Annotated in this window: 48 protein-coding genes (2 of these 48 running past the window's edge); 18 read left to right on the forward strand and 30 right to left on the reverse strand. The window is 73.0% G+C overall.

Annotated elements, in window-relative coordinates; all coding sequences use genetic code 11:
* Positions 1-781: the 3' portion of an ABC1 kinase family protein gene (locus HA039_RS11060; protein WP_167027440.1), read on the forward strand. It extends 587 nt beyond the left edge of the window; 781 of the gene's 1,368 nt are visible here — the last part of the coding sequence; the start codon falls outside the window, past its left edge; the stop codon is at positions 779-781.
* Positions 782-857: 76 nt separating this feature from the next.
* Here HA039_RS11060 and HA039_RS11065 read toward each other — a convergent pair whose 3' ends face one another.
* The 4 genes from HA039_RS11065 to HA039_RS11080 form a co-directional block, all read right to left on the reverse strand.
* On the reverse strand, positions 858-1,181 hold the full coding sequence (locus HA039_RS11065) for a hypothetical protein (RefSeq protein WP_167027442.1): 324 nt from the start codon (positions 1,179-1,181) through the stop codon (positions 858-860).
* Positions 1,178-1,549 (reverse strand): WhiB family transcriptional regulator, encoded by a 372-nt coding sequence (locus HA039_RS11070; protein WP_167027445.1) that lies wholly within the window; start codon positions 1,547-1,549, stop codon positions 1,178-1,180. The genes HA039_RS11065 and HA039_RS11070 overlap by 4 nt, the downstream gene beginning before the upstream one ends.
* A 169-nt stretch (positions 1,550-1,718) precedes the next feature.
* Positions 1,719-2,096 carry a hypothetical protein gene (locus HA039_RS11075; protein ID WP_388332550.1) on the reverse strand — a complete coding sequence of 126 codons (378 nt, stop codon included), beginning with the start codon at positions 2,094-2,096 and terminating at the stop codon, positions 1,719-1,721.
* A 162-nt stretch (positions 2,097-2,258) separates the two neighbouring features.
* A complete protein-coding gene (locus HA039_RS11080; RefSeq protein ID WP_167027448.1) occupies positions 2,259-4,526 on the reverse strand; it encodes an ATP-dependent DNA helicase UvrD2 in 2,268 nt (755 codons plus the stop codon).
* A 238-nt stretch (positions 4,527-4,764) separates the two neighbouring features.
* Here HA039_RS11080 and HA039_RS11085 point away from each other — a divergent pair, with 238 nt between their 5' ends.
* Positions 4,765-5,019, forward strand: coding sequence for a mycoredoxin (locus HA039_RS11085; RefSeq protein WP_167027451.1), 255 nt, complete (start codon positions 4,765-4,767; stop codon positions 5,017-5,019).
* A 158-nt stretch (positions 5,020-5,177) separates the two neighbouring features.
* Here the strand turns inward: HA039_RS11085 and nudC are convergent, their stop codons facing one another.
* From nudC to HA039_RS11110, 5 genes are all read right to left on the reverse strand, one after another.
* Positions 5,178-6,116 carry an NAD(+) diphosphatase gene (nudC, locus tag HA039_RS11090; RefSeq protein ID WP_388332940.1) on the reverse strand — a complete coding sequence of 313 codons (939 nt, stop codon included), beginning with the start codon at positions 6,114-6,116 and terminating at the stop codon, positions 5,178-5,180.
* Between the two features lie 46 nt (positions 6,117-6,162).
* Entirely contained in the window at positions 6,163-7,557 is a 1,395-nt protein-coding gene (locus HA039_RS11095) for a dipeptidase (RefSeq protein ID WP_167027457.1), read from the reverse strand.
* 10 nt (positions 7,558-7,567) lie between these two features.
* The gene (locus tag HA039_RS11100) at positions 7,568-11,242 is read right to left on the reverse strand and encodes a UvrD-helicase domain-containing protein (RefSeq protein ID WP_167027460.1); all 3,675 of its coding nucleotides are present in this window, start codon (positions 11,240-11,242) and stop codon (positions 7,568-7,570) included.
* 275 nt (positions 11,243-11,517) lie between these two features.
* On the reverse strand, positions 11,518-15,579 hold the full coding sequence (locus HA039_RS11105) for a UvrD-helicase domain-containing protein (RefSeq protein ID WP_167027463.1): 4,062 nt from the start codon (positions 15,577-15,579) through the stop codon (positions 11,518-11,520).
* 209 nt (positions 15,580-15,788) lie between these two features.
* On the reverse strand, positions 15,789-16,205 hold the full coding sequence (locus tag HA039_RS11110; RefSeq protein ID WP_243869348.1) for an MGMT family protein: 417 nt from the start codon (positions 16,203-16,205) through the stop codon (positions 15,789-15,791).
* 239 nt (positions 16,206-16,444) lie between these two features.
* On the opposite strand from HA039_RS11110, the gene HA039_RS11115 reads away from it, so the two are divergent.
* Positions 16,445-19,555 (forward strand): lysylphosphatidylglycerol synthase domain-containing protein, encoded by a 3,111-nt coding sequence (locus tag HA039_RS11115; protein ID WP_243869350.1) that lies wholly within the window; start codon positions 16,445-16,447, stop codon positions 19,553-19,555.
* 143 nt (positions 19,556-19,698) lie between these two features.
* A complete protein-coding gene (locus HA039_RS11120) occupies positions 19,699-21,303 on the forward strand; it encodes an alpha/beta hydrolase (RefSeq protein WP_167027469.1) in 1,605 nt (534 codons plus the stop codon).
* 22 nt (positions 21,304-21,325) lie between these two features.
* Here the strand turns inward: HA039_RS11120 and HA039_RS11125 are convergent, their stop codons facing one another.
* Positions 21,326-21,793: an HIT family protein gene (locus HA039_RS11125; RefSeq protein ID WP_167027472.1), complete on the reverse strand. Its 468-nt coding sequence runs from the start codon at positions 21,791-21,793 to the stop codon at positions 21,326-21,328.
* A 215-nt stretch (positions 21,794-22,008) separates the two neighbouring features.
* Between HA039_RS11125 and HA039_RS11130 the strand changes: the two genes are divergently transcribed.
* Complete coding sequence (locus tag HA039_RS11130) at positions 22,009-23,274, forward strand: RCC1 domain-containing protein (RefSeq protein WP_243869352.1); 1,266 nt, start codon at positions 22,009-22,011, stop codon at positions 23,272-23,274.
* Positions 23,275-23,314: 40 nt separating this feature from the next.
* Positions 23,315-24,376 (forward strand): amidohydrolase family protein, encoded by a 1,062-nt coding sequence (locus HA039_RS11135; RefSeq protein ID WP_167027478.1) that lies wholly within the window; start codon positions 23,315-23,317, stop codon positions 24,374-24,376.
* Between the two features lie 118 nt (positions 24,377-24,494).
* Here the strand turns inward: HA039_RS11135 and moeZ are convergent, their stop codons facing one another.
* The 12 genes from moeZ to HA039_RS11190 form a co-directional block, all read right to left on the reverse strand.
* On the reverse strand, positions 24,495-25,673 hold the full coding sequence (gene moeZ, locus HA039_RS11140) for an adenylyltransferase/sulfurtransferase MoeZ (protein WP_167036592.1): 1,179 nt from the start codon (positions 25,671-25,673) through the stop codon (positions 24,495-24,497).
* 70 nt (positions 25,674-25,743) lie between these two features.
* Positions 25,744-26,520, reverse strand: coding sequence for a spherulation-specific family 4 protein (locus HA039_RS11145; protein WP_167027481.1), 777 nt, complete (start codon positions 26,518-26,520; stop codon positions 25,744-25,746).
* Positions 26,508-27,482 (reverse strand): NAD-dependent epimerase/dehydratase family protein, encoded by a 975-nt coding sequence (locus tag HA039_RS11150; RefSeq protein ID WP_167027484.1) that lies wholly within the window; start codon positions 27,480-27,482, stop codon positions 26,508-26,510. Before HA039_RS11150 ends, HA039_RS11145 begins: the two co-directional genes overlap by 13 nt.
* A 198-nt stretch (positions 27,483-27,680) precedes the next feature.
* Positions 27,681-28,850: a hypothetical protein gene (locus HA039_RS11155; protein ID WP_167027487.1), complete on the reverse strand. Its 1,170-nt coding sequence runs from the start codon at positions 28,848-28,850 to the stop codon at positions 27,681-27,683.
* Between the two features lie 304 nt (positions 28,851-29,154).
* Positions 29,155-30,996, reverse strand: coding sequence for a glycosyltransferase (locus HA039_RS11160; protein ID WP_167027490.1), 1,842 nt, complete (start codon positions 30,994-30,996; stop codon positions 29,155-29,157).
* Between the two features lie 189 nt (positions 30,997-31,185).
* The gene (locus HA039_RS11165) at positions 31,186-32,934 is read right to left on the reverse strand and encodes a dipeptide ABC transporter ATP-binding protein (RefSeq protein ID WP_425086329.1); all 1,749 of its coding nucleotides are present in this window, start codon (positions 32,932-32,934) and stop codon (positions 31,186-31,188) included.
* Positions 32,931-33,920, reverse strand: a complete 990-nt coding sequence (locus tag HA039_RS11170) for an ABC transporter permease (RefSeq protein WP_167027493.1) — start codon at positions 33,918-33,920, stop codon at positions 32,931-32,933. Before HA039_RS11170 ends, HA039_RS11165 begins: the two co-directional genes overlap by 4 nt.
* Entirely contained in the window at positions 33,917-34,939 is a 1,023-nt protein-coding gene (locus HA039_RS11175) for an ABC transporter permease (protein ID WP_167027496.1), read from the reverse strand. The genes HA039_RS11170 and HA039_RS11175 overlap by 4 nt, the downstream gene beginning before the upstream one ends.
* Positions 34,936-36,669, reverse strand: a complete 1,734-nt coding sequence (locus HA039_RS11180) for an ABC transporter substrate-binding protein (RefSeq protein WP_167027499.1) — start codon at positions 36,667-36,669, stop codon at positions 34,936-34,938. The genes HA039_RS11175 and HA039_RS11180 overlap by 4 nt, the downstream gene beginning before the upstream one ends.
* Before the next feature lie 204 nt (positions 36,670-36,873).
* Positions 36,874-36,972: an Ms4533A family Cys-rich leader peptide gene (locus tag HA039_RS34515; RefSeq protein ID WP_341830014.1), complete on the reverse strand. Its 99-nt coding sequence runs from the start codon at positions 36,970-36,972 to the stop codon at positions 36,874-36,876.
* A 57-nt stretch (positions 36,973-37,029) separates the two neighbouring features.
* Positions 37,030-38,409, reverse strand: a complete 1,380-nt coding sequence (locus tag HA039_RS11185; RefSeq protein WP_167027501.1) for a DUF3152 domain-containing protein — start codon at positions 38,407-38,409, stop codon at positions 37,030-37,032.
* A 7-nt stretch (positions 38,410-38,416) separates the two neighbouring features.
* Entirely contained in the window at positions 38,417-39,376 is a 960-nt protein-coding gene (locus HA039_RS11190) for an alpha/beta fold hydrolase (RefSeq protein WP_167027504.1), read from the reverse strand.
* 144 nt (positions 39,377-39,520) lie between these two features.
* Between HA039_RS11190 and HA039_RS11195 the strand changes: the two genes are divergently transcribed.
* The 4 genes from HA039_RS11195 to HA039_RS11210 all read left to right on the forward strand — a co-directional run bounded on the left by HA039_RS11195 (position 39,521) and on the right by HA039_RS11210 (position 41,334).
* The gene (locus tag HA039_RS11195; RefSeq protein ID WP_167027507.1) at positions 39,521-39,733 is read left to right on the forward strand and encodes a hypothetical protein; all 213 of its coding nucleotides are present in this window, start codon (positions 39,521-39,523) and stop codon (positions 39,731-39,733) included.
* Positions 39,734-39,876: 143 nt separating this feature from the next.
* Positions 39,877-40,518 (forward strand): TetR/AcrR family transcriptional regulator, encoded by a 642-nt coding sequence (locus HA039_RS11200; protein WP_167027510.1) that lies wholly within the window; start codon positions 39,877-39,879, stop codon positions 40,516-40,518.
* A gap of 166 nt (positions 40,519-40,684) precedes the next feature.
* Complete coding sequence (locus HA039_RS11205) at positions 40,685-40,912, forward strand: DUF3107 domain-containing protein (protein WP_161307078.1); 228 nt, start codon at positions 40,685-40,687, stop codon at positions 40,910-40,912.
* Between the two features lie 149 nt (positions 40,913-41,061).
* Positions 41,062-41,334 carry a hypothetical protein gene (locus HA039_RS11210; protein ID WP_167027511.1) on the forward strand — a complete coding sequence of 91 codons (273 nt, stop codon included), beginning with the start codon at positions 41,062-41,064 and terminating at the stop codon, positions 41,332-41,334.
* Positions 41,335-41,356: 22 nt separating this feature from the next.
* On the opposite strand, the gene HA039_RS11215 is transcribed toward HA039_RS11210, so the two are convergent.
* Entirely contained in the window at positions 41,357-42,103 is a 747-nt protein-coding gene (locus HA039_RS11215) for a ferritin-like fold-containing protein (protein ID WP_167027514.1), read from the reverse strand.
* A gap of 483 nt (positions 42,104-42,586) precedes the next feature.
* On the opposite strand from HA039_RS11215, the gene HA039_RS11220 reads away from it, so the two are divergent.
* Complete coding sequence (locus tag HA039_RS11220) at positions 42,587-44,572, forward strand: DEAD/DEAH box helicase (protein WP_243869355.1); 1,986 nt, start codon at positions 42,587-42,589, stop codon at positions 44,570-44,572.
* 542 nt (positions 44,573-45,114) lie between these two features.
* On the forward strand, positions 45,115-45,978 hold the full coding sequence (locus tag HA039_RS11225; protein WP_167027517.1) for an alpha/beta fold hydrolase: 864 nt from the start codon (positions 45,115-45,117) through the stop codon (positions 45,976-45,978).
* A gap of 28 nt (positions 45,979-46,006) precedes the next feature.
* Here HA039_RS11225 and HA039_RS11230 read toward each other — a convergent pair whose 3' ends face one another.
* Positions 46,007-46,918, reverse strand: a complete 912-nt coding sequence (locus HA039_RS11230; protein WP_208298587.1) for an NYN domain-containing protein — start codon at positions 46,916-46,918, stop codon at positions 46,007-46,009.
* 177 nt (positions 46,919-47,095) lie between these two features.
* On the opposite strand from HA039_RS11230, the gene HA039_RS11235 reads away from it, so the two are divergent.
* The gene (locus HA039_RS11235) at positions 47,096-47,248 is read left to right on the forward strand and encodes a hypothetical protein (protein ID WP_165840668.1); all 153 of its coding nucleotides are present in this window, start codon (positions 47,096-47,098) and stop codon (positions 47,246-47,248) included.
* A 120-nt stretch (positions 47,249-47,368) separates the two neighbouring features.
* Here the strand turns inward: HA039_RS11235 and HA039_RS11240 are convergent, their stop codons facing one another.
* The 4 genes from HA039_RS11240 to HA039_RS11255 form a co-directional block, all read right to left on the reverse strand.
* Entirely contained in the window at positions 47,369-47,974 is a 606-nt protein-coding gene (locus HA039_RS11240; protein WP_167027520.1) for a MarC family protein, read from the reverse strand.
* 219 nt (positions 47,975-48,193) lie between these two features.
* Positions 48,194-49,063: a PHP domain-containing protein gene (locus HA039_RS11245; RefSeq protein WP_167027523.1), complete on the reverse strand. Its 870-nt coding sequence runs from the start codon at positions 49,061-49,063 to the stop codon at positions 48,194-48,196.
* Positions 49,064-49,212: 149 nt separating this feature from the next.
* Positions 49,213-49,851 (reverse strand): DUF6758 family protein, encoded by a 639-nt coding sequence (locus HA039_RS11250; protein ID WP_167027526.1) that lies wholly within the window; start codon positions 49,849-49,851, stop codon positions 49,213-49,215.
* Between the two features lie 142 nt (positions 49,852-49,993).
* Positions 49,994-50,620 carry a suppressor of fused domain protein gene (locus HA039_RS11255; RefSeq protein WP_167027529.1) on the reverse strand — a complete coding sequence of 209 codons (627 nt, stop codon included), beginning with the start codon at positions 50,618-50,620 and terminating at the stop codon, positions 49,994-49,996.
* Between the two features lie 424 nt (positions 50,621-51,044).
* Between HA039_RS11255 and HA039_RS11260 the strand changes: the two genes are divergently transcribed.
* Positions 51,045-52,172 carry a magnesium and cobalt transport protein CorA gene (locus HA039_RS11260; protein WP_167027532.1) on the forward strand — a complete coding sequence of 376 codons (1,128 nt, stop codon included), beginning with the start codon at positions 51,045-51,047 and terminating at the stop codon, positions 52,170-52,172.
* A gap of 84 nt (positions 52,173-52,256) precedes the next feature.
* Positions 52,257-52,772: a hypothetical protein gene (locus HA039_RS11265; protein WP_167027535.1), complete on the forward strand. Its 516-nt coding sequence runs from the start codon at positions 52,257-52,259 to the stop codon at positions 52,770-52,772.
* Positions 52,773-52,820: 48 nt separating this feature from the next.
* Here HA039_RS11265 and HA039_RS11270 read toward each other — a convergent pair whose 3' ends face one another.
* The gene (locus tag HA039_RS11270) at positions 52,821-53,615 is read right to left on the reverse strand and encodes a hypothetical protein (RefSeq protein WP_243869357.1); all 795 of its coding nucleotides are present in this window, start codon (positions 53,613-53,615) and stop codon (positions 52,821-52,823) included.
* 216 nt (positions 53,616-53,831) lie between these two features.
* Here HA039_RS11270 and HA039_RS11275 point away from each other — a divergent pair, with 216 nt between their 5' ends.
* From HA039_RS11275 to HA039_RS11285, 3 genes are all read left to right on the forward strand, one after another.
* The gene (locus HA039_RS11275) at positions 53,832-55,106 is read left to right on the forward strand and encodes a magnesium transporter MgtE N-terminal domain-containing protein (protein WP_167027538.1); all 1,275 of its coding nucleotides are present in this window, start codon (positions 53,832-53,834) and stop codon (positions 55,104-55,106) included.
* Positions 55,096-55,686: a DUF1003 domain-containing protein gene (locus HA039_RS11280; protein WP_167027541.1), complete on the forward strand. Its 591-nt coding sequence runs from the start codon at positions 55,096-55,098 to the stop codon at positions 55,684-55,686. Before HA039_RS11275 ends, HA039_RS11280 begins: the two co-directional genes overlap by 11 nt.
* 63 nt (positions 55,687-55,749) lie before the next feature.
* The gene (locus HA039_RS11285; RefSeq protein WP_167027544.1) at positions 55,750-56,910 is read left to right on the forward strand and encodes an Mrp/NBP35 family ATP-binding protein; all 1,161 of its coding nucleotides are present in this window, start codon (positions 55,750-55,752) and stop codon (positions 56,908-56,910) included.
* 119 nt (positions 56,911-57,029) lie between these two features.
* On the opposite strand, the gene HA039_RS11290 is transcribed toward HA039_RS11285, so the two are convergent.
* Positions 57,030-57,671 carry the 3' portion of a hypothetical protein gene (locus HA039_RS11290; RefSeq protein ID WP_167027547.1) on the reverse strand. 24 nt of this gene lie beyond the right edge of the window, so only the last 642 of its 666 coding nucleotides appear in the window; the start codon falls outside the window, past its right edge; it ends in the stop codon at positions 57,030-57,032.

The raw sequence follows: 57,671 nt of genomic DNA on the forward strand, positions 1-57,671 counted from the left end.
CTCCGAGGAGCTGGACTACGCACTGGAGGCGGAGTCCCAGCGGGAACACGCGGCGGAGTTCGCGGACGATCCCGACGTGGTGGTGCCGGACGTGGTGCACCAGAGCGAGCAGGTGCTGATCACGGAGTGGATCGACGGGAAGCCGCTGGCCGACGTGATCTCGGGTGGGTCGGCGGAGGAGCGGGACCGCGCGGGGCAGTTGCTGGCCCGCTTCCTGTTCTCGGGTCCCGCGCGGACGGGTCTGCTGCACGCGGACCCGCATCCGGGGAACTTCCGGCTGCTGCCCCCGGACGAGGGCGTGGAGGACGGGGAGTACCGGTTGGGGGTGCTCGACTTCGGCACGGTCGACCGGCTGCCCGGCGGGTTGCCCGACACCATCGGGTACGCGCTGCGGATGACGCTGGAGGGGGACGCGGAGGGGGTGTACGACCTGCTGCGCGAGGACGGGTTCGTCAAGGAGTCCATCGACCTCGACCCGGACGCGGTGCTGGACTATCTGCTGCCCATCATCGAGCCGGCGGCGGCGGACGAGTTCACGTTCACCCGGAGCTGGATGCGCAACCAGGCGGCACGGATCGCCGATCCCCGGTCGCCCGCACACCAGTTGGGCCGGCAGTTGAACCTGCCGCCCGCCTATCTGCTGATCCACCGCGTCACGCTGAGCACCATCGGGGTGCTCTGCCAGCTGAACGCGACGGTGCGGCTGCGGGACGAGTTGGAGGACTGGCTGCCCGGTTTCCTGCCGGACGAGGAAGAGGAAGAAGAAGAGGGAACGACGTGACGTGAACGGGGGCCGGTCCTCAGGACCGGCCCCCGTTCACGTTCGGTTTCTCCTCCGCCGTGTGACTACGGCGTGACTACTGCATGACCGCCATGGCCAGCGCGCGGCGGGCGCGCAGGGAGACGCGCTCGGCTCGGCGCTGCATCCGACGCGCGGCGATCAGGCGCACGGCCCGGCGTTCCGCGTCGGCTTCGCGCAGGCGGTCCGCCATATGGGCACGAGCCATGGCTTCTGGGATGAGTTGCATTTCGCGGGTCCTGTTCTGACGCGAGTCGCTCGCGTCGGTGGTGCTGACGACTGGGATGGCGGAGCCGCTGGGCTCTCGCAGGGAAGAGGTCATCGGAGCCTGCTTCTTGGGATCGTGCGTGTAGGGACGGTCGATGGTTCCGCTGATGTTCATGCCGCTGCGACCGGGTTCTTGCGCGGACGGCCGCGGGGCCGCTTGCGGGCCACGACCACGCCCTGGACGAAGAGCTCGCCACCCCAGACGCCCCAGGGCTCGCGGCGCTCCTTGGCCCCGGCGAGGCAGGCCTCGACCAGCGGGCAGGTGCGGCAGAGCGCCTTGGCGTACTCGACGTCGGCGGGGGACTCCGCGAAGAAGACCTCCGGGTCGTAGGCGCGGCAGGGAACGGGTACGCCGAGGTTCTCGATGGCGTCGTCGAGCGCGGTGAGCGCGGTGAGGGGGATCAAGGTGGAGTCCTCCGTGAGGCCGTGCGGGGGGATCGTTTCGGAAGGCGGTACGGACGGGGCGTGCGCTTCGAGTTGCACGGGGTGTGATTCCTCGTCTGGTCGTTCCGGCCGGTCGGCCGGGTTGCGGCTGGTACCTGTTGTTCAGTCCGAGGCCCCTTCGCTCCGCCCGTCCCGTTCGGGACAAACAGAAGGGCCGCGGATCCCGGGTGGGGTTCCGCGGCCCTGAAGGCGCCGGCCTGATGGTGAATCAGGCTGGATCACTCCAGGGTTCAGGCCCACGGAAGGCCCACATCTTGTGGTGCTCGGTCGTCTTGCTGGTCTGCCGTCCGGTCTCGGCACTGGCCGCCGCGTAGGCGTAGGCCTGGGCCTCCACCGCTGCCGCTCCTGCTTCCAGTGCCTGGATCGGTCGCTCATCGTGTGCCGCCAGCAGGACGGGAAGACCCGCAAAGCCGGCGGAGGGCACGAAGGAGGCGCCAGGCAGACCGGTGCCGTTGAGTTCGATACGCGCGACGTCGAGCGAGCACACGGAGGCGACCAGGCGATCGGTCATTTTGACGGTGCTGACGACGGAGCCGTCGGTCTTGACAACGGTTGTGCCGGTCTTCATCTCAAAATTCGTGGACACTGGAATCGCCTCCTCTCGGCGTCTCTGGGACCGGCCGGAGCCGGTCATGCGTATGGACAAGTAGAGCACGGGGACCGAGCTTCGTGAAGCTCTTGTTCCCGTGGTTAAGAACCTATGGGGATTCGCGGGGCGCGCGCAAACTATTTTCCCGCCGATTTTTCCTCACACGTCCTGCGCGCCGCTCGCAACCTCTTCACCTGCGCAGATGGCCAGTACGTCGGCGCCGAACCGGTCCAGCTTCCGGCGGATGACGCCGGCGATGCCCGTCAACTCCGCCTCGTTGCCCGGGACCGCCTCGGCGATCGCCATGAGTGTCTTGTCGGTGAAGACGCAGTAGTCCGGCTGGCCAAGCCGTTTGGCCTGCACGGCACGCCAGTCGCGCAGCCGCTCGTACAGCCCTTCGTCCATGTCGGACGGGCAGTCCTCGCAGCGCGACAGCTTCATCTCGCCCGCCTCGGTGAGGGTCTTCCCGCACACCCGGCAGAGCACGGGACCTCGCCGCTTGCGCCGCGCGCCGACGCCCGCGGCCCCGCCCCCGATCCCGCCCGCGTCGGAGCGCTCGAAGGACCCGCCGCGGGCCGCGACGGCGCGTCTGCTGCCCGGGACCGCGGACCCCGGCCGCAGCCCGTTGAGGAAGCGCGAGGGGCGCCGGGAGGCCCGGCCGCCCGGCGAGCGGGAGAGCGCCCAGGACAGGGACAGGTGCAAGCGCGCGCGGGTCACGCCGACGTAGAGGAGACGGCGCTCCTCCTCGACCTGTTCGTCGGTCTTCGCGTAGGTGATCGGCATCATTCCCTCGGTGAGCCCGACCAGGAACACGGCGTCCCACTCCAGGCCCTTGGCCGAGTGCAGCGACGCGAGCGTGACGCCCTGCACGGTGGGCGCGTGCTGGGCGGCCGCGCGCTCGTCCAGCTCGGCCACCAGGTCGGACAGGGTCGCGGACGGCTTGGCCCTTACGAAGTCCTCGGCCAGCCGCACCAGGGCGGCGAGCGACTCCCAGCGGTCCCTGACCGCGCCGGAGCCGGTCGGGGGCTCGCTGGTCCACCCCGACGTGGAGAGCACCGCCCGCACCTGCGAGGGCAGCTCGACCACGTCGTCGAGCACCGCGTCGTTGCCCCCGAAGCGGGCCGCGCTGCGCAGGGCGGCGCCCGCTTCCCGTACCTCTTTGCGTTCGAAGAAGCGCTCGGCGCCGCGCAGTTGGTACGCCACCCCCACGTCCGCCAAGGCCTGCTCGTACACCTCCGACTGGGCGTTGATCCGGTACAGCACCGCGATCTCGCCCGCCGGGACGCCCGCCGCGATCAGGTCGCGGATCCGGCGGGCGGTGGTCTCGGCCTCGGCGGGCTCGTCCGCGTACTCCGTGTAGACCGGTTCGGGGCCCGCCTCGCGCTGCGAGATCAGCTCCAGGCGATGTTCGGCGGCCCGGCCGCTCGCCTGGTGCAGCAGCCTGTTCGCCAAGTGGACGACCTGGGGCGTGGAGCGGTAGTCCCTGACCAGCTTGACGACGGTGGCGCCCGGGTGCCGCGTCCGGAAGTTCAGCAGGTGGTCCGGGGTCGCGCCGGTGAACGAGTAGATCGTCTGGCTGGCGTCACCGACGACGCACAGGCTCTCCCTGTCCCCCAGCCACAGCTCCAGGAGGCGCTGCTGGAGCGGGCTCACGTCCTGGTACTCGTCCACCACGAAGTGCTGGTACTGGCGGCGGATCTGGTCGGCGATGTCGTGGCGGTCCTGGAGGATGCCGACCGTCAGCAGCAGGACGTCCTCGAAGTCGATCACCGAGCGGTCGCGCTTGAGCTGTTCGTACATCCCGTAGATCTGGCCGATCTCGGCCGCGTCACGCGGGGCGTCGCGCAGCGACTTGGCGACCGCCGCCGGATAGTCGGCGGGCACGGTCTGGGTGACCTTCGCCCACTCGATCTCGCCCGTGACGTCCCGCAGCTCGTTGCGGTCCAGCCGGACCCGGCAGCGCGCCGCCGCCTCGGCGACCAACTGCACCTTGCGCTCCAGCAGTCGCGGCATCTCGCCGCCGACGACCTTGGGCCAGAAGAACTGGAGCTGGCGCAGCGCCGCCGAGTGGAACGTACGCGCCTGGACCCCGCCCGCGCCGAGCTGGCGCAGCCGCCCGCGCATCTCGCCCGCGGCGCGGTTGGTGAACGTGACGGCCAGTACGCTGCCCGGCTGGAGGATCCCGGCCCGCACGCCGTACGCGATCCGGTGGGTGATCGCGCGCGTCTTGCCCGTCCCTGCCCCGGCCAGCACGCACACCGGGCCGTGCAGGGCCGTCGCGACCTCGCGCTGCTCGGGGTCGAGCCCTTCGAGCACCGCGTCGGCGTCCCGCGGCGGCTCGACGATCTGGCCGTAACCGGCGGTCCGGCCCTCGTGCGGGTCCTGCGGGTCGTGCGGGAACAGTGGGGAATGCGTTGCTGCTGTCACCCCGCCATGCTGTCAGGTCGCCGGAGACGGCTGTTCCCGTTGTCCACAGCCGTGCCGCGTCTGTCATACGAATACGGTCCTGACCGTTACGGGACCGGACCGGGAAGGGGCTGGACCGGTACGGGAATGGTCCCCGCCTGCCGTACGTTCCAGGGATTGCGGCGGACCGCCGGTGCACCCACCGGGGCCCACGGCCTCACGGCCGACGCATCGAGCGAAGCAGAGGAGCGCGAGGGACATGCCGGGCACTGTGACGATGTACAGCACGACGTGGTGCGGATACTGCCGCCGCCTCAAGGGCCAGTTGGACCGCGAGGGCATCGCCTACACGGAGATCAACATCGAGCAGGACGCGGCGTCCGCGGCCTTCGTCGAGAAGGCGAACGGCGGCAACCAGACCGTGCCGACCGTGGTCGTGGTCGCGCCGACGGGCGTCGACGTCACGATGACCAACCCGAGCCTCGCGCAGGTCAAGCAGGCGCTCGGCGCCTGACCCCGGGCGCGCCCGGCCCTGATGCCTGGCGTGACCTCGCTCCTCCCACACCCCCGATCCCCTTCGAAGCCGGCGCTTCGGAGGGGATCGGCGCTGTGCGGAGGAGCGGGGTGGGATTCCGGTCCGCGCCCACTGGGGCAGCGGCTACTGCGCGGCGGCTACTGGGGCAGCGGCTTCGGCAGGGGCTTCCCGTACCAGAGCTCCACCAGCCGCGCGGCGATCGAGATGCCCGCCGGGGGCAGGATCTCGCCCGTCTCGATCGCGGTGCGCAGGTCCTCGCGGGAGAACCAGCGCGCCTCCTCGATCTCCTCGCCGTCCACCGTGATCTCCGAGGACGTGGCCCGGGCCATGAAGCCCAGCATCAGGCTCGACGGGAACGGCCACGGCTGGCTCGCCACGTACTCGACCTCGCCGACCGTGACGCCCGCCTCCTCGAAGACCTCGCGGGCCACGGACTGCTCGATGGACTCCCCGGGCTCCACGAAGCCCGCCAGCGTGGAGAACCGGCCCTCGGGCCAGTGCACCTGCCGGCCGAGCAGCGCCCGGTCCTCCTCGTCCGTGACCAGCATGATCACCGCGGGGTCGGTCCTCGGGTAGTGCTCGGCGCCGCAGGCCGGGCAGCGGCGGATGTGGCCGGCCGCCGCGATCACGGTGCGTTCGCCGCAGCGCGAGCAGAAGCGGTGCAGCCGCTGCCAGTTCTCCAGCGCCACCGCGTGCACCATCAGGCCGGCGTCCCGCTGCGAGAGCAGCAGCCCCGCCTCGCGCAGGCCCGCCGCGCGCGCCGACTGGTCCATGCGGCCGGGCAGCGCGTCCTTCTGGAGCGCGAAGTAGCTGACACCGTCCTCGTCGGTGCCGAGGAAGTAGCGGTGGGTCTCGGTGACGGGCGCCTCGAAGGCGGGGGTCATGACCAGTTCGGTACGGCCGTCCGGGGTGTCGTCGATCAGCACCTGTCCGCCCGACACGACGAAGACCCGGGTCGACGGGTGGCTCCAGGCAGCCGCGAGCCAGGCCTCGTCGAGACGGTGGTGCGCGGCGCGGTCGACGCCGCTGGGCGCGGTGAGACCGATCGGTCGGTGTGCGAGATCGGCACTGCTGATGGTGCTCACAGGTTACTTCCAACTCCCCCGGGTGGATGGGTTCTGTTCAGCGGAGAGCGGCGGCAAGGTCGCCCCAGAGGTAGGCGGTGGTCTCCACGCCCTTGAGCAGCAGGTCCAGTTCGACCTTCTCGTCGGGCGCGTGCCAGCCGTCGGACGGTACGGAGATGCCCAGGAAGAGCACGGGTGCGCCGAGGACGTCCTGGAGGTCGGCGGCCGGTCCGGAGCCGCCTTCGCGGGTGAAGAGGACGGTTTGTTCGAAGGCGCGGCCCATCGCCCGGACGAGCGACCGGAGGGCGGGGTGGTCGAGCGGGGTCAGGCAGGGGCGGGTGGCGGCGCCGAAGGTGATCTTGTGCCGGACGCCGTCCGGGACGCGTGCCTCGATCCAGTCCCGTACGGCCCGCTCGATCCGGTCGGGGTCCTGGCCCGCCACCAGCCGGAACGAGAGCTTCACGTGGGCGGAGGACGGCACGATCGTCTTGCCGCCGGGGCCCTGGTAGCCGCCGCCGATGCCGTTGACCTCGGCGGTCGGGCGGGCCCAGATCCGCTCCAGCGTGGAGTGCCCGGCCTCGCCGAGGGTGCCGTGCGACTTGGCCGTACGCAGCCAGCGCTCCTCGTCGAAGGGCAGCGCGGCGAACAGCGCGCGCTCGGTGTCGGTGAGCGGGGCGACGCCGTCGTAGAAGCCGGGGACCGCGACGCGCTCGTCCTCGTCGTGCAGCGACGCGACGATACGGGCGGCGACGGTGGCCGGGTTGGGGACGGCTCCGCCGAAGGAACCGGAGTGGATGTCCTGGTCGGGGCCGTACAGCTCGATCTCGCAGTCCGCGAGGCCGCGCATGCCGGTGCAGACCGTCGGGGTGTCCTCCGCCCACATGCCGGTGTCGGAGACGATCACGACGTCGGCGGCGAGGCGGTCCGCGCGGGCCTCGGCCAGCGCGCGGAAGTGCGGGGAGCCGGACTCCTCCTCGCCCTCGACGAGCAGCTTGAGGTGGACGGCGGGGGTGGTACGGCCGGTGGCGGCGAGGTGGGCGCGGACGCCGAGTGTGTGGAAGAACACCTGCCCCTTGTCGTCCGCGGCGCCGCGTCCGTACATCCTGCCGTCCCGTACGACCGGCTCGAAGGGCTCGCTCGACCAGCCGTCCTCCCGGGCGGCGGGCTGCACGTCGTGGTGGCCGTAGACCAGGACGGTGGGGGCCGCGGGGTCGTCCGAGGGCCACTCCGCGAAGACGGCGGGCGCGCCGGGGGTCTCCCAGATCTCGGTGACGGGGAAGCCCGTCTCCCGGAGTTTGGCGGCCAACCAGTCGGCGCTGCGGCGCACGTCGGGGGCGTGGTCGGGCTGGGCGGACACGGACGGGATACGGATCCAGTCCGCCAGGTCGTCGAGGAAGGCGGCGCGGTGGGACTCGATGTACGTACGGACGACGCTGTCCGGGGTGTCGCTCATGACATCGAGCCTAACCGGATCCGGCGGTCGACCGGTCTGCCGTCCGTCCTGCGTCCCCGTCCCCCGGCCCGTCCCCGCCCGCATCCGCGCCGATGTTCGCGCCGCCGTCCCCGCCGGTGAGGATCGCCTCCAGCTCGGCGCGGGAGAGGAGCCGGTCGGGGCGGACGACGTCTCCGGTGCGCACGTACAGGAACGCGGCCGTCACGGCGTCCGGCGGGAGGCCGTGCTGCTCGGCCCAGGCGAGGCGGTAGACGGCGAGCTGGAGCGGGTCGGCGGTGCGGGTACGGCTGGTCTTCCAGTCGAGGATCTCGTACGTGTCCGCGCCGGTCTCCGGGTCGGTGGTGCGGTAGACGGCGTCGATCCGGCCGCGGATCACCCGGCCCGCCAGGGTGAGCTGGAACGGCGCCTCCACCCGGTACGGCGTACGGCGCGCGTACGGGGTCAGCTCGAACGCGGCCTTGAGCGCGGCCAGGTCGCGTTCGTCGGCGATCTCCGGCTCGTCCTCGTCGCCGCCAGGCAGCTCGTCGGGGCCGAGCAGGGGCAGCGGGAGCGCCTCGAAGCGCGACTCGACCCAGGCGTGGAACCGGGTGCCCCGCCGGGCGGCGGGCTGCGGGGGCCGGGGCATGGGGCGGGCCAGCTCGTGGGCGAACCCGTCCGGGTCGGCGGCGAGGCGCATCAGCTCGGAGGCGGAGAGCGAGGGGGGTACGGGGACGTCGCGGACGGCGGCCCGTGAGCGGCGCAGCTCGCGGGCGAGCGCGTCGAGGTCCCGGTCCCAGGAGGCGAGGGTCCTGGCCTCCTCGGGCAGGAGCCGCGGGGGGGCCGAGCGGGGGGCGGGGACGGAGGGGGCGTGCGGGGGCCGGGGCTCGCGTCCGTCACGCGCGTGCGCCTGTTCTTCGCGCCGGGGGGATACGGGCCCGGGGGGCGGCGGTACGGGTCCCGGCGGCCCGGCGGCCTCGGGGTCCGTGGGCCAGTCGTCCCAGTCCAGGGGGTCGTCCTGGGGCATGGCGGCCGGAGCGCCGTCGACATCGGCGTCCGGCGGCGCGTACGTGTCCTCCAGGTCGTCCGGCTCGTCCCCGAAGTCCTCGTGGCCGAAAGGCTCGTCCTCGAAGGAGGCCTCCTCCAGCCCATCCATCCCGTCCATGCCGTCCGCGGCCTCCGGCGGCAACTCCTCCTCCGCCACGCCCGAGCGCAGCTCGTCCAGGTGCGCCAGCACCGTGTCCGCGGCCGCGCGGCGGCGCGCCAGGGCGTCGGCGTCCAGCGGAAGGGGCCAGGGCTGGGGCGCCGACGCGGCCCGCAGGGACGGGTTCTCCTCGTCCCCGGCCGGTTCGTCCGCCCACGCCTCGATCTCGCCGTGGCCGGCCACGCAGTGGTCGTACAGCGCGTGCAGGAAGTCCGACGGACCGCGCGTGCGCTTCTGGGTCGGGCCCCACCAGTGGCCCGACCCGAGCAGCAGCGAGCGCGGGCGGGTGAAGGTGACGTACCCGAGGCGCAGTTCCTCCGTGTGCTGGTGCGCCTTCATCTCGTCCTTGAACGCGGCGAGGCCCTTCGCGTCCCAGGAGGTGACCTCCGGCAGCGTGGGCGCGTCGCCGCGCAGCGGGTGCGGGAGGACCTTCGCCTGGGCCGTCCACGCCTCGCGGGCCCGGGTGTTGGGGAACTGGCCGCCGACCAGCCCGGGGACTGCGACCACGTCCCATTCCAGGCCCTTGGCCTTGTGCGCGGTGAGCACCTTCACCGTGTTCTCGCCGCCCGGCAGCGCGTTGTCCAGCCCCTTTTCGTACTGCGCCGCCGTCCGTAGGAAGGCGAGGAACGCCAGCAGGCCGGCCTCCCCGTCGAGCGCGGCGAACGAGGCCGCCATGTCCAGGAAGTTGTTCAGCGTCTCCCGGCGGCGGGCGGCCAGCGCGTGCGGCGAGGCGGCCAGTTCGACCTCCAGGCCCGTCACGGCGAGGACCCGGTGCAGGACGTCCATCAGCGGGTCGGCCAGCGAGCGGCGCAGGTCGCGCAGCTCGGTGGCCAGCCGCGCGAAGCGGACCCGGGCGGCGGCGGAGAACGGCAGGCCGTCGTCGGGGGCGCCGGCCGACTCCAGGAACGTGTCCAGGGCGTCCGCGAGGGAGATCACCTCCGCCGGGTCGGTGCCCTCCACGGCCGCCGCCAGCCGCGCGTCCGTGGAGTCCTCCCCGTCGGGACCGGGACTCCGGTGCACCAACAGCCGCGCCCGCCGCCCCAGCAGCGCCAGGTCACGCGGGCCGATGCGCCAGCGCGGCCCGCTGAGGAGCCGTACCAGCGACGCGTTCGCCCCCGGGTCCTGGAGCACCTCGCAGACCGCGACGAGGTCGGCGACCTCCGGGAGGTGCAGCAGCCCGGAGAGCCCCACCACCTCGACCGGCACCTCTCGGGCCACCAGCGCGCCCTGGATCTCGGCGAAGTCGCCCGCCGTACGGCACAGGACGGCCACCTCGCCCGGTTCCTTGCCCGTACGCACCAGGTGTGCGAGGGAGTCGGCGAGCCAGGCGATCTCGTCGGCGTGGGTGGGCAGGAGGGCGCAGCGCACCATGCCGTCGCGCTCGGCGCCCGGCGCGGGGCGCAGCGCCTCGACGCCCTCGTGCATCGCGCGCAGGGGCGTGGCGAGGCCGTTGGCCAGGTCGAGGAGCCGGCCGCCGCTGCGGCGGTTCTCGCTGAGGGAGAAGCGGGTGGCGGGGGTGCCGTCCTCGTACGGGAAGTGGTCGGGGAAGTCGTCCAGGTTGGCGACGGAGGCGCCGCGCCAGCCGTAGATGGCCTGGCAGGGGTCGCCGACGGCGGTCACCGCGTGGCCCGTGCCACCGCCGAAGAGGCCGGACAGCAGGAGGCGCTGGGCGACGGACGTGTCCTGGTACTCGTCGAGGAGGACCACGCGGAACTCCTCCCGGAGGATCCGGCCGACCTCGGGCCTGGTCATCGCCAGCTCGGCGGACAGGGCGATCTGGTCGCCGAAGTCGAGGAGGTCGCGGGAGCTCTTCGCCTCCCGGTAACGCCGGACCAGGTCGAGCAGTTCACGGCGGGCGGTGGCGGCCTCGGGGATCTTGCGCAGCTCGGCGTTGCTGAGCCGGACGCCGTCGAGGGTGCGCAGCAGCGCGACGTCGTGCGCTTCGAGCGTGCCGGGCCGTACGAGATGCTCGGACAACTCGCCGTCGAGGGCGAGGAGATCGCTGACCAGCGCCGGGAGGGACTTGGTCAGGGCGGGGTACGGCCCCGGCGCGTCCCGCAGCACGCGCGCGGCGAGCTGGAAGCGGGTGGCGTCCGCGAGGAGGCGGGCCGTGGGCTCCAGGCCTATGCGCAGGCCGTGGTCGGTGAGGAGCTGGCCGGCGAAGGCGTGGTACGTGGAGATGCGGGGTTCGCCCGGGGGGTGGTCGGGGTCGATGGCGTCGGGGTCGGTGACGCCGGCCCGCACCAGCGCCTTGCGGACGCGCTCGGCCAGCTCGCCCGCGGCCTTGTTGGTGAACGTGAGCCCAAGGACCTGCTCGGGGGCGACCTGCCCGGTCCCCACCAGCCACACCACCCGGGCCGCCATGACCGTCGTCTTCCCCGACCCGGCCCCGGCCACGATGACCTGCGGGGCGGGCGGCGCGATGATGCAGGCCGTCTGCTCCGGGGTGAACGGAATGCCGAGAAGCTCCTTGAGCTGCTCGGGGTGGTCGAGGTGTGCGGACACCCCAGGAAGGCTATCGGCCACCACTGACACCGCTTGGGGGTGGGCGTCCGCCCGGGGGGGGTGCCCAGTGCCAGGGCGCCGACGCCGGGACCTCGGCATCTCGCGCGTGCCTCGGGTCGGCCGCGGTCCCGGGGGGCGCCCCGGATGCGCTCGGCCCGCACCGGTCCCGCAGTCCCAGGGGGACACCTCGGCGTTCCACGGCTGACCCGGCAGGGCGGGGAGCGTCCGGGTGTTTCGGGGCCCCGGGGCGGGGGCCGGGGTCGGTGGGTGGGGGCCTACTCCACGATGTGGCGGCCCTCTGGGCGGGCGCTGCATGAGGCGCGGAACGTGCAGTGCGCGCAGTGTTGGCCGGTGGCCGGGGTGAAGCGTTCGTCCAGGACGCGGCCGGCCGCGGAGGCCAGGAGGTCGCCGACCCACTCGCCCGCGAGCGGCTCCTGCGCCTGGACCTTGGGGAAGTCCTCGCCGCCTTCCTTCTTGGGCGCGGCCTGGCGCAGTTGGACGAGTTCGGCGCCGCCCGCCTCGGGGCGGTGGCCGTCGAAGACCTCGTCCAGGGCGCCTTCCCGGACGGCGAGCTGGTAGACCGCGAGCTGCGGGTGGTGGGCCACCTCGTCCTTGGTGGGGGCGGCCTTGCCGGTCTTGAAGTCGACGACGTACGCGCGTCCTTCGGCGTCCCGCTCGACGCGGTCCATGGATCCCCTGATGCGTACCTCGTACGGGCCCGCCTCCAGGGTGACGTCGAAGCCGTGCTCGGTGGCGGTGGCGGTACGCCCGCCCCGGTCCGTCACGTGCCAGCGCAGGAAGCGTTCGAGCGCCACGCGCGCGTGCTCTTTCTCCTGCGCGGACTTCCAGGGGGCGTCGAAGGCGAGTCCGTCCCACACGGAATCGAGTCGCTCCATGAGGACGGCGAGATCCGCGGGGGTACGGCCGGAGGCCACCTCGTCGGCCAGGACGTGCACGACGTTGCCGAAGCCCTGGGCGGCGGTGGCGGGCGCGTCCGCCTTCACCTCGCGGCCCAGGAACCACTGGAGGGCGCAGGTGTTCTCCAGCTGGTCGAGCGTGCTGCCGGAGAGCGCCACGGGGTTGTCCCTGTCGCGCAGCGGGACCGCGCTGCGCGTCGGCTCGTACAGGCCCCACCAGCTGTGCGGGTGCGCGGCCGGGACGAGGGCGTGGCCCTCGTCGTCGGTCAGCGCGGCGAGCCGGGCGAGCCGGCGGGCGGCCGCGTCGCGCAGGGCGGGGGTCGCGTCCGGGTCGACGGTGGTGGCGCGCAGCTCGGCGACGAGCGGGGCGACGGCGAGGGGGCGGCGGGGGCGGCCGGTGACGTCCCGGGGTTCGACGCCCAGTTCGGCGAGGAAGCGGGAGGGCTGGTCGCCGTCGTCGGCGGGCGCCTTGACGGCGGTGACGACGAGGCGTTCGCGGGCGCGGGTGGCGGCCACGTAGAACAGGCGGCGCTCCTCGGTAAGAAGCGCGCCGGGACTGAGCGGTTCCGCGAGTCCGTCGCGGCCGATCCTGTCCGCCTCCAGGAGGGAGCCGCGGCGCCGCAGATCGGGCCACAGGCCCTCCTGCACGCCCGCGACGACGACGAGCCGCCACTCCAGGCCCTTGGAACGGTGGGCCGTCATCAGCCGTACGGCGTCGGGGCGGACGGCGCGGCGGCCGAGGGTGTCGGCGGCGATGTCCTGGGCGTCCAGCTCTTCGAGGAAGTTGAGCGCGCCCCGGCCGCCCGTGCGTTCCTCGGCGCGCGCGGCGGCGTCGAAGAGGGCGCAGACGGCGTCGAGGTCGCGGTCGGCGTTGCGGCCGGCCGCGCCGCCGCGCAGGGCGGCCCGCTCCAGCCGTCCGGGCCAGGGGGTGCCGTCCCACAACTCCCAGAGGGCCTCCTCGGCGGTGCCGCCGCCTTCGAGCAGCTCACGCGCCTTGCGCAGGAGCGCACCGAGGCGCTGGGCGCCCCTGGCGTACGCCGGGTCGTGCGCCACGAGCCGTTCGGGCTGCGCGAGCGCGAGGGCGAGGAGCGTGTCGGAGGACGGCGGCAGGCGGTTGCCGGCGGCACGCTCCTCGTCCCGCAACGCCCGCCCGAGCCGGCGCAGATCAGCGGTATCCATGCCCCCGAGGGGCGAAGCGAGCAGCGCGAGCGCGGTCTCAACCCCGAGCCACCCCGCGTCCCCGTCCCCGGGGCGAGGAACTCCACCCCCGGCAGCCTCGCCGCCCCCAGGTCCACCGGGGCCCTCACCGTCGGCGCTTTCCAGGCCGCCCCCGCGTCCGTCGCGGCCATCGCCGCCCGCATGTCCAAGGCCGTCCCCTGGTCCTTCGGGGCCCTCGGCGCCCGCACGCCCGAGGCCGCCCCCATGTCCGTCCGGGCCCTCGCCCTCCGCACGTCCGAGGCCGTCCCGCGCCCCGGACACCTCGGGCCCGCCCGACGCGTCCGTACGGACCGTCCCCGTACCGGCCGGCGCGTCCACCAGCACACCGTCGCCGGACGGCGCGACACCAGGCACACCGGAGGCAGGCACGAAGTCGGTCCCGTCCACGGACGGCACCGGCCCAGGGCCAACGACCCCGTCCCCCGCACCCTCCAGGGCCGCGGGCGCCTCGGTCGCCGCCGCAGGATCCGACCTCAACGCCGCCCGTGTCCGGGTACGTTCGGCCGCCCCGTCCCGCGCATCCTCCAAGGACGCGGACCCCTCGGCCGCCACCGCACCGTCCGCCCCGGCCACGGGCCGTACCCGCCCAAGATCAGCCGCCTCGTCCGCAGCACCCTCCAAGGACGCGGCCGCCGCCGAGTCCGCCCCCGCCGCAGGCCGTACCCCGCCCGGCTCCGCCGGTCCGCCACGCCTGCCCCCGTGCGGCGCGGACGCCTCCGCCTCGGACGGCGCCACCATCCCCGGCGCGGACGCCGCCGTCCCCGGTGCCGGGAGCGTCGTCAGCAGGCTCGGTGCCGGGGGGTGCGTTGCCGCCTGGGCGACTGCTCTCAGGGCCGTCAGGAGGGGGGACACCGCCGGCTCGTGGCGTAGGGGGACATCGTCGCCGTCCACGTCCAGGGGGACGCCCGCCGAGGTCAAGGCGCGGCGGATCGACGGGATCGTGCGGCCTCCCGCGCGGACCAGGACCGCCATGTCCGACCAGGGGACGCCGTCCTCCAGGTGCGCGCGGCGCAGGATGTCGGCGATGTTCTCCAGCTCCGTGGAAGCCGTCGGGTACGTGTACGTCTCCACATGGCCGCCCTCCCGTACCGCCGCCAGCTCGCGGTGCGCCCGCGTCTTCTCGGCCGGGAGCCGGGGCAGCGGCATCCGGCGCGTCAGCAGCCGCGTCGCCTGCAGCAGCTTCGCGCCGGAACGGCGGGACGTCGTCAGGACCTCCACCCGCGCCGGCCGCCCGTCCCGGCCGGGGAACGCGTCCGGGAAGTCGAGGATGCCGTTCACGTCCGCCCCGCGGAACGCGTAGATCGACTGGTCCGGATCGCCGAACGCGACCAGCGACCGCCCCTGCCCGGCCAGCGCCTCCAACAGCCGCACCTGCGCCGGGTCGGTGTCCTGGTACTCGTCCACGAACACCACGTCGTACCGCCCGGCCAGCTGCTCCGCCACCTCGGGACGGGAGGCCAGCAGCACGGCCCGGTGGACCAGTTCCGCGTAGTCGATGACCCCCTGCATGTCCAGGACGTCCAGGTACTCGGCGAGGAAGGACGCCGCCGCCGACCAGTCCGGCCGGCCGGTACGGCGGGCGAACGCCTCCAGCGCGTCTGGACCCAGGCCCAGTTCACGGCTGCGGGCCAGCACCGCCCGTACCTCGTCGGCGAAGCCGCGGGTGGTCAGGCACGCCCGCAGCTCGTCGGGCCACCGGATGTGCGCCCGCCCCTCCCGCTCCAGGTCGAGCTGACCCGCCAGCAGGTCCCGTACCGCCACGTCCTGCTCGGGCCCCGACAGCAGCCGCAGCGGTTCCGTGAACAGCTCCGCCTCCTGGTGGGCGCGGATCAGGGCGTAACAGAAGGAGTGGAACGTGGTCGCCTGCGGCCCGCGCACCCCGCCGAGCCGGACCGCCGTACGGTCGCGCAGCTCCACCGCCGCCTTCCGGCTGAACGTGAGCACCAGCATCCGTTCCGGGTCCGCGCCCCGCTCGACCCGCGCCGCCACCGACTCGACGAGCGTCGTGGTCTTGCCGGTGCCGGGACCCGCCAGGACCAGCAGCGGTCCGCCCGCGTGGTCAACCACCGCGCGCTGCGCCGCGTCCAGCACAGGGAGGTCCACCGGAGCGGGTGCGGTACGGACCAGTCGGTACGCGCCAGGAGTCCGCTGCCGTGCCCGGCGGTGCGGGGTACGCCCGGTGGAGGTGGAGGAGGAACTCACGTGGATCGCCGGTCCTGGAGAGGGTGCTGCTGGAACTGGGGAGCGTACGGGAGCGGGCGGGGTGAACGGGCGTGCGGGGCATGACGGGACATGCGGGCGGCCCCGGGCCCGCCGACGCTACGCCGATCCGTGGCGGCGAGGTCCGTACGCCGTCCGGTGCCCGGTCGCGCCGCCGGATCCCCCGCCGCGCCGCCGAATGTCGGAAGCTGTCATGTATGAGCTCCGTCGCCGGTGTCCGCGTCAGCAGCCCCGCCGTCCCATCGGGCCCGCCTCAGGTCGAGGCGCGGCAGATGGCCGTCGGCGTCGCGCGCGGCCTCGCGCAGCGGGGTGCCTTCCTCGCGGTAGTGGTCGAGGGCGCGCAGTTCGTGACCCGCCAGCAGCACCCCGTCCGCGCGGACGACACGCCACCACGGCACGGCTCCGCCGTACAGCGCCAGCACCCGGCCGACCTGGCGCGGGCCGCCCTCGCCGAGCCACTCCGCGACATCGCCGTACGTCATCACCCGGCCGGGCGGCACCAGCTCGACGACCTCCAGCACCCGCTCCGCGTACGGGGGCAGCTCTCCCGGCTCCTCCCGCCTCCCGGACACCGGCGTGTCCGGCTTGTCCCGCTCCTCGTGCCTCATCCGGTCCATCCTGCCGCACGCCACCGACAACCCGCCCGCCCCCGTCACCCCCTCGCGCCCCAGCGCATTCGTTCGGTCACCGTGTGTGCATACACACGCAAAGGGACGTATCTCGCACACTCCACGCCCCCGCAATGCACCCTGATGCCCCCGTCTGTCGGCCGCTCGTGCCACCATCATGCGGGCGGTGACTGGTGATACGAGATCAAGAAGAGACGGACTCGGCGGAGGGGCAGGACGTGCAGCCACCTGCGGCGGCGGACACTTCAGGGGCTGAGTCGCGCCCCGACGCGTCCACCGGGCCGCGCCCCGGACGGTCCACCGACGACGGCCGGGCGAGGGCACACTCGGGCCCGGGCCCCGGCACGGGTCCTGGGTCCGGCGCGAACCCCGCGTCGGGCTCGGGCGCCGGGTCGAACGCGGGCGCCGGGGCGGGCACAGGGGCCGGCGAGGGGTCCGGTTCCGGCTCACGGTCCGAGCCGTCCCACAGTCCCGCGACGCCGCAAGAACCCCGCACCTCCCCGTCACCGTCAGCACCGCCCGCCCCCTCGGACCCTTCGAACCCCTCGACCCCGTCCGCCCCCTCGGCCCCGTCCGACTCCCCCGCGCCCCGCGCCGAACACACCGGAGCCACCCGCTCCGACGCGCGCGAGGACACCGGCACGGACCCCGGCAAGGACACCGACACCACCGCCGACGACGAGGCCGGCGGCGCCACCCGCGTCGACCGCCTCTCCGGCGACGAACCGCTCCTCGCCGCCCGCGTGCACCGCCCCTCCGACCTGCTCCGCCTGCTGATCGGCCTGCTCGCCATCGGCCTGGTCATCGGCCTCTCCGCCTTCGCCCACGGCACCACCGCCGGCCTCGAACAGGACATCAGCAAGGGCACCGGCCAGGCCCCCGACCTGATGGTCAAGCTGGCGGGCCTGGCGTCGTCCATCGCCGTCCTCCTGGTCCCCGTCGCCTTCGCCATCGAACGGCTGATCAAACGGGACGGCCTGCGCATCGCCGACGGCGTGCTCGCCGCCGTCCTCGCGCACGGCGTCACCCTCGCCACCGACCTCTGGGTCGCCAGGGCCGCGCCGGAATCCATCCAGGAGGCGCTGACCAGACCCCAGCTCGGCGCCGGCCTCACCGACCCCGTACACGGCTATCTCGCGCCCGTCATCGCTTACATGACGGCCGTCGGGATGGCCCGCAGACCCCGCTGGCGGGTCGTCCTGTGGGTGGTGCTGCTGCTCGACGCCTTCGCCATGCTGGTCGCCGGCTACACCACCCCGTTCTCGATCATCCTCACCGTCCTGATCGGCTGGACCGTCGCGTACGGCACGCTCTACACCGTCGGTTCGCCCAACGTCCGCCCCACGGGCCAGACGCTGATGGCGGGTCTGCGGCGGGTGGGGTTCCGCCCGATCAGCGCCATGCGCGCCGAGGACGTGCCCGACTCCGCCGAGCAGGGCGACCGGGGCCGCCGCTACTTCGTCCCCCTGGAGGACGGTTCCCCGCTCGACGTCACCGTCGTGGACCGCGAACAGCAGGCACAGGGCTTCTTCTACCGGGTGTGGCGGCAGCTGACCCTGCGCTCCATCACCACCCGCAGATCCATCCCCTCCCTGCGCCAGGCCCTCGAACAGGAAGCCCTGCTCGCGTACGCCGCCATCGCCGCCGGCGCCAACGCCCCCAAACTCATCGCCACCTCGGAGCTGGGCCCCGACGCCGTCATGCTCGTGTACGAGCACCTGGGCGGCCGGTCCCTGGACGCGCTGGCCGACGACGAGATCACCGACGAGCTGGTACGCAGTGCCTGGCGCCAGGTCAGCGCGCTCCAGTCGCGCCGTATCGCGCACCGCAGGCTCACCGGCGACGCCTTGGTGGTGGATCGTTCCGGCAGGGTGGTCCTCACCGAGCTGCGCGGCGGCGAGATCGCGGCCGGTGACGTCGTCCTGAGGATGGACACCGCCCAGCTGCTCACGACCCTGGGGTTGCGGGTCGGCGCGGAGCGCTCGGTCGCCGCCGGGGTCGAGGTGCTGGGCCCCGACGCGATCGCGGACAGCCTGCCGCTGCTCCAGCCGATCGCGCTGAGCCGCTCCACGCGCGCGACGCTGCGCCGTCTCGCGCGCGAGCGCGCGCAGCGGGAGCGGGACGCCGTGCTCAAGGCGTCGGAGGCGAACAAGCGCGCCCGGCTGGAGGAGGCCCAGGCGCACGCGGCGCACACCGCCGAGGGCACGGCCCGCGCGGCCGCCGACGGCGAGGGTGCCCGGCGGGCCGTACGCAAGTCCCTGCGGGCCGAGAAGCAGGCGGAGAAGCGGGCGATAGACGACGCGCTGGACGAGGCCCGCGAGGAGGACCTGCTCTCCCAGATCCGCCAGCAGGTGCTGCTGATCAGGCCGCAGGCGCCGGTGGAACCGGTGCGCCTCGAACGGATCAAGCCCCGCACGCTGCTCAGCTTCATCGCCGGCGCGGTCGCCGCGTACTTCCTGCTCACGCAGATCACCCAGGTCGACTTCGGCACGGTCGTCGGCGAGGCGCACTGGGGCTGGGTGGCCGCCGCGGCGGCGTTCTCGGCGCTCAGTTACGTCGCCGCCTCGATGAGCCTGCTGGGCTTCGTACCGGAGCGGGTGTCGTTCAAACGGACCGTGGAGGCGCAGGTCGCCGGGTCCTTCGTGAAGATCGTCGCCCCGGCGGCGGTCGGCGGGGTCGCGCTCAACACGCGCTTCCTGCAACGGTCGGGGGTCCGGCCGGGGCTCGCCGTCGCGAGCGTGGGCGCCTCGCAGCTCTTCGGGCTCGGCGCGCACATCGTGCTGCTGCTGTCCTTCGGCTATCTCACCGGTACGGAGAAGACGGCCTCGCTGACCCCGTCCAGGACGGTGATCGCGGGCCTCCTCACGGTCGCGGTGCTGGTGCTGGTCGTGACGGCGATCCCCTTCCTAAGGAAGTTCGTGGTGACCCGCCTGCGGTCGCTGTTCGCCGGGGTCGTCCCGCGCATGCTCGACGTGCTCCAGCAGCCGATGAAGCTGCTCACCGGCATCGGCGGGATGCTGCTGCTGACCGGCACGTTCGTGATGTGCCTGGACGCGTCGATCCGGGCGTTCGACAACGGCAACCAGCAGCTGAGCTACGCGAGCATCGCGGTCGTCTTCCTGGCCGGCAACGCGCTGGGCTCGGCGGCGCCGACACCCGGCGGGGTGGGCGCCGTGGAGGGCGCGCTGACGCTGGGCCTGCTGGCGGTCGGCCTGCCCAAGGAGGTCGCGGCGCCCGCGGTGCTGCTGTTCCGCCTGATGACGCTGTGGCTGCCGGTGCTGCCGGGCTGGGTGTCGTTCAACCACCTCACCCGCAAGGGAGCCCTGTAGGGGCTGTCCGCGGGGCGAGCCCCGGCGGCTCCCTCCCCCGGACCTCGGAGCGCGGCGGCGGCTCTGTACCGGGGCGCCCGGCCCGCCACCCGCATGGCCCGCGGCCCCGGGCGCCCGGGCGGGACCCGGCGCAGGATGGATCCATGCCGACCCCCTCCGCCCGGCGCACCGCGCCGCTCGCCGCTGTCACCGCCGCCGTCACCGCCGCCGCCCTCCTGGCCGTCACCGGATGCTCCGACAGCGCGGGCTCCGCCGGCGCGCGTCCCGTCGGCGGGGACAGCGGCGCCAGGAACGGGCCCACGGACCTCGCCACCCAGCGGCTGCACTGGACGGCCTGCAAGGCGCCCAGCGCCGCGCAGGGCGGCGGTACGGCCCCGTCGCCGCTCCCCGGAGGTGTCCGGTGGCAGTGCGCGTCCATGGACGTGCCCCTCGACTACGCGAAGCCGGACGGCGACACGATCAAGTTGGCGCTGATCCGCGCCGAGGCCCGCGACAGGAGCAAGCGGCTGGGCTCGCTCGTGTTCAACTTCGGCGGCCCGGGCGGTTCCGGGATCACCGCGCTGCCGTCCTTCGCCCCCGACTACGAGACCCTGCGCGGCCGGTACGACCTGGTCAGCTTCGACCCGCGCGGGGTGGGCCGCAGCGACGGCGTGGAGTGCGAGAGCGACCGGCAGCTCGACACGTACTACGCGCAGGACGCCACGCCCGACACGGCGGCGGAGGAGAAGACGTTCACCAAGAACCTCACGGCGTACGCGTCGGCCTGCGAGAAGAACTCGGGCCGGGCGCTGCCCCACGTGGGCACGACGAACGCCGCGCGGGACATGGAGACGATGCGCCAGGTGCTCGGCGACAGGAAGCTGAACTACTTCGGGATCTCGTACGGCACCGAGCTGGGCGGCGTCTACGCCCACCTGTTCCCGAAGTCGGTCGGCAGGACGGTCTTCGACGCGGTGGTAGACCCGAGCCAGGACTCCGAGCAGGGCTCGCTCGGGCAGGCGCGCGGCTTCCAGCTGGCGCTGGACAACTTCGCCAAGGACTGCGTGTCGCGGGGCAACGCGTGCAAGTTGCCGGGTACGACCCCGAAGCAGATCGAGGCGTTCGTCACCGGGCTGCTCGGCCGGCTCGACAAGAAGCCCATCGCGGGGATCGGCACGCGGAAGCTGACGCAGACCGAGGCCACCAACGGCATCGCCCAGACCCTGTACTCGCAGGAGTTCTGGCCGCTGCTGGAGCAGGGGCTCGACGAGGCGGAGGGGGGCAGCGGGGCCCTGCTGCTGGCCCTGTCGGACTCGATGAACGGCCGCGACCAGCTGGGCCGCTACAGCAACCTCCAGGCGGCGAACGCGGCGATCAACTGCGTGGACTCCAAGGAGCGTTACACCCTGGCGCAGACCAAGGCGAGGCTGCCGGAGTTCCGGAAGGCGTCGCCCGTCTTCGGGGACTTCCTGGGCTGGGGCCTGATGTCCTGCTCGAAGTGGCCGGTGCCGGGCCGCTGGACCCACCCGGACGTGGCCGCGCCGGGCGCCGCCCCGATCCTGGTCATCGGCAACACCGGCGACCCCGCCACGCCGTACGCGGGCGCGAGGGCGATGGTGGACGCGCTGGGCAAGGGCGTCGGCGTGGAACTCACGTACAAGGGCCAGGGCCACGGCGCGTACAACAGCGGCAACGCCTGCGTCCAGAAGGCCGTGAACGGCTTCCTGCTCAACGGAAAGCCCCCTGCCGCCAACACGGTCTGTTCCTAGGAGGCCCCATTCCGAGGCCTGATTACCGCGCGTTCGGATGCCCCTGGAGTCGGGCCCTGAGGGAGTGGGCCATGTCGTCTGCCCGGCCGGCCGTTACCCGGTCTTGCTCCGGTCCCCGAAGGAGCTCGAAAATGCCCGGCCCGTGATGCTCCGGTTTCAGATCCGCCATGCGCGGCACGATGTGGAAGTGCACGTGCGCGAAGCCCTCGGCTTCGGCGAATTGGACGATGTAGGTCTTGGCGCAACCCGTCACGTCCCTCAGCGTCCGGGAGAGCTTGACCTGCCACATCCCTAGGGCGGATGCCTCGGCGTCCGTGAGGTCATGAACGGCGACGACGTGGCGCCGAGGCAGCAGCACAAGCCAGCCGGGCAGCGCGGTGTTGAAGGCGTGAGCCACCCGCCAGTGCTGGTCATGCACCACGCACTCGCGTGGGGGAAGGGTGTCGAACTCCGCTTCCTTGCGGCATGCGTAGCAATCGCGAGTCGTCATGAACCGAGATCGTAGGTCGGTCGCTCTGTGAAACGCCCGTCGCACGCCGTCAGCCGTCACGCCAGGAGCACTCTTCTCCTGAGGAGTTGGAAGAGTTGGCCTTGATCATGTGACTACTTCGCCGTGCGGGTGAACTCATGGGCCTCCTGCGATCCCCGGGTCTCCGGGGGCGCTACGAAGATCACGTCTTGCTCGATCTTCGGAAGGACCCTTTGGTGCGTCCCCCTCACACAGGTCGCCGGCTCGCCGTCGCGTTCTGCTCGCTCGCCGTCCTGCTCGCGCCCGTCGCCGCCCACGCGTCCGCCCCGGCTCCGGCCGGGCAGCGGGGCGCGACGGTGTCCGCCGGTACGGGACTCGCCCAGGAGAAGCGGCTGAAGTCCTGGGGCAACAACCGCTCCGGCCAGCTCGGTGACGGGACCTGGACCGACTTCCGGACCACGGCGACCACCGTGCTCGGGCTGACCAGCGCCGAGGTGGTGAAGATCGCCGCGGGAGGGGGCGGGGCGGCCAACGGTCACGGGCTGGCGCTCCTGACCGACCGCACCGTGCAGTCCTGGGGCGCCAACGGGTCGGGACAGCTCGGCGACGGTTCCGTGTTCTCCCACAACGCCCCGGGCCAGGTCGTCAACCTCTCCGACGCCCGGGACATCGCGGCGGGCGGGTGGCACAGCCTGGCCCTGCGGGACGACGGGACCGTGGTCGCCTGGGGCCGTAACAACTACGGTCAGCTCGGCAACGGCACCCACAACGACAGCAGCGTCCCGGTCAGGGTCGAGGGCCTCGACAAGGTGACCGCCGTCGCCGCGGGCCTCCACCACAGCCTCGCCCTGCGCGAGGACGGCACCGTGTGGGCCTGGGGCCACAACGCCAACGGCCAGCTGGGCGACGGTACGTCCGCCGGCCGGAACGTCCCGGCCCCGGTCAACGGCCTGACCGGGGTCACCCGGATCGCCGCCGGCTGCGACCACAACCTCGCGCTGACCGGGCAGCCGGGCGACGGCGCCGATCCCACCGGCGGCAACGCGGTGAAGGCGTGGGGCCACAACGCCACCGGCCAGCTCGGCGACAACAGCACCGTCAACCGCTACACCCCGGTCGACACCCAGGGCATCTGGCTCGGCGGGGTCGCACACATCGCGGCCGGCTGCCGCCACAGCCTCGCCGTGACCGACAGCGACCACAAGCTCAAGGCGTGGGGCCAGAACACGTCCGGGCAGCTCGGGGACGGCACCACCGACCACCGGATCACCCCGGTCCCGGTCCCGGGCCTGAAGGGCGTCCAACTCCTGGCCGGCGGCCGGGAGCACACCGTCGCCCTGCTCGGCGACGGCGCGGTCCGCTCCTGGGGCGCCAACGGCTCGGGCCAGCTGGGCAACGGCACCACCACCGAGAGCAGCACCCCCGTCACCACGCTGACCGCCCTGACCGGAGTCGACAAGATCGCCGCCCCGGTCGGCGGCGACTTCACCTTCGCCAACTGAAGCGCGGCAACCGGCCGGTGCCGCGCGTAGGTTCGTGGGCATGATCATGCGTATACGCGGTGTTGTACTGCCCGAGCGCGAGGAGCGCACGTTCTGGGTCGACGGGGAGCGGCTGCGGTCCGAGCCGCCCGCCGGGGCGGCGGCGAAGCGGGTGGAGACCGTCGTGGACGGCGGATGGTTGTTGCCGGGTCTGGTCGACGTCCATACGCATCCAGGGGCCGAGAGTCCGGACAACAGGTTCGACGAGGCCTTGTTGCGGCGGCACTTGTCGGAGCACAGGGACGCCGGCGTGCTGTTGGTACGGACACCGGGGACCGTGGCGCGGATGCCCGACTGGGTCGACGCGGAAGCAGAGCTGCCCCGCGTTCGATCGGCGGGGCAGTGGTTGGCGACGCCCGGGCGCTTCGTTCCCGGGGCGGGGCGGGATGTCGGTGAGCACGAGTTGGCGGGGGCGGCGGTCGAGGAGGCCACGGCTTCGTCGGGGTGGTGCAAGGTCATCGGTGACTGGCGGTGGGACGAGCCCGCGGTGCCTCTGGACGTGTTGAAGGCAACGGTGGACGCCGTGCATGCCGTGGGTGGGCGGGTGGCCGTGCACTGCCAGACCGCTGAGGGCTCCCGGAACGCCGTCCTCGCCGGAGCCGACAGCCTTGAACACGGGATGCACCTCGATCCGGATCTCGTGGACCTGATGGCCGGGCAGGGCACTGCCTACATACCGACGCTCTCGGCGTTCGCCGGGAGCGCGGAGGTCTGGCGGGGCCGCGATCCGAGCGCGCAGCGCTCGAACTGGCTCCTGGGCTGGCAGCGCATGATCGACAACGTGCGCCTGGCACACGAAGCGGGCGTCACCGTCCTCGCCGGGACGGACACCTTTCCCTGCGGCACCGTCGCCGCCGAGTCCCGATGGCTGCTCCGGGCGGGGATGCCCGCGGAGGACGCGCTCGGGGCGGCCTCGTGGACGGCGCGGGCCTGGCTGGGGCTGCCGGGCCTGACCGACGGAGCGCCCGCCGATCTCGTCGCGTACGACCGGGACCCCATCGCGGAGCCCGAGGTCCTGGGACAGCCGAAGCGAGTGATGCTGCGGGGTCGGCTGATGCGCTGACCTTGCGCCTGTCGCGGTACGCCGCCGTCGAGCGCGTACGCCACTCACCGGAGGCGGCCGGACACGGCTGTGGGGCGGGCCGCGTGCGGCCCGCCCCACTGGTTCTGCGGCCGGGTGTCTAGTAGACCGGCTTCTCCGGCTCGATCGTGTTGACCCAGCCGATGACGCCGCCGCCGACGTGCACCGCGTCCGAGAAGCCCGCCGACTTGAGGACGGCCAGGACCTCGGCGCTGCGGACGCCCGTCTTGCAGTGCAGGACGATCTTCTTGTCCTGCGGCAGACCCGCCAGGGCCGTGCCCATGATGAACTCGTTCTTCGGGATCAGCTTGGCTCCGGGGATCGAGACGATCTCGTACTCGTTCGGCTCCCGTACGTCGATGACCTCGATGTTCTCGCCGTCGTCCATCCACTCCTTGAGCTGCTTCGGAGTGATGGTCGAGCCGGCGGCCGCCTCCTGGGCCTCCTCGGACACGACGCCGCAGAAGGCCTCGTAGTCGATCAGCTCGGTGACGGTCGGGTTCTCGCCGCAGACCGCGCAGTCCGGGTCCTTGCGGACCTTGACCTGGCGGTACTGCATCTCCAGGGCGTCGTAGATCATCAGGCGCCCGACGAGCGACTCGCCGACGCCCGTGAGGACCTTGATCGCCTCGGTCACCTGGATGGACCCGATGGACGCGCAGAGCACGCCCAGCACGCCGCCCTCGGCGCAGGAGGGGACCATGCCGGGGGGCGGGGGCTCCGGGTAGAGGCAGCGGTAGCAGGGACCGTGCTCGGACCAGAAGACGCTGGCCTGGCCGTCGAAGCGGTAGATCGAACCCCACACGTACGGCTTGTTCAGCAGCACGCAGGCGTCGTTGACGAGATAGCGGGTGGCGAAGTTGTCCGTGCCGTCCACGATCAGGTCGTACTGCGCGAAGATGTCCATCACGTTCTCGGCCTCGAGCCGCTCTTCGTGGAGGACAACGTTCACATAGGGGTTGATCCCGAGGACGGAGTCACGGGCGGACTGCGCCTTGGACCGGCCGATGTCGGCCTGGCTGTGGATGATCTGGCGCTGGAGGTTCGACTCGTCGACCTCGTCGAACTCGACGATGCCGAGCGTGCCGACACCGGCCGCCGCCAGATACATCAGGGCCGGCGAGCCGAGGCCACCGGCCCCCACACACAGCACCTTCGCGTTCTTCAGCCGCTTCTGCCCGTCCATCCCGACGTCCGGGATGATCAGATGACGGGAGTACCTGCGGACCTCGTCGACGGTGAGCTCCGCAGCGGGCTCGACCAAGGGGGGCAGCGACACAGGGACCTCAACATGGGGTTGGTCGGTCATTCAATAAGGATTCTTCCCTGTAACACTGCCACGCCCCGGCTCATTCCAAGACACCTGGTCCGACTCGCGAGACGATTTCGTCCCAGTAGCCGGGCAGCGTCTCGAACGGGTTGTGCTCCCCCGTCCTGTCCCCCGCCCCGTCCCCCGTCCGCTCCCTGCGGTCGGTGAAGAAGATCGTGCCCGCGCCCTGCCAGCGGGCGATCCGCATCGCCTCGTCGAGGTGGGTGCGCGGGACGCCGTGGACGAGGTGGACGAAGCGCTCCGGCGGGTGGTCGGCGGTCCACTCGGCCGCCTGCGACCAGCGGTAGCGGTCCCAGGGACCGGAGAACGTCACCAGTTGGTCGGCGACACCGGCGTACCCGGGGTGCGGGTGGGTCCCGTGGCCGAGGACGATGTGGCCGCCGCCGGACACAACCTCCAGGGTGGCCGTCGTCAGCCGCACGTCGGTCAGGTCCGAGCCGGTCGCGGGGCACCGGTCCAGGTAGAAGCCGCCGACCCGGTACCAGTCGACGTAGTCGTGCGCCTCGGCGACGATCTCGCCGAACGACCGCTCCCCGTACGCCAGGTCGAGATGCCCGAGCACCCGCACGCCCGCGTTGCCGAGGCGGCCCGCGGCCTCCAGGCAGTGCGGGTCGGGCCGGGCGCCGGGGCCGTTCGCGACGTTGAGGACGGCCCAGTGCAGGGGCGTACCGGGGCGGGTCAGCCCGGCCCACTCGGCGCGGGCGAGCAGCGGGTGCGCGTAGCCGGGGACGCCGAGGCCGAGACGGTCCGCGCCGGTGGCGGAGAGACGGCCGCCGGCGCTGGTCAGATACGGCACGCCGCCTCCATCCAGATGTCCGCGAGGGACTCCTCCAGGTTGATGCGGGGGCGCCAGCCGAGGCGGTCGCGGGCGGTGCGTACGTCCGCCTGCTGCCAGTTGCCGCAGCCGTCGGGGTACGGGGAGGGCCCGATGCCCAGGTGTTCCACGAGCGGTTCACCGCGCTGCGCGCCGAGGGGCGAGTGGCCGGTACGGACCGGGCCGCCGGGCGCGTCCAGTTCGTGGAGGGCGCCCGCGTAGCCCGCGACCCTGGCCAGGACGGCGGCGGCGTCGCGGAGCTTCACGGCGCGTCCGGTGCCGATGTTGACGACGCCCTGCGCGGCGGAGAGGGAGGCGGCGTGGACCGCGCGCGCCACGTCCCGTACGTCCACGAAGTCGCGCTGCACGCCGAGGCCGGCGAGTTTCAGTTCGCCGTCGCCGGACTGCATGGCGCGGCGCATGGCCTCCGCGAGGCGGCCGAGCGGGGAGCCGGCCGGGGTGCCGGGGCCGACGGGCGAGAACACCCGCAGGACGACGGCGTCGAGGCCGGAGCCGAGGACGAGTTCGGACGCGGCGAGCTTGCTCACGCCGTACGGGCCGCCGGGGCGGGGCATGGCGTCCTCGGCGGTCGACGAGCCCTGCGGGGAGGGCCCGTACTCGGAGGCGCAGCCGAGCTGGACCAGGCGCGCGCCGCAGCCGCTTCGGCGCAGGGCCTCGCAGACGGTGGCGACGGCGACGGTGTTGTGGCGGACCAGTTCGCGGGCGCCGCCGCGGGTGGCGCCGGCGCAGTTGATGACCACCCCGGGGTGGACGGCGTCCAGGAAGCGGGTGAGCGCGCCGGGGCTGCCGCCGGCGAGGTCGAACCGTACGTCGGCGTCGTCGCCCCTGCCGAGTGCGGTGAGGTGTACGGCGGGGTCGGCGAGCAGCCGGTCGGCCACGAAGCGGCCGAGGAATCCGTTGGCGCCGAGCAGCAGGACCCTCATCGTGCGACCGCCCCTCCGTGCCGACGGGGCCGACGGTCCGGCGCGGTCGCGGGCGCGGGCGCCGGGGTTGGGGATTGCGGGGTCATGTGGGTCGTCTCCTTATAGGGGGTGTGCGGTGCGCGTAGGGGGATGCGCGGGGTGATGCGTACAGAAGTGATGCGTCAGAGGCGTCGGGGGTGGTGCGTCGGGGGTGGCTCCTCAGGTGTGGGCGGAGGCCCGGGAGAGTACGAGGGCGGCGTGGGCGAGCAGGCCCAGCGCGGCGCCGCCGCAGGCGAGGGCGGGGACGGCGCCCGCGCCCCAGGCCTGGACGAGGTCGGTGACCGGTACGGCGAGGAGGCCGGCGCCGGGGAGGCGGCCGGCGAGCACGGACGCGCAGGCCAGGGCCTCGACGGCGCAGGCGGTGACCAGGCCGGTGGCGGCGGGGCCGGGGAAGCCGTGGACGGTGAGCAGGCGGGCGAGGAACAGGAGCGTGCCCACGGCGGCGGCGTGCGCGGGCGCGCCCCCCTCGCCGAGGTACCGCCCGGCGAGCGCGACGAGTCCGGTCAGGACCGCGGCGTACAGGCCGACGAGGGTGAGGAGCAGGGGGCGTGCGCGGGCGGTGAAGTCGGCGAGGCCCCGGCTGTGGTGGAGTCTGCGCCGCGCTCGTACGGAGAAGAGGTGGGCGCACCAGGCGGCGGGCGCGACGGCGCACGAGAGCGCGGCGAGCGGCGTGAGGGTGGCGGGCCAGGGGCCGTCGGGGCCGCCGCCGACGAGCTGGTCGAGGAGGCCGTCGCCGCAGAGCAGGTAGGCGAGCAGCCAGTAGGCGGAGAGGCCGGCGGCGGGGACGGTACGGCGGTCGTCGGCGCGCAGGGGGCCGCGCCGCAGGCACGCGGACAGGGCGCCGGAGAGCGCGAGGGCGCCCGCCAGCGCGAGGGCGAGCTGCCGCTGTCCGCCGCTGTGGTCGAGCCCGAGCAGGGTCAGGACGCAGACGGCCCCGGGGAGCATGACGAGGACGGCCCAGCCGCCGCGTCCGGCCCGCCCCGCCCACCGGGCGCGGGCATCGGCGGCGCGCGCCGGGCGGGCGGGCGCGTGCGCCCCGCGCGGGGCGCGTGCGTACAGCTCCTCGGCGAGCGAGAACACGTCACGGTGCCGGAACCGCGCGGCGGTCCGGTCGGTCATGCCGTACGCCTCCAGCCCGGCGGCGATCTCCAGGGGGTCCACGGCCCGTTCGCACAGCTCCCGGTGCCGGTGCATCAGCCCCCGCACGGGATCGGCGGGTCCGCCGCGCGCGGCGGGCTTCCGTACGGGCCGGCCGGTGGCGAGCGGCGTGAAGACGACGGCCGCGGGGTCGGCGGCCCCGGCGGCCGGGGCAAGGGGGCCCGCCGTCACGGCGGGCGAGGCTATGCGCGGCTCGCGGGCCTGGCCGGGGGCGGCCTCCCGGGGGGCCGACGGGAGGGGGGCGGGGGGTGGCGGCGCTGCCGGGCGGGAGTCCGTGGGTAAGGCGCCTGCCGGTACGGGGCCCTTGGGCAAGGAGGCTGTGGGGCGCGAGCCCGTGGGCAAGGAGGCAGCCGGGACAGCGCCGCTGGGCGGGAGCGCCGGCGAAAGGGAACCCGTGGGCAAGGGGGCCGCCGGAAGCGAGGCGGGGGGCGGGGGCGCTGCCGGGAGGGGCGGGGGCGTGTGTGCTGGGGTGGGGTCAGGCACGGGGGGCTCCCGCTGACGCGTGGGCGGCTACCGGTTCGCGGGTGGTGGTCCAGCGGCCGGGGACGCACCCCTCCGCCGGGCGGGCGAAGGGGAGCGGGGAGCCGGCGGCGTCCACCGTGTCGGCCGGGCGGTGCACCGGGGTGCGCGAGATGAGTTCCAGGTAGAGGTCGCGGAACGCGGCGACGTTCTGTTCGACGGTGAAGAGTTCGAGCGCGCGGGCGCGCGCCGCCGCTCCGAGCCGTTCGCGGCGCTCGGGGTCGCGCAGCAGCGCCACGCACGCGTCCGCGAGCGCCCGCGGGTTGCGCGGGGGCACGACGAGCCCGGTGCCGCCGATGATCTCGACCACCGCGCCCACGTCCGTCGAGACGGTCGCGCGGCCGCAGAACATCGCCTCGACCAGGCTCACCGGGAAGCCCTCGACCACGCTGGAGAGCACCACGACCCCGCCGGCCGCGTAGGCGTCGGGGAGTTCGGGTGCGCCGGGGCCGCCGATCTCCTCGAAGGAGACCGGGTTGTCGCCGGCGGTGTACACGTCCGCCGCCTCGTCGGGGAAGAGCTGGGCGGCCAGCGCCCGGCAGTGGTCGAGATACGCCGCCGCCTCGGGCCCCTGCGCCGCCGCGCCTATGATCCGCAGCCGCGCGCCCGGCTCCGCGCGCCGCACCAGCGCGAAGGCGTGCAGGAGGGAGATGAGGTCCTTGGCCGGTTCGATCCTGCCGACCCAGACGAGCGTGCGGGGGTCGCCGCCGGCGCAAGCAGCCCCGCCCGCGGCCCCGCCGGCAGCCTCGCCCACGGTGGAGAAACGCTCCGCCTCCATCCCCGGGTAGACCGTGCGGAGCTTCGAGCGGTCGGCGCCGCACCGCTCCTGCCAGCGGCGCGCGTGCGCGTTGCCGGGGGTGATCAGGTCGGCCCGCCCGTACACCTCGGCGGTCAGCAGCCCCTGGAACGCGGCGAGCAGCGTCCGCAGCGGCGCACCCGGCGCGGGGTCCTCGGCGGCGTCCCCGAAGGGCGCGTCGGGGTCGCCCGTCGCGAGGTAGTGCGCCCGCAGCCGCACGCCGTACTCCGTGACGAGCAGCGGCACGCCGAAGAAGCGTTTGGCCAGCAGTCCCGGCAGCGCCGCCGAGCCGCCGGACGCCGCGTGGCAGAGGTCGACCGCGCCGAGGCCGTCCCGCGCGCCGGGATCCGCGCCCCGCTCCGCGCCGGAGGCGCCGCCCCCGTACCCGGCACCGCCGTGCCCGTACGAGGAGGCGCCGTCCCCGTACCAGGGCAGCGAGAGGGGGCGCAGCGCGCGCTCCAGCCGGTCGGCGAAGGCGAGGTAGTCGGGGACGGTCGCGTGCTGGACGCCCCGGCGTGCGCCGGGCGCGCGGCAGGCGGCCTCCAGGATCCGTACGGCGACCTCGGAGCGCAGCGCCGCGTACAACCCGCCGCGCTCCCGCGCCAGGTCCGCGAGCCCGTACAGCCCATCTCCGAAGGTGTCGCCGGGTCCCGGGCCGGCCGCGTCCCCGCCGGGTCCCCGGGCCGGGCCGAGCCCCGCCCGGATGCTCCCGGCCGCGCAGACCGCCGTGGCGAGCTGTCCGAAGTGCGCGGCGAACCGGCGGCGGTCGCGGCGCCCGTACGTCCGGCCGTCGTCCGCCGGGGCCCAGAGCGGCGCGGTGCGCACCCGCCGGACGTGGGGCGGCAGTTGGATCCAGCCGCTCCGCTCCTGCCGGGAATCGCGGCTCAGCGCGTAGAGGTCGAACTCGTGCCGCGCGAGCCCGCGCACGAGCCGGTCGCACCACAGCCTGGACTCACCCGTCGCGTACGGATAGCCACCGTCCGTGAGCAGTCCGATCCGCACGAGGACACCCCCGATCTCCCTTGTGAGCGGCCGCCGTTGATCGGCGACTCGCAGCGGGACGACCGTAAGCGGACATGACGGTGGTGCGACGGACGGTTGTCCGTCGCACCACCAGAAGGGGTGAATCCACGTAACTTTCTCGCACCGGTGGCGTTCCGTCGCGCTACGGTGCGGTTCCGTCACGCACGGTCAGGCTGCGGCCACGTCCTTGCGGAGCCCGGTGCGCGCGGCCCTGCGCTCGGCGGCGACCGCGGGGTCCAGCGACGGTACGGCGGCGAGCAGTTGCCGGGTGTACGGGTCGGAGGGGGACCCGTACACCTCGTCGACCGTGCCCTGTTCGACGATCCGGCCCGCCCGCATGACCGCGACGCGGTCGCTGACGTGCCGGACGACGGCGAGGTCGTGGGCGATGAAGACCAGCGCGAGGCCCAGCTCCCGCTGGAGTTCGGCGAGCAGGGCGGTGACCTGCGCCTGGGTCGTCACGTCGAGCGCGGAGACCGGCTCGTCGCAGACGATGAGCCGAGGCTCGGCGGCCAGGGCCCGTGCGATGCCGACGCGTTGGCGCTGGCCTCCGCTGAACTCGTGCGGGTAGCGGTCGTACCGGTCGGGTTCGAGACCGACCCGCTCCAGCAGCTCCTTCACCCGCGCGACGATCCCGGCCGGGTCGAGCACGCCGGCGGCCCGCAGCGGGTCGGCGACGGACTCGCCGATCGACCTGCGCGGGTTGAGCGAGGAGACGGGGTCCTGGAAGACCATCTGGAGTTCGCGCCGGTAGGGGCGCAGTCGCTTGTCGGACAGGGTCCCGATGCCGGAGAGGGTCCCGGTGCGGGAGTCCCGGTAGCGGAGCTGTCCGGCGGTGGGGTCGAGGAGGCGGACGAGCATGCGGCCGAGGGTGGTCTTGCCGCTGCCGCTCTCGCCGACGATGCCGAGGGTTTCGCCGGGGCGGACGCTCAGGCTGACGCCGTCGACCGCGGCGACGGTGGTGCGGCCGCGCCTGAACTCCCTGCGGAGGTCGACGGCTTCGAGGAGGGCGCCGTCCGGGGCAGAGGCGTCCTCGATCGCGGGACGGGCCGGATTCTGATCGGTGCGGGCCCTCGTCAGAGGTGAGTCCACCCTCGGGACCGCCGCCAGCAACGCCTTCGTGTACGGCTCCCTCGGGGCGCCCAGGACCTCCGTCACCGTGCCCGTCTCGACCCGGCGGCCGTGGCGCATCACCAGGACCTCGTCGACGCTCTCCGCCGCCACCCCCACGTCGTGCGTCACCAGCAGCAGACCCATGCCGGTCTCCCGGCGCAGGTCGTGCAGCAGGTCCAGGATCTGCGCCTGGACGGTGACGTCCAGCGCCGTCGTCGGCTCGTCCGCGATGAGCAGCCGGGGCTCGCACGCCAACGCCATCGCGATGAGCGCGCGTTGCCGCATCCCGCCGCTGAACTCGTGCGGCCGGGAGCGGGAGCGCCGCGCCGCGTCGGGGATGCCGACCCGGTCGAGCACCTCGACGGCCCGGGCCCGCGCCGCCTTGCGCGAGGCGTCCGTGTGGACGCGGTAGACCTCGGCGATCTGGTCGCCGACCGCGTAGTACGGGTCCAGGGACGACAGCGGGTCCTGGAAGACCATGGCCGCCACCGCCCCGCGCAGCGCGCGCAGTTCGCGGTCGGACGCCGCGTTCACGTCCGTACCGGCGACCAGGACCGTGCCGCCGACCTCCGCGCCGGTCCCCCGGTGCAGGCCGAGCAGGGCGGCGGCCACGGTGCTCTTGCCGCTGCCGGACTCCCCGACCAGGCCGATGGCCCGGCCGGCGTCGAGGGAGAAGGACAGGCCGTCCACGGCCCGTACCGACTCCTCCTCCGTGGCGGCCCCCGTCGAGAAGTCGACGGTGAGCCCCTCCACGACCACCAGCGGCCCGCCCGCCGGCGCTTCCTTCACCAGTCGCCCGCTCACTGGAGCACCACCCTCCGGTCGGCCACGGCGTACAGCAGATCGGCGAGTACGTTCGCCACGACGACAGCGGTCCCGATCACCAGGACCACCCCGACCACCACCGGCAGGTCGATCACCTTCACGGCGTCGATCAGCGTCTTGCCGATGCCGGGGATGCCGAAGAGCGATTCGGTGAGGACCGCGCCGCCCAGGACCGTACCCACATCGAGCGCGTTGAGCGCGATGACGGGCGGTACGGCGCCGCGCAGCGCGTGCTTGCCGACCACCGCCCGCTCCCCCACTCCGTACGCGCGGAAGGTGCGGATGTGGTCCTCGGCCAGCGTCTCCAGCGTCGAACTGCGCGTCAGCCGGGCGTACTTGGCGCTCTCGAAGAGCCCGAGGGTGAACCACGGCAGGAGCATGTTCCACGCCCACTGCTCGGGGTCCTCGGTGAGCGGTACGTACGACGGGAACGGCAGCCACTGGAGGTAGGCGCAGACCACCATCAGGATCAGCAGCCCGAGGATGAACACCGGGGTGCTCGTGCCCGCGAGGGTGAGCAGGGTCAGGGTGCGCTCGGTGATGCCGCCGCGCCGCAGCGCGGAGAGCAGTCCGGTGCCGACGCCGATGATCAGCCACACCACCATCGCACCGAACGCGAGGGAGGCGGTCGCGGGGAGCCGCTGCATGATCAGCTGGGTGACCTGCTGCTGGTTCTGGTACGAGAAGCCGAGGCACGGCGCATCGCAGTGCAGGCTCGCCGTGCCGGTCGAGTAGTCGCGGCCGGCGAAGATGCCCTGGATGAAGTGGGCGTACTGCAACCACACGGGATCGGTCAGCTTGAGCTGTTCCCTGACCTGCGCGACCTGTTGCGGCGAGCAGCGCTCACCGCAGGCGAGCCGGGCGGGGTCGCCCGGCGCCACGTAGAAGAGCGCGTAGATCACGACGGACAGGACGAGCAGGACGAGCAGCGCGCCGCCGAGCCGTTTGAGCAGGTAGCGCGTCATGAGGCCGTTCCCTCGGGCGTCTTGCGTGCGGTACGGGGGGTACGGGCGCGGCCCGCCCGGGAGCGGCCGATCCGCAGCCGGCTGGCCTCGCGCGGGTCGAGCGCGGTACGGACCGCGTCGCCCAGCACGGTGAAGGCGAGGACGGTCACGAACAGCACCCCGGAGGGCAGCAGCACGTACATGGGGTCGGCGCGGAACCACGTCTGCGCGCTCGACAGCATCTGGCCCCAGGACGGTGTGGGCGGTTTCACGCCGACGCCGAGGAAGGACAGCGAGGCCTCGGTCACGATGTTCGAGGGCAGCAGGATCGACGCGTAGGTGATGACGGGCGCGGCGAGCGACGGCAGCAGTTCGCGCCGGGCCACCCGCAGCTTGCCGGAGCCGCCGAGGCGGGCGGCGGAGACGAAGTCGAGTTCCTTGAGGCCGAGGGTCTGGGCCCGCACGATCCTCGACGTGCCGCCCCAGCCCAGCAGGCCGATGATCAGGATCAGCAGCAGCGAGCGGGGGAACTCGGAGGGCACCACGGCCGTCAGGGCGATGCCCATGACCAGGAACGGCAGCGCGACCATCACGTCGGTGACGCGGCTGAGGAGGGTGTCGAGGAAGCGGTTGCCGAGACCGGCCGCGAGGCCGACGGCCACGCCGATCGCCAGTTGCACGACGGTGGCGCCGAGCGCCACCAGGAGGGAGACCCGGGCGCCGTACAGCAGCCGGACGAACAGGTCGCGCCCGGTGCCCGGTTCGACACCGAGCCAGTGGTCGGCGCTCACGCCGCCGAAGGAGCCGGTCGGCACCCCGCCGCGGGCGGAGTCGATCAGGCTGTCGTGGTACGTGTTGGCGTCCTGGCCCTCCAGGGCGGCGAGCAGCGGCGCGGCGAGCGCCAGCACCACCAGCAGGACGAGGACGACGGCCGCGACGACCGCCGAGGGGCGGGAGCGCAGCCGTCGCCAGACCTGGCGCCCGCCCGAGGCGGCGACGGGGGTCGCCGCCTCGGACGTCAGGAGATCAGCGGCAGTCACTTGACGGAGACCTGCGAGATGTCGAGGACACCGGTCCAGTCACTGATGACGACGTTCTTGACGTCCTTGCCGACCAACCGCTTGTACACGGGGTGGAAGAGGGGGACGTCGAGCGCCTGCTCGCCGATCTTCTTGTCGAGCGCGCCCCAGCGCTGCGCGGCGGCGGCCGGGTCGGTCAGCTTGTTGATCTCGTCGATCTCCTTGTTGACCGCCGGGTCGTTCAGCTGCGCGTGGTTGAAGTTGCCCGCGCCGTCCTTGACGATCTGGCGGCCGTCGAAGATCGGGGCGAGGAAGGGGCCGCCGGACGGCCAGTCGGCTCCCCAGCGGGAGAGGAAGAAGCCGGGCTCCTTGGAGACGGTCCAGCGGGCCTCGTTGAACGCGTTGTGCTCCAGGCCCTCCAGCTTGACCGTGATGCCGGCCTTCTTGAGCGCCTCCTGCACGGCGGTGGCGACCTCGGGGCTCGTCTCGCGGTTCTGCTCGGTGGAGTGCGTGAGGGTGATGGTCAGCCCCTTGGGGTAACCGGCCTCCTTGAGCACCTCCTTGGCCTTCACCGGGTCACCCGTCTTGCCCGCCGGGAACGGGTCGTACGGCGTGTAGCCGAAGGCCGGCTGGTTGGGCAGGAAGGTGGTGGCGGGCTCGGCGAGGGCGGAGCCGCCGGCGGCGTTGATGACGCTGGTGCGGTTGATCGCGTAGGCGATGGCCTGGCGCACCTTGGGGTTGTCGAACGGCTTCACCTTCGGGTTGAAGGCGAGGTAGTTGGTGTAGCCGAAGTGACCGGTGCCGACGCGCGAGGCGAGGTTCTTGTCACTGCCGACCTGGGCCAGCTCGGCCGGTCCCAGGTTGGTGTCGGTGGTGATCGCGGCGGCGTCGGGGCCCGTGCTGGTGGACAGGCGCTGGTTGATGACGGCCGCGTCGAGGCCCGCCTTCACGTCGATCTTGTCGGGGTAGGCGTGCCGCTGGGAGTCGGTCGCCTCCGACCAGTTGGGGTTGCGCTCCAGGACCATGTGCTCGCCGTCGCCCTCGTTGCTGACGACCTTGTAGGGACCGGAGGAGACGGGCTTCTCCTCGTACTTCGTCCCGGTGTCCTTGGCCTTGGGCACCGGCGCGAACTGGGTGGCGGTGGCCAGGAAGGGGAAGTCGCCCTCGGGCTTGTCCAGCTTGAAGACGATCGTCTTCGCGTCGGGCGTCTCGATCGAGGCGAGGCCCTTCTTGTCCTTGTACGGGCCCTGGTACGTGGACCCGCCGACGAGCCAGTCGCGCAGGTACGGGGCGCCGCCGGACAGTTCGGCCGCGAAGGAGCGCTCGATGCCGTACTTGATGTCGGCGGTGGTGATCGGGGAGCCGTCCTCGAACTTCAGGCCGTCCTTGAGGGTGTACGTCCACTCGGTGGCGTCCGCGTTGGGGCGGCCGGTGTCGGTGGCGAGGTCGGGGACGACCTTGTTGCCCTCGGCGCCGTTCGCCCGGTTGCGGGTGGTGAGCGTACGGAAGACGAGCGAGGGGATGTTGCCGCCGCCCGAGGTGTAGAGGCGCGCCGGGTCGAAGTCGGTCTGCGGCTCGTTGTTGAGAACCGAGAGCGTCCCGCCCTTCTGCGGCTTGCCGGAGGCCGGGGCCGCGCCGCCGTCGCCCTTGGCATCGTTGTCCTCGGGACCGCAGGCGGCGGCGCCCGCGGCCAGGGCCAGGGTGACGGCGGCCACTGCCACACGGCGGGAAATGACGGACGGTTGACGCATCGGAAGAAGCCTCTCGGTGTGCTGCACAGGCAGGGGGGGTTGGGGTGGTGCCGAGGATCGGACGGCGGGACTCGCCCTCCGACCGGAGGCAGGCAGCAGTGACCGAGGTGAGGAGGGTGAACCGGCTGGCCGCGCCTGCGTACGGACGGAGTACGCCCAGCGCGGGAGCGACGGCGGGAAAGCCGGCGCGCGCGAGGGCAGGCGTCAGCTACAGAGAATGTCCGCCACGCACAGCGCGGTCACGCCGATGAGCGCGAGCTCAATGGCGGCATGACCGAAGGCGGTGGCGCGGCGGGGAGACATGCCGAGAAATATGAACGACCCCGTGTCGGGATGTCAACGTGGTTTGAGACGGTTGTCTCAATCCGTGGGATAGACCCACGGGTTCGGCTTGCACTTGATCCCTTCCACGTTCAGGGATTTGGTCTGTTGCTGCATGACGGGCGCGAGGGTCCCGGGAGTGCGGCAGCTCACATGACTGTGCCCGAGCCGGTGTCCGATCTCGTGGTTGATGAGCATCTGCCGGTACGCGAACATCGCCCGGTCCCCGTACGTCTGCGAGCCCCGCGCCCAGCGGAACGCGTTGATCATCACGCGGTCGGTGGAGGCCGAGTCGCAGGACACGTTGTCGACGGTGGTGTCGAGCCCGGACTTGGCGCACCAGAACGCGGTGGTGCCCGGGCTGGCGAGCGTGATCACGAAGTCGGGGGCGCCGCTGGAGATCCGCTCGAAGGTCATGGCGCCGTTGTGCGCCCAGCTCCGGTTGTCGTTGAGCGTCTTCTGCACGGCCTGCGCGAACAGCGTGCCGTCCAGGCCGAGCCCCTTCTCCACGTCGACCCGGTAGCGGAACTTCTGCCCCTTGCCCGGTGCCTTGTCCAGGCCCGGTACGGCGTCGAAGTCACCGGACGCGGTCAGCTTCGGGTCGAGCGGGAACTGCCGGGTCATCAGCTGGTCGTACGTCAGGGGCGCGGCCACGACCGGTCTCGGCGGCGCGGTCTCCAGCGGCGGGACGGCCCGGCCCTCGGAGCGCGAGGCGATGTCGTCGTCGGTGCCCCGGTCCGTACCGCCGGACGCCTTGGCGCTCACCTCGCGGGCGCCGCCGTCGGCGACCTGGCCCGCCACGACGACGGCGAGGACCGTGGTGACCGCGGCGGCCGCGATGCCGGTCAGGGCGCGGCCCTTGCCGCCCCTGGCGGGGCGGGCGGTGTCCGCCGCCGGGCCCCCGGGACCTGGCGGGCCGTCGAGGTCGCAGGGTGCCGGGCCGAACCCGGGCGCCGTACCCGCTCCGGAGACCGTACGGAGGGAGCCGGTGGTGTCGAACGCGTCGAAGCCGTCGAACGCGTCGACGAACTCCCGCCGGGGACCCGGGACACGGGACGCGGTCCCGGCGCCGGAGCGCGTACGCCCCGAGGGCAGCGCGGCCCCCGGCCGGTCGCCGTGGCGCTGCTTGTCGCCGTACCCCTGCGGGTCGCCGTAGCGCTGCGCGGAGCCCCAACCGCCGCCGGGCTCACGCTGTTCGGGATGCCCGCCGCGCACCCGCGGCCCGCCGGGCCCGGCCGCGGAGTCCGGCGCGCCCCGGTGCTGCTCGGGGCCGAGGCCGCCGTCGGAGCGCCGGCGCCGGCCGCCCCCGGGACCGTCGGGCCCCGCGGCCGGCGGGTCGGCGACCGGCGCGCCGGGCGCCTGGCCGCCTCTGTTCCGCGCGCCCTGCGGAGCGGGGCCCTTGCGACTGTGTCGTCCCACGCCCCGGTCAGCTCCTGTGCTCGTCGTCGATGAGGTCCCGCCAGGCCTGCGCGACCTGTTCCGGGTACTCCATCATGGCAACATGCCCGGCGTCGGGAAGCGTCAGGAGCCGTGAATCACGGAACGCGGCCGACGCCTTGCGGGCCATACGGTACGAAACAAGCTGATCCCGGCCGCCGTACACGAGCAGCGTCGGCGCCAGCACCCGTTCGGCCTGCCGCCACAGACCGTGTTGACCACCGAGTGTGTACTCGTTGACGATACTGCGCGCCGAGCGCGCCATCACGTCCCAGAAATAGGGGAGTTCGAGCCTGCGCTCCATCTCCCGCACGGCGTTCGCCAGTTCCTCGTCGGTGACGAGCGACGGGTCGCCGTAACAGAGGGCGAGCAGTCCGCGGGTGCGCTCCTCCGCCGTCCAGCCCCGGGTCAGCCGCCCGAAGAGCGCGGTCATGCCGGGGAGGGCCACCAGCGCGGTGGGGACGGCGCTGCGCTGGATCCGCAGCTCGGGCAGCGCCGGCGAGACCAGCGTGAGCGTCCGGACGAGATCGGGGCGGGCGGCGGCGACCCGGGTGGCGATCGCGCCGCCCAGCGAGTTGCCGAAGAGGTGCACGGGCCCGCGCCGGCCGGCGTCCAGCAGCCGGATCACCGCGCGGGCCTGCCCGGTGATCGAGTAGTTGCCGTCGTCCGGCGGCGGCGAGTCCCCGAAGCCCGGCAGGTCGACGGCCTCCCCGTCCACCACGTCCTCCAGGAGCGGCATCAGCGCGGACCAGTTCTCCGACGAGCCCCCGAGCCCGTGGACGTACAGCGCGGGCGGCGCTCCGGTGCGCGTCCCCGGCCGGGACCGTACCGTCAGGGTGAGCCCGGGAAGCTCCACCGAGCGCAGCCGCTCCCCCTGCCTGATCCGTACGGCGCTGACCCGTGGAGCCACGGCGGCGGCAAGGGTTTCCGGCAGCTCGGTCGAAGACATGCGGGCAATGTTACGAGACGATCACGCGCGGGTTCGTGTGTTCGCCGTCACAGTCCCCCATGGCGCCGCGGGGCCCCTGCTCCTACTCTCGGAGGAAGGGGTCTTCGCCCCCGCCCCTTTCCTACGCGAAGAGAAAGGGCAGAGATGACGGTCGACCCCACGGACCCGGACGAGATCGGCACCGAGACGCCCGAGGACGACGCCGCGGAGCAGCGCGCGGAGGCCGTCCCCGCCGACCGGGACGAGGACGACGCCTCCGCCGACGGACGGCCCGCCGCCGACCCGGCGGAGGCGGACGAGGGCGACGCCGTCGAACAGGCGAGGGCGGTGACCCTCGACGAGGACGAATACCGCTGATACGGCCGTACGGGAGGATGCGGGTCGTCACCGGCCGTCCGGTCCGTGAAATTGTGCTTCCGCACCACACGCCGCCCCGTTGCCCAAAAGTACGATGGCGGCGCGGCGCACAGCGCGCACAGAACGATCTTTTGGGAGGCGGCGTGACAGCCATAGAGCAGACCGAGGCGGCACGCCCGCGAGGCACCCGTCTGCCGCGCCGCGCGCGACGCAACCAGCTGCTGGGCGCGGCGCAGGAGGTATTCGTCGCGCAGGGCTACCACTCGGCGGCGATGGACGACATCGCGGAGCGGGCGGGCGTCAGCAAGCCCGTCCTCTACCAGCACTTCCCCGGCAAGCTGGAGCTGTACCTGGCCCTGCTGGACCAGCACTGCGAGGCGCTGCTCCAGGCGGTCCGCACGGCGCTGGCCTCGACCACGGACAACAAGCTCCGCGTCGAGGCGACGATGGACGCGTACTTCGCGTACGTCGAGGACGAGGGCGGCGCGTTCCGCCTGGTCTTCGAGTCGGACCTCACCAACGAGCCCGAGGTGCGCAAGCGGGTCGACCTGGTCGCCCTCCAGTGCGCCGAGGCCATCTCGGACGTGATCGCGGAGGACACCGGGCTGTCCAAGGAGGAGTCCATGCTGCTGGCCGTGGGCCTCGGCGGGGTCTCCCAGGTGGTGGCCCGCTACTGGCTGTCCAGCGAGTCCGCCATCCCGCGTGAGCAGGCGGTCCAGCTCCTCACCTCCCTGGCCTGGCGCGGCATCGCCGGCTTCCCGCTGCACGGCAGCGAGCAGCACTGAGCCCGCGCGGGACGCGGCCGGCCGGTACCGCCGGTCGCGGCGCGCGGCCCGTGTTCGCTGCGGGCGTGCCCGTCCGGCGCCTTTCCGATGCTCTCTCCGGGCTAATGTGTGCTGCGTACAGCGCGGCTGGCCGCGCAACGCACTGACCGTTCGGAGGGACATAGCGGTGGAGGTCAAGATCGGCGTGCAGCACACGCCCCGCGAGATCGTTCTGGAGAGCGGGCAGTCCGCCGAGGAGGTCGAGCGCGCCGTGGCCGACGCGCTCGCCGGCAAGGCGCAGCTGCTCAGCCTCACGGACGACAAGGGGCGGAAGGTCCTCGTACCGGCCGAGCGGATCGCGTACGTGGAGATCGGCGAGCCGGCGACACGACGCGTCGGATTCGGTGCGCTCTAGCCTTCGGCACGGCATGGACGTGAAGGCCCGGCGGGACTCCCGCCGGGCCTTCACGCTGTGAGGGTTGTGTTCGGTCCGCCGCGGGTAGTGACGGGCTAGCGGTTTCGCATGATCGTAGGACCCACCCCCGGCGTCGTGAGGTGACAGCAGTGGTCTCGGAAGCTCTTGTCTCGGTCCTGCTCGGACTCGGCCTCTCGTGGGCCGCGGCCCACCTCCTGCCGCACCGGCTTCCGGCCCGCCGCACGGTGTTCCTGGCCGGCACGCTGGGCACGCTGTTCGGCGCGTACCTGACGCACATGGCGCTCGGCCCCGGCCACGCCCTGCCGACCCTGGCGGGCGCGGCGACGGTGGGTGCGGTGGTGGTGTCCCTCCTCCTGCGCCCCACACGACGCCGCCTCGTCCTGAGCCCGTCGGGCGACTGACGGCCCGTCCGGCGCCCGGAACCTAGGCGGCCAGCCCCAGCGCGGCCATCCGCTTCGTGTGCGCCTCCGTGATCCGGGAGAACATCCGCCCGACCTCCGCGAGGTCGAACCCGTCCGCCACCCCGCCCACCAGCATCGTCGAGAGCGCGTCACGGTCGGCCACGACCCGCTGCGCCTGCGACAGCGCCTCACCCATCAACCGCCGCGCCCACAGCGCGAGCCGGCCGCCGACCCGCGGCTCCGCCTCGATCGCGGCGCGCACCTTCTCCACGGCGAAGTTCCCGTGCCCGGTGTCGTCCAGGACGGCCAGCACCAGGGCGCGGGTGTCCGTGTCCAGCCGCGCCGCGACCTCGCGGTAGAAGTCGCTCGCGATCGAGTCGCCGACGTACGCCTTGACCAGGCCCTCCAGCCAGTCCGACGGCGCGGTCTGGCGGTGGAAGTCGTCGAGCGCCTTGGCGAACGGCTCCATCGCCTCGGTGGGCTCGGCGTCGATCGCGCGCAGCCGGTCGTTCAGCCGGTCGAAGTGGCCGAATTCCGCGGCGGCCATCTTCGCCAGCGCCGCCTTGTCGGCCAGCGTCGGCGCGAGCTTGGCGTCCTCGGCGAGCCGTTCGAAGGCCGCCAGTTCGCCGTACGCGAGCGCTCCCAGCAGATCCACGACCGCGGCGCGGTACTGCGGCTCCGCGGAGGCCGTCTCCCAGTCCTGGGCGGCGATTCCGGTGGGTTCCTGGGCTGCGGCCACGGGCACGGTGGCGTTGTCGGGCGTCTCCATGGACCGCACAATAGCCCGCTCGGGGCACCCCGTAAGGGGCCGGTCGGACACGGCCACCACACCGTTCCGACGAATTCGCCCGACACATGTGCGCGATTCCGGGGTACAGTGGTAATGCGCCTGCCGAGTATTCGGCGGGCCATCGCAGTGTCTGACTGTGGGATCCTCCGCGGCCAGGCCTTACGAGGATGCCCGGTCGGTGGCCCGATCGGCTCCGCCCCGACCGCCCTCCGCGCGGAATCGTACGCACAGGTGCGGACGAGTCCCAGATGAGGGGCCCCCTCAGCGGCACGAGCGCTCGAGCGACGGCAGTGGTCCCGCGCCATCCGGCCAATCCACGGTCGGCTGAGTACCCAGGTGCGGTACGACCCCCAGCGTTCGCCTCGCGTCGCGTCTCACAGAAGAGGCAGCACCCTGACTACGACTTTCCGAGACCTCGGAATCCTCCCCGAGACGGCAGAAGCACTCGAAGCCGTCGGCATCATGTCCCCGTTCCCCATCCAGGAGATGACCCTCCCGGTCGCCCTGTCCGGCAAGGACGTCATCGGACAGGCGAAGACCGGCACGGGCAAGACCCTGGGCTTCGGTCTCCCCCTCCTGGAGCGCGTCACCGTCCCCGCGGACGTCGAGGCGGGCCGCGCGGCCCCCGAGAAGCTCACCAACGCACCGCAGGCGCTTGTCGTCGTGCCGACCCGCGAGCTGTGCCAGCAGGTCACCAACGACCTCCTGACCGCCGGCAAGGTGCGGAACGTCCGGGTGCTCGCCATCTACGGCGGCCGGGCGTACGAGCCCCAGGTGGAAGCGCTCAAGAAGGGCGTCGACGTGATCGTCGGCACCCCGGGCCGGCTCCTCGACCTCGCGGGCCAGAAGAAGCTCGACCTCTCGCACATCCGCGCCCTCGTCCTGGACGAGGCCGACGAGATGCTCGACCTGGGCTTCCTGCCCGACGTCGAGCGGATCATCCAGCTGCTGCCGCCCAAGCGCCAGACGATGCTGTTCTCGGCGACCATGCCGGGCGCGGTCATCGGTCTCGCCCGCCGGTACATGTCGCAGCCGACGCACATCAGCGCCACGTCGCCGGACGACGCGGGCGCGACGGTCGCCAACACGACGCAGCGCGTCTACCGCGCCCACTCCATGGACAAGCCGGAGATGGTCGCGCGCATCCTCCAGGCCGAGGGCCGCGGCCTCGCGATGATCTTCTGCCGTACGAAGCGCACGGCGGCGGACATCGCCGACCAGCTCGCCCAGCGCGGCTTCGCCTCCGGCGCGGTCCACGGCGACCTGGGCCAGGGCGCCCGCGAGCAGGCGCTGCGCGCGTTCCGCAACGGCAAGGTGGACGTGCTGGTGTGCACGGACGTCGCCGCGCGCGGTATCGACGTCGAAGGTGTGACGCACGTCATCAACTACCAGTCGCCCGAGGAGGAGAAGACGTACCTCCACCGCATCGGCCGGACCGGCCGCGCGGGAGCGTCCGGTATCGCCGTGACGCTCGTGGACTGGGACGACATCCCCCGCTGGCAGCTGATCAACAAGGCGCTGGACCTGGGCTTCCCGGACCCGCCGGAGACGTACTCGACGTCCCCGCACCTGTTCGAGGAGCTGAACATCCCGGCCGGCACGAAGGGGATCCTGCCGCGTACGGACCGGACGCGCGCCGGACTGGCGGCGGAGCAGGTCGAGGACCTGGGCGAGACGGGCGGCCGCGGCCGCAAGTCGCCCGCGGTGGCCGCCGCCGCGTCCGCCGTCCGCGAGGAGCGCCCGGCGCGTACGCGTACGCCTCGGCAGCGCCGCCGTACGCGCGGGGGTGGGGCCGAGGTCGTGGACGTGGCCGTGGCTGTGGCCGAGCAGCCGACCGAGGCGCCGGTAGCGGTGACCGCTTCCGCACCCGCGCGGAGCAGGGCGAAGCAGTCCTCGGGCCAGCCCCGGGTACGGTTGGAGCCGTTGGCGCAGCCGCCGGTCCAGGCGCCCGAGCCGCAGTTCCAGACGGCCGTCGTGGTCGAGACGCCGGACCCGGTCGAGTCGGCGGAGACGCGCACGCCGCGCCGCCGTCGGCGCACGCGCGCCGCGGTCGTGGAGGCGGGTGCCGCTCCGGAGGCGACGTTCCAGACCGCGGCGGTGATCGTGGCGGAGCCGCCCGTGTCGTCGCCCGACGCGGAGCCCGCCACCAAGCCCCGCCGCCGCACCCGCGCAACGAAGCCCGCGGACGCGGTGGCCGAGGCGGCAGCACCGGAGGCGGTAGTCGCCGAGGCCGTCGCGGAAACAAAGCCCCGCCGCCGCACCCGCGCAACCAAGCCGGCAGAGGCCGAGGTCGTGGCCATCGAGGAGACCGTCCCCGAGACAAAGCCGCGCCGCCGCACCCGCGCAAAGACTCCCGTAGAGACGGCGGCCACCGAGGAAACCGCCCCCGAAACGAAGCCGCGTCGCCGCACCCGCGCGAAGACCCCCGAGGCAACCCCGGAAGCCTGACCCTCACCACCAGTGGCCCGCTCCCCCACCCCGGGGACGCGGGCCACCGGCATACCCACCCCATGTCCTCAATCGCCGGACGGGCTTGAGGGGGTTGCGGTCGGGCCTGCCCGTTGCGGTCACCGATGTCCTCAAGCGCCGGACAGGCTGAATGTGGCTCGGGCCCGATGACCCTGCGGGTCAAAGACGTCCTCAAACGCCGGACGGGCTTGAGAGGGGTTGCGGTCGGGCGTGACCGTTGCGGTCAAAGATGTCCTCAAACGCCGGACGGGCTGGATTTGCCTGTACGCGCGCCTGGAAGGGGGGCGGACAGGGGTCGTGTCCGGAACGTAGAGCGTGTTTTGTGTCGCGTGACGGGCGTTGCTGACACAGCAGGGTGAGCGCGACGTAAAACATGCAGTGCAGGACATGGCCCCTGGCCGACCCCCGGCGACAACCCGAGGATGGCCACCGGCCCGCAGCGGGCACCATCAAGCCCGTCCGGCGATTGAGGACACCAAACAGCAACCCGCACCAAGACCACCCCGGCGTACCCTCATCCCATGAGTAGGCCCCCCACCTGGACCCCACCCCCCTGCGCCCGAGCCACCCCCCTCCGCACCCGCCGCGGGCGCTTCGCGGCGCTCGATGCTCGGCCTGCCGGGCGGGCGCAGGGGACCGCGTTGCTCGTGCCCGGGTTCACCGGGAGCAAGGAGGACTTCATCGCGCTGCTGGAGCCCCTCACGCAGGCCGGGTACCGGGTCGTCGCCGTGGACGGCAGGGGGCAGTACGAGACCGAGGGCCCCGACACCGAAGAGGCCTACACCCAGGGCGAGCTCGCGGCCGACATCCTCGCCCAGGCCGAGGCCCTCGACGCCACCGGCACCGACGGCACCCCCGTCCACCTCCTCGGACACTCCTTCGGCGGCCACCTCGCCCGCGCGGCCGTCCTGCTCGACAGGGCGCCGTTCCGCTCGCTGACGCTGCTGTCCTCCGGCCCCGCCGAGGTCGCCCCCGCCCAGCGCGAGAAGCTGAAGCTGCTCCGCGACGCCCTCTCCACCATGACGATGGAGGAGGTGTGGGCGGCCATGCAGGCGATGGACGCGCCCGCCGAGGAAACCCCCACGGACGGCGCCGAACTGCGCCACCGCTGGCTCCGCACCCACCCCGCCCAGCTCATCGCCGCCGGCCGCCAGCTGGCCTCGGAGCCCGACCGGGTCGCCGAGCTCGCCGCCGTACAGCCGCTGCCCAAGCACGTGATGTCGGGCGAGCGCGACGACACCTGGCCCGTGGCCTGGCTGGACTCGATGGCCACCCGGCTCGGCGCGCGCAGGACCGTCATCACCGGCGCCGAGCACTCCCCCAACACCGACCGCCCCGACGCGACGGCCAAGGCGCTCGCGGACTTCTGGGACGAGGCCTACTAAAGACCTGCCAGAGGCCTACCGGGCGGCGTCAGTAGTTCGACTGGAGGTGCTGCCAGAACCCGTCCCGCAACGCCCGCCGCAGCACGGAGTGCCCCCGCAGCGACCGCTGGAGGAGCTTCTCCGCCTCGATCAGCAGGTCCTGGTCCACCGGTCCGGGCAGGTACGGATGGCCCGGCAGCAGCTCGCCCATCGCCATCCGCCCCCGCTCCGCGAGCCACGTCGCCGCGATCTGCGCGCCGATGAAGCGCACCTGGTCGCGGGAGGGCGGCGGGTCGCCCTCGTGCTCGTACGTCGTGACCGGGCGGCGCGTGACGAAGGGCTTGTAGAAGTCCAGGTCGAAGGTGCGCTGGCTGTCGACCTCCCAGAGCAGCGGCTCCGCCTGGTTGCGCCCCTCGGACGCCTCGATGCCCCACAGGTGGACCCGGGCCCCGTACCCCTGCGCGGCCTCGACGGCGGACACCAGGTCCTCGTCCCCGCCGACCAGCGCGGCGTCGCTGATCGCGCGGTGCCGGGCCAGCGATTCGAGGTCCGTGCGGATCAGCGAGTCGACGCCCTTCTGCTGGTTGTTCGCGTTCAGGTTGCCGAGCCTGACCTTGACGTCCGGCAGCTCGGCGATGAGCTGCTGCTCCGGGGTGTGGATGCGCCGCCTGGCGCCGTCGTACCAGTAGACGCGCAGCAGCCGGCTGTCCGCGAAGATGATCCTGGCCTTGTCGATGAAGGCCTCGATGATGCCCTCGGCGTCCAGGTCGAACGACCGCCGGTCCTCGGTGCCCGCTACAAGCAACCCGGCCGCAGCATAGACGTAACCCGCGTCGACGAAGATGGCGTGTGTGGACGGGGTCTTGCCGACCTCCGCCAGCACGCGCTGGAGCAGTTCGTTGGTGCGCTCCAGACGGGCACCGATGTCGTGGAGCTCTGGGTTGATCTCTGCCTCGTTCATACGCGTTTCATTCTCCGTGGACCGCACCGTACCCGCCAGTAGTTAGCCACCCGAAAAATTTCCTTAGCGTAGGGAATGTTTGCAGAGGGCAAGCCGTTGCAGACTCATGTAGGCAACGGCGGGCAAGCCCGTCATCCATAGTTCTCCAGCAGGAGGATCAGACGAAGGGAGAAGCGCGTGCGCTTCGAAATCATGCGTCTTGACGATGTCGACGGTTCCGCAGTGGACTCGACCGTCGTGGACGCCGCCTCCGTCAATCGGATCGTGCAGCAGGCCGCAGCGATGGGGCAGCGCATCTACATCCGACCGGCCGAATCCTCGGCCTCGTAACACTTACCCCATACCCGGACCACCGCTCGACGACCGACGACGCACGACGGACGCCTGACGACCGACGCCTTGTGAAAGCGCCCCTGTACGGATCACCCGTACGGGGGCGCTGCTGTGTGCTCAGGCGTTCTGGACGACCTGGGTGATGCCGTTGATGATCTGCTGCACGGCGATCGCCGAGAGCATCATCCCCGCCAGCCGGGTCACCAGCACCACCCCGCCGTCCTTGATCAGCCGGATGATGACCAGCGAGTACCGCATCGTCACCCACAGGACGACGTGCATCGCCAGGATCGCCGCCCAGACGGAGACCTGCGCCGCCAGGCCGTGCGCGTGCTGGACGGCGAGGATGACGGAGACGATCGCGCCGGGACCGGCGAGGAGCGGCATGCCGAGGGGTACGAGGGCGACGTTGACGTCCTTGGTCTGCTTGGGCTCGTCGGTCTTGCCCGTCAGCAGGTCGAGCGCGATGAGCAGCAGGAGCAGGCCGCCCGCGATCATCAGCGCGGGCACGGAGACGTGCAGGTAGTCGAGGATCTGCTGGCCGGCGACGCCGAAGACGGCGATCACGCCGAAGGCGACGGCCGCGGCCTGCCAGGCCATATTGCGCTGGATCCTGGTGGGCCGGCCGGAGGTGAGGGCGAGGAAGATCGGCGTGATCCCGGGCGGGTCCATGATCACGAACAGGGTGAGGAAGAGGGAGCCGAACACGGCGAGGTCGAACACGGTGAGGCCTAGCGGGAATGACGGGCCGTCGGGCCCGTCCGGTGGGTGGGCGGAACACAGCGCGGGGCCGCGGAGGGCCGCGCGAGGGAGTGCGGTGGCGGGGTACGGGCGTGGCGTCGTGTCGCGGGCGTGAGCCCGCCGGCCACGACGGGGCGTCGGGCGTCAGCCGGCCGAGGCGGACGTCCTGTGCCGGAAGGCCCGGGCGTCAGGCGTCCTGGGTTACGCGCGTCCGCCCGCGCCCGGCACCGGGAAGGCTCCCGAGGCACGCCGGGTGATCTCGCCGTAGATCTCGGGGTCGGTGGTGCACGCGCCGAGTTCCACGAACTTCCGGGTGCCGTGGTAGTCGCTCGACCCCGTCCCGAGCAGGCCGAGGTCCTTGGCGAGGCCGCGCAGCCGGGCGCGGGTCGGGGCGTCGTGGTCCATGTGGTCGATCTCGATGCCGTCGAGGCCGGCGGCGGCGAGGCGTGCGATGGCGGACTCCGGGACCACGGCGCCGCGGGTGACGGCCTGGGGGTGGGCGAAGACGGTGACGCCGCCGGCCGCCTTGACCAGGCGGATCGCGTCGAAGGGGTCCAGCTCGTGCTTCGAGGCGTAGGCGCGGCCGCCGTTGCCGAGCCAGTCGGAGGTGAAGGCGTCGGAGACGGTCTCGACGACGCCCAGTTCGACGAGGGCGGTGGCGACGTGGGGGCGACCGAGGGAGGCGTCGCCCGCGATCCGGGCGACCTGCTCCCAGGTGATCGGGACGCCCAGTTCCTGGAGCCTGCCGACCATGGCCTTCGCGCGCGGGACGCGGTCGTCGCGTACCAGCTCGCGTTCGCGCAGCAGGTCGGGCTCGTCGGGGTCGAAGAGGTAGGCGAGCAGGTGGAGCCCGACGCCGTCGACGCGGCAGGAGAGTTCGGCGCCGGTGACCAGCGTCAGTTCCCGGTCGAGGCCGGGGAGGGCGGCGATCGCCTCGGCGTGGCCGCGGGTGGAGTCGTGGTCGGTGAGGGCGACGACGTCGAGTCCGGCGGCGGCCGCGTTGCGGACCAGTTCGGCGGGGGTGTCCGTGCCGTCCGAGGCGGTGGAGTGGGTGTGCAGGTCGATGCGCACGACGCGTGACTCCAGGACTCGGGACAGCCGGGGGACGGCTGCGCGGACGGCTGAGGGGACGCTCCAGGATAACGGTCGATTCGAACGCCCGGGTACGGGGCGTTCGTGCGGCACCTCGGTGCGGCGCCCGCGGTGCGTGCCGCCGCGCGTCAGGACAGCAGTCTCGGCGACAGCGCCCCGCACGGCAGCAGCTCCACCTCCGTGCCGGCGTCGCGCAGGTCGGTCAGCACCAGTTCGTCGTACAGCAGCAGCCCCGACTGCTCGGGCCAGACGATGGCCCAGAGCCAGAGCCCGAGCGCCTCCCCCGCGAACACGGCCCGGTCGTCCGGGGTGCCCTCGACCTGCCAGAGCGGGGTGGGCCGCCCGGCGGCGAGCAGCTTGGCGTGCGGCGGCCGGTCGATCCGTATGCGCGGCCCGGGGTCCGGGCCCTCGATCCCCGCGTACCGCGCCCCGAGCCCGACCCCCAGCTCCTCGGCGATCAGCAGCAGTTCCCCGACCCCGCCGAGCGGCGCGGGGCCCGAGCAGGCGACGGCGGTGGCCCGGCCGCCGCCGCGGTCGTCGCCCGCGTGGGCGACGCCGGTGTAGAGCCAGCCGACGGGCAGGGGCCAGGGCATCCAGACCGGGACGCGCGCCCGGTTCACCACCACGCCGAGCGCCTCGACGCTGGGTGGTATCACCGGCTGGAGCGGCTGCACGGCGCCGTGCGCGTCGCACTCCCACGAGTCGGCGAAGAGGCCGGGCGCCCTGATCCGGCCACCGCACTTCGGGCAACTGGGTTCGCCCCTCATAGCGCCCCACGGTCCTCCCCGCTCGACGCCCCGTCAAGGACGATCACCTGAGCTGCCGCGAAGAGGTTCGCGTATCCGGCCGGACGCGTACCACCGACCGGCGGGATCGAGCCAGGCCGGTCAGTGCGGCGCGCCAGGCCGGTCAGTCCAGCGCGACCGACCGGCGCAGCGGATCACGCAGGTCCGTGCGCCGGGACAGCCACCGCTCCTGGAGTTCCCGCGCCCCCCGCACCCGCTTCCACGCCGCCTCGTTCACCGTCATCGGCAGCAGCGGCAGGAAGCGCACCGGCTCCATCGGCTCCTCCAGCTCCAGGTCGGCCACCAGCCCGCCCGGCTCCCCCACCAGGACCGAGTGGAAGGGCGCCCCTGGCCAGAGCGGGCCACCGAGGTCCAGCGAGGCGCCCGGGGCCACGATCACCCCTTCGACCTGCGGTGACGCGGCCAGTACGGCCAGCGGGCGCAGCACCTGGTCGGTGGCGGCGAGCCCGGCCCGTACCGACAGGACCAGCTCCGCCCGTGGCCCCTTCACCGGGTCGGCGAGCATCTGCGCCGGATCCCCCATCGGCTGCGCGGACATGCCGAGCGTCGCGTACCGCACCACCGCGTCCTCGTCCCGGCCGCCGCCCGGGGAGTCGCCGTCGCCCGGGGAGCCGTGGAAGCGGAGCACCTCGAAACGGTCCGTGCCCACGAAGGTCACCGCCGCGCGCGCGTCCGGTTCGCCCAGAGCGGTCCTGAGGTGGGCCTCGACCCGAGCCAGTATTTCTCCCATGCGGGGAGCATAGATCGCGTCAGGAACGGGCAAGAGGATCTATTGGCCAGCTGTCAGCTGATAGTCTTGGCCGCCGGTAGGGACAGCACGCGGAAGCGTGTCTCTCGGTCCCGACACACGTCGTCCCCCAAGGGGGACCGGCCGGAGGAGGTGGGGCTGCGGTGGATCGAAGTCACCCGGCCAGTACCAGCCGCTCTTCCGCACCTTTCCTTTCCTCTGTGATCTGAGGCCCCCGCCCGTTCCCCGGGCCCGCGGCAGTTCGCACGACGGAAGAGCGCTTCAGCTCACCTTTACTCACGCCTGTCTGTAGCGAACGCCGTTACCGCGACCCCGCGGTACCGCCCGCTTTGCGGACGTACGCATCACGTCCCCATTCCGGGCTGTGCCACGCCTCGCCGACGGCCTCTCCGTGAAGGAGCCCGCCATGTCGATGATTCGTGACCTGCGCGCAGCGGTCCGCCCGTCCCTGCGCAAGACCAGTGCCAGTTACGGCAAGTACGACAACTACGACGCCACCCGTGACCCCTCGGCGTCGACCGCGGTCGTGGACTGCGCGGTCTACCGCGACGGCCGGCGGGTGAAGAAGGACCCGTGCGTCACGCCCCACGAGGCGATGCTGCGGGTGCGGGAGAGCGGCGGGTTCGCCTGGATCGGCCTGCACGAGCCGACGGAGGAGGAGTTCGCCGGCATCGCGGCCGAGTTCGGGCTGCACCCGCTGGCGGTGGAGGACGCGGTGCACGCGCACCAGCGGCCGAAGCTGGAGCGGTACGACGACACCTTGTTCACCGTCTTCAAGACGATCCACTACGTCGAGCACACCGAGCTGACCGCGACGAGCGAGGTGGTCGAGACCGGCGAGGTGATGTGCTTCACGGGCCGGGACTTCGTCATCACCGTCCGGCACGGCGGCAAGGGCTCGCTGCGGACCCTGCGCCACCGGCTGGAGGAGGACGAGGAGTTGCTCGCCAAGGGGCCCTCCGCGGTGCTGCACTCCATCGCCGACCACGTGGTGGACGGGTACGTCGCGGTGGCGGCGGCCGTGCAGGACGACATCGACGAGGTCGAGATCGACGTGTTCTCGGCGCCGTCGAAGGCGGCGGGGCCGCGGGGCTCGGACGCGGGGCGGATCTACCAGCTCAAGCGCGAGGTGCTGGAGTTCAAGCGGGCGGTGTCGCCGCTGCTGCGGCCGATGCAGCTGCTGAGCGAGCGGCCCATGCGGTTGGTCGACCCGGACATCCAGAAGTACTTCCGGGACGTGGCCGACCACCTGGCCCGGGTGCACGAGCAGGTCATCGGCTTCGACGAGCTGCTGAACTCGATCCTCCAGGCCAACCTGGCGCAGGCGACGGTCGCGCAGAACGAGGACATGCGCAAGATCACCTCCTGGGCGGCGATCATCGCCGTCCCGACGGCGGTCTGCGGGATCTACGGCATGAACTTCGACCACATGCCGGAGCTGCACTGGCGGTACGGCTATCCGATGGTGCTGGTCGCGATCGGGGTGGCCTGCCTGACGATCCACCGCAGCCTCAAGCGCAACGGCTGGCTCTGAGCCGCGTCGGCCCCCGCGCTCCGACCGGTCCGCTCGAAGTGGTCCGCGCCGCCCGGCCCAAGGCGCCCGGTCTAAGCTGCCCGCATGACTGAACCGCTGCTCGGCCAGGCGCTCGTCGAGGAGGCCACGAAGAAGTCCGGCGTCGTCTGGGTGCGGGGCTCGGGCCCCGAACGGGCGCTCTGGTACGTGTGGCACGAGGGCGCCCTGTACCTGGTCGGCGACGGCCCCGGCGAGCAGCCCCTGCCCGGTCTCGCGGACGGGTCCGCCGCCGAGGTCACCGTACGGAGCAAGGACAAGGGCGGCCGGCTGGTCGCCTGGACGGCGGCCGTCGCCGAACTCGTACCGCGCTCGGAGGAGTGGGAGGCGGCGGTCGCGGAGCTGAAGGGCAAGCGGCTGAACGCGCCGGACGCCGAGGTGATGCCGGAGCGCTGGGCCCGCGAGTGCCGGGTCCTGCGGCTGACGCCGGGTGAGGTGGCGCCGGGCCTGCCCGACGGTTCGCTGGCCGCCGTACCGCTGCCGACCGGGGCGACCACCCGCCAGCCGGCCCCCGCGGCCCTGGGACGGCTCCTGTTCCCGCGGCGCAAGCGCGCCGCGCGCTGAACCGGCCGGGCCCGCGGCCCGGGAGACGGCCCGTGAGCCGGCGCCCCGTCAGCCGTCGGAGGAGGAGCTCGACTCCGGCAGGTCGCTGCCGTAGTCGACCGTCTGCCCCTTGGGCGGGGCCTCCAGGGTGAAGTCCTTGCCCCAGTCCGTCAGCGTCAGCGTCCCCGCGCCGCCCGCCCGCATCAGCTGGAGCGGGTACGGCACCCCCTGCAACGACACGTCGAGCGTGCCGCCCGCGCCCTTGCTCGCGATGACCTTGATCGTGCGGATGCCGCCGACCTTGCTGTGGTCACCCTTCGTCAGTTCGCCGTGGAGCGACAGCAACCCGCCGAGCAGCACCTTGATGTCGGTGAAGCCGCGCAGCTGCTTGTACGACTTGTCGTCCTGCGGCACCTTCACGTACTTGTCCTGGAGCTTGTCCGCGGCCTCGGTGTCGCTCGTGGTGGGGGCGCTCGCCTCGCCGTCGGAGCCGCCCTCGCTCTCGTGCGTCCAGAAACCGGCGTCGGCCTTGAGCCACAGGTCGTCCTCGACGCGCATCAGCTCGAAGGTGTCGTCCGCGGACGTCACCGACCCGGTGCCGCCGTTCTCCTTGAGGCGCATGTTGAGGCGGTACGTCTCGCCCTGGCTGACCAGCGCCCCGGAGAGCCGGACGGCGGCCGCGCCGTCCACGGCGGCCTGCGCCTTCTTCTCGATCTCGACCGCGGTCAGCTTCCCCACCCCGTTGGTCCCCGCGTCCGGGTCCTCGGGGGTGCTGCACGCCGCGAGGAGTGTCACGAGCCCCGCGCACAACGCGACGGAGAACACGGCCCTGCGGGCACGGCCGGAGGACATGGGAGCGGTCACGTACACACTGCCTCTCATACGCGGTGGGAGGTGGCAGACCGCAGCGTACCGGGGCCGGGTGAGGGGTTCGGCACGGAGCCTCGGGGACGCCGTACGGACGGATCCACCAGGGCGTCCCGCACGGGGACGGGCTAGCCTTAACCCGTAATCCCGCAGGATAGAAGGACAATCAAGGGCAAGAGGCTACCCACGTCGGACCACCAAGGAGGCCCTCGGATGGCGGCAGGCGCACCCCGGGTCTTCGTCTCGCACCTCGCGGGGGTGCCGGTCTTCGATCCCAGCGGCGACCAGGTGGGGCGGGTGCGCGACCTGGTCGCGATGCTCCGCGTCGGACGGCGCCCCCCGCGGCTGCTCGGCCTCGTCGTCGAGGTGCTCAGCAGGCGCCGGATCTTCCTGCCGATGACCCGCGTCACCGGCATCGAGTCGGGCCAGGTGATCACCACGGGCGTGGTGAACGTGCGCCGCTTCGAGCAGCGCCCGACGGAGCGCCTGGTCCTCGGCGAGCTGCTGGACCGCCGGGTGCGGCTGGTGGAGAACGACGACGAGGTGACGGTCCTGGACGTGGCGGTCCATCAGCTCCCGGCCCGCCGCGAGTGGGAGATCGACAAGGTCTTCGTACGGCGCGGCAAGGGCGGCGCGCTGCGGCGGCGCGGCGAGGCGCTGACCGTCGAGTGGTCGGCCGTCACCGGCTTCTCGCTGGAGGAGGACGGGCAGGGCGCGGAGAACCTCGTGGCGACCTTCGAGCGGCTGCGCCCGGTCGAACTGGCCAACGTGCTGCACCATCTGACGCCCAAGCGGCGCGCGGAGGTGGCGGCGGCCCTGGACGACGACCGGCTCGCCGACGTGCTGGAGGAGCTGCCCGAGGACGACCAGGTGGAGATCCTCGGCAAGCTGAAGGAGGAGCGCGCGGCGGACGTCCTGGAGGCCATGGACCCGGACGACGCGGCGGACCTGCTCTCCGAGCTGCCCGACGCGGACAAGGAACGGCTGCTGACGCTGATGCAGCCGCACGACGCGGCGGACGTGCGGCGCCTGATGTCGTACGAGGAGCGCACCGCGGGCGGTCTGATGACGACCGAGCCGATCGTGCTGCGCCCCGACGCGACGGTGGCGGACGCGCTGGCGCGGGTACGGCAGCAGGACCTCTCCCCCGCGCTGGCGGCGCAGGTGTACGTCTGCCGGCCGCCCGACGACACCCCGACGGGCAAGTACCTGGGCACGGTCCACTTCCAGCGGCTGCTGCGGGATCCGCCGTTCACCCTGGTCAGCTCGATCGTGGACACCGACCTGCCGCCGCTGTCGCCGGGCACGCCGCTGCCGGCGATCACGAGTCACCTGGCCGCGTACAACATGGTCTCGGCGCCCGTCGTGGACGAGAGCGGCTCGCTGCTCGGCGCGGTGACGGTCGACGACGTGCTGGACCACATGCTGCCGGACGACTGGCGCGAGACGGGCTTCCGCGGCCTGGAGGAGGCCGGCCGTGGCGAGTGACCGCACGGACAAGGACGGCGCGGCCAAGGAGCGGGCGCGCGCCGGGTCGACCGCGCTGACCCGCGGGCCCCGGGTGCGGCTGGACCAGCCGCGGCCGCAGCGGCGCAGGCTGCTGCCCGACTACGACCCGGAGGCGTTCGGGCGGCTGTCGGAGCGGGTGGCCCGGTTCCTGGGGACGGGGCGGTTCATCGTCCTGATGACGCTGGTGATCATCCTGTGGGTGATCTGGAACATCACCGTCCCGAAGGCGCTGCGCTTCGACGAGTACCCGTTCATCTTCCTGACGCTGGCGCTGTCCCTCCAGGCGTCGTACGCGGCGCCGCTGATCCTGCTGGCGCAGAACCGCCAGGACGACCGGGACCGGGTCACGCAGGAGCAGGAGCGGGTGCAGAACGAGCGGTCGATCGCGGACACCGAGTACCTGACGCGGGAGATCGCGGCGCTGCGGATGGGTCTGGGTGAGGTCGCCACCCGCGACTGGCTCCGCTCGGAGCTCCAGGACCTGATGAAGGACCTGGGCGAGCAGCGGGAGCGGCTCGCGGAGGACGGCCGTCCGGAGCGGGACGAGTCCGACCGCTGACGGTCCCGCCGGCCGCCCGCCCGGCCTTGCCGAGGGGGCCGCCCGGCGCCGTACCATCTGGGTATGGCTACCGACACGTACGGAACCGTCCTCCCGGCGGAAGACGCGGTGCGCGACGCACTGGCGACGGTGAACGACCCCGAGATCCACCGGCCGATCACCGACCTGGGCATGGTCAAATCCGTGGACATCGGCGCCGACGGCGCGGTGGCCGTGACCATCTACCTGACCGTGTCGGGCTGCCCGATGCGCGACACCATCACCCGGACCGTCACGGAAGCGGTCGCCGCGGTGGCGGGTGTCACCCGCGTCGACGTCACGCTGGACGTGATGAGCGACGAGCAGCGCAAGGACCTGGCGGCGTCGCTGCGCGGCGGCAAGGCCGAGCGTGAGGTCCCCTTCGCCCAGCCGGGGTCGCTGACCCGGGTGTACGCGGTGGCGTCCGGCAAGGGCGGCGTCGGCAAGTCCTCGGTGACGGTGAACCTGGCGGCGGCGATGGCCGCCGACGGGCTGAAGGTCGGGGTCGTCGACGCGGACATCTACGGGCACAGCGTGCCGCGGATGCTCGGGGTGGACGGCAAGCCCACCCAGGTCGAGAACATGATCATGCCGCCGTCGGCGAACGGGGTGAAGGTCATCTCGATCGGGATGTTCACGCCGGGCAACGCGCCGGTGGTGTGGCGCGGGCCGATGCTGCACCGGGCGCTCCAGCAGTTCCTCGCGGACGTGTACTGGGGCGACCTGGACGTCCTGCTGCTCGACCTCCCGCCGGGGACGGGCGACATCGCGATCTCGGTGGCGCAGCTGGTGCCGAACGCGGAGATCCTGGTGGTGACCACCCCGCAGCAGGCCGCGGCCGAGGTCGCGGAGCGGGCGGGCTCGATCGCCGTGCAGACCCACCAGAAGATCGTCGGCGTGGTCGAGAACATGTCGGGCCTGCCGTGTCCGCACTGCGACGAGATGATCGATGTGTTCGGTACGGGCGGCGGCCGGGCGGTCGCGGAGGGGCTGACGAAAACGACCGGGGCGACGGTGCCGGTGCTGGGCGCGATCCCGATCGACGTACGGCTGCGGGAAGGCGGCGACGAGGGCAAGCCCGTCGTGCTCTCCGACCCGGACTCGCCGGCGGGCGCGGCGCTGCGGGGCATCGCGAACAAGCTGGGTGCCCGTCAGCGGGGCCTGTCGGGCATGTCGCTGGGGATCACGCCGAGGAACAAGTTCTGAGCCGCTGAGCCCGTGGTGACACGGGTTCGCGGGTTCACTGGACGAGGTGCACGGGTGAGGGGCGGCCGCTTCGGCGGCCGCCCCTCACCCGTGCCGGTCATGTCCCGGTGTACGGCGGGTCAGTGCGCGTACGCCGTGATGTCCTCGATCGCCGAGAAGCCCAGCCCGTACGCGCTCATGCCGCGCCCGTACGCGCCGATGTGGACGCCGCTGGGCGCCGACCCGGCCAGGACCCAGCCGAACTCGGTCTCGCGGTAGTGGAAGGGCGTCGGCACGCCGTCGACGGGCAGGGAAAGCGCGGACCAGTCGGCGCCTTCCAGGTCGTCGGCCAGTTCGAACGCGGCCTCGGTCTGCTGGGCCAGCCAGTCGTCGCGCAGCATGTGGTCGAGCTGCGCGGGCCAGGTGGACATCAGCAGCCCCGAGCCGGCCAGCCAGGCTGCCGACGACACGGTCGTGGCGTCCAGATGGCCCGTACCGTCACCGGTTCGGCGTACGGGTCCGGCCGCGACGGTCACGACGACCGCGAACCGCTCCTTGTCCGCGCCGGACGCGTCCGGTCTTATCGTCGGCTCCTCGCCGTGGCCGGTGGATCCGTGCTGCACGGTGCCGTCCGCGGCGGCGCCGACCTGCATCAGCCAGCGGGGTCCCGTGAACGCCTCGTCCAGCCCGTACCAGGGGAAAGCTGCCCGCAGATAGCCTTCGACCGTACGCCGGGCTGCTGGCACCCCCTCGGCAGTGGATGAGCTGGGCGCGGTCTGCGC

This window comes from Streptomyces liangshanensis (genome assembly GCF_011694815.1).
GTDB lineage: Bacteria > Actinomycetota > Actinomycetes > Streptomycetales > Streptomycetaceae > Streptomyces > Streptomyces liangshanensis.

Bases quoted from the DNA above. Each gene is read 5' to 3' on its own strand.
- HA039_RS11095 (WP_167027457.1), bottom strand. From the start codon at position 7,557: ATGAGCGACACCCCGGACAGCGTCGTCCGTACGTACATCGAGTCCCAC.
- HA039_RS11220 (WP_243869355.1), top strand. From the start codon at position 42,587: ATGTCCCCGTTCCCCATCCAGGAGATGACCCTCCCGGTCGCCCTGTCC.
- HA039_RS11265 (WP_167027535.1), top strand. From the start codon at position 52,257: ATGACTGAACCGCTGCTCGGCCAGGCGCTCGTCGAGGAGGCCACGAAG.
- HA039_RS11085 (WP_167027451.1), top strand. From the start codon at position 4,765: ATGCCGGGCACTGTGACGATGTACAGCACGACGTGGTGCGGATACTGC.
- HA039_RS11230 (WP_208298587.1), bottom strand. From the start codon at position 46,918: ATGAACGAGGCAGAGATCAACCCAGAGCTCCACGACATCGGTGCCCGT.
- HA039_RS11190 (WP_167027504.1), bottom strand. From the start codon at position 39,376: ATGTCTTCGACCGAGCTGCCGGAAACCCTTGCCGCCGCCGTGGCTCCA.
- HA039_RS11215 (WP_167027514.1), bottom strand. From the start codon at position 42,103: ATGGAGACGCCCGACAACGCCACCGTGCCCGTGGCCGCAGCCCAGGAA.
- HA039_RS11065 (WP_167027442.1), bottom strand. From the start codon at position 1,181: ATGAACATCAGCGGAACCATCGACCGTCCCTACACGCACGATCCCAAG.
- HA039_RS11170 (WP_167027493.1), bottom strand. From the start codon at position 33,920: ATGACGCGCTACCTGCTCAAACGGCTCGGCGGCGCGCTGCTCGTCCTG.
- HA039_RS11135 (WP_167027478.1), top strand. From the start codon at position 23,315: ATGATCATGCGTATACGCGGTGTTGTACTGCCCGAGCGCGAGGAGCGC.
- HA039_RS34515 (WP_341830014.1), bottom strand. From the start codon at position 36,972: ATGTCTCCCCGCCGCGCCACCGCCTTCGGTCATGCCGCCATTGAGCTC.
- HA039_RS11225 (WP_167027517.1), top strand. From the start codon at position 45,115: ATGAGTAGGCCCCCCACCTGGACCCCACCCCCCTGCGCCCGAGCCACC.
- HA039_RS11255 (WP_167027529.1), bottom strand. From the start codon at position 50,620: ATGGGAGAAATACTGGCTCGGGTCGAGGCCCACCTCAGGACCGCTCTG.
- HA039_RS11250 (WP_167027526.1), bottom strand. From the start codon at position 49,851: ATGAGGGGCGAACCCAGTTGCCCGAAGTGCGGTGGCCGGATCAGGGCG.
- HA039_RS11125 (WP_167027472.1), bottom strand. From the start codon at position 21,793: ATGACGACTCGCGATTGCTACGCATGCCGCAAGGAAGCGGAGTTCGAC.
- HA039_RS11195 (WP_167027507.1), top strand. From the start codon at position 39,521: ATGACGGTCGACCCCACGGACCCGGACGAGATCGGCACCGAGACGCCC.
- HA039_RS11275 (WP_167027538.1), top strand. From the start codon at position 53,832: ATGGCGGCAGGCGCACCCCGGGTCTTCGTCTCGCACCTCGCGGGGGTG.
- HA039_RS11285 (WP_167027544.1), top strand. From the start codon at position 55,750: ATGGCTACCGACACGTACGGAACCGTCCTCCCGGCGGAAGACGCGGTG.
- HA039_RS11260 (WP_167027532.1), top strand. From the start codon at position 51,045: ATGTCGATGATTCGTGACCTGCGCGCAGCGGTCCGCCCGTCCCTGCGC.
- HA039_RS11180 (WP_167027499.1), bottom strand. From the start codon at position 36,669: ATGCGTCAACCGTCCGTCATTTCCCGCCGTGTGGCAGTGGCCGCCGTC.
- HA039_RS11110 (WP_243869348.1), bottom strand. From the start codon at position 16,205: ATGAGGCACGAGGAGCGGGACAAGCCGGACACGCCGGTGTCCGGGAGG.
- HA039_RS11150 (WP_167027484.1), bottom strand. From the start codon at position 27,482: ATGAGGGTCCTGCTGCTCGGCGCCAACGGATTCCTCGGCCGCTTCGTG.
- HA039_RS11120 (WP_167027469.1), top strand. From the start codon at position 19,699: ATGCCGACCCCCTCCGCCCGGCGCACCGCGCCGCTCGCCGCTGTCACC.